Consider the following 57,671-nt stretch of genomic DNA (forward strand, 5'->3'; position numbering starts at 1 on the left):
CCGTTTGCAAGGTCCTGCAAGAGCGGTGGGCCACATCATGTTGTGTACGTGCCTAACTTTGCGAATGAATTTCATTTGAAATTGCCAGCGATGCGCCCCTATATATAAAGGCAGCAACTATGGGTATCGGAACGATGACACCTCAGAGCCGTGAAATTGCAACGGATTGGCTGGTGAATGCTGGCCTGCGTCCGACGCGTCAGCGTGTGGCCCTGGCCGAGCTTCTGGTCGGCGACGGCCGCCATCGCCATGTCACCGCCGAAAGTCTTTTTGAATCGGCCAAGTCGAACGGGGATGCGGTGTCACTGGCGACGGTCTACAATACGCTTCGTGCGTTTTGCGACGCCGGTGTTTTGCAGGAAATCACGGTGGACGGATCGAAGAGTTATTTTGACACGAACACGCATGATCACCCTCATTTTTATTGGGAAGGCGAAGCACGGCTGAGCGATGCGCCGTCGGATCAACTGGTCATTCAACGCCTGCCCGAAGCGCCGGAAGGGGTCGAGATCGCGTCGGTCGATGTCGTTATCCGACTGCGCAAGAAGTGACGCCTTAGAAACCCTGCAACCCGTCTGACAAAACGCGTTCGGCCTGTTCTATGAGCGGGGCGGCCGGGCCAGTGCCGTGCCGCGCAAGAACAACGGATTCTGCTGCGTCCTGATCAATGATCGGCATGCTGACCAGACGTTTGTTGTCATAACTGAAGGTGCCGGGTGGGCTGGCATAGCTGATTCCGATTCCCTCACCATGCGCGGCGAGGCTGCGCTGAATCTCCAGGGACGCGGCCCTGTGCGCGACGGTCGGGCGCAGACCTTTTTGTCTGAACAGACCCAGAATGTGCTGCGCAGACAACCCTTCCGAAGACAGAATCAGCGGATAGCTTTCCAACTCTGCAATTGTGACATTGCGGGCTTCTGCCAAAGGATGGTCCGGTGACATCAGGGCCTTCGGCCTGCTGTCGAACAGCATTTTGCGGGCGAACCCAGCGTCCATTGTCAGATCATACGTAATCGCAATATCGATCTGGCCATCCATCAATCCGTTCAGCAATCCTTCGAAGGATCCGACGACATAGGTGATGGTGACATCGGGAAAGGTCTTGCGCAGAAATCGCAGGGCCGGGGCGAGCAGGAACGGGGCGAGGTCGGTAAAGCAGCCTAACCTCAGCTGTGCCGTACCTGCTGAGGATGTTTCGGAACCTTCGATTCGGGCTGCGTTTTTCAACAACACTTCCGCCTGTTCAATAAACGTACGTCCTTGGGGCGTCAGCGCCATGGCTGCACCCCTGCGGCGGATGAAAAGCGGATAGCCCAGATGCTCCTCAACCCGCGTCAATGCAGTAGACAGCGCAGGTTGCGATACATTCAGATGCTGGGCTGCGGCAGAAAGACTGCCATGGCGCCCAACGGCACAGACATATTCATATTGGCGCAGGGAAAGATATAACATGAGGTTAATTATATCTTCCAAAGATATGATTTGAACAGAATATGGATTTCAGAGCAAAACAGGGCAAAGCCAAAGGAGACACCGATGCCACACCCCCTTGTTTCTCAGCAGATGATCGACACTTATCAGGCGGATGGCGTTGTCCTGATCAAAGGTTTGTTCGCAGATCACGTGGATCAATTGCGGGACGGTGTGGCGGCGAATATGGCCGATCCCGGACCCTATGCGTCTGAAAACAAGAAGTCGGGCGAAACAGGTCGGTTCTTTGATGATTATTGCAACTGGACCCGGATTCCTCAGTTCCGCGAGGTGATCGAAAACTCGCCTGCTGCCGAGGTTGCGGCGGATCTGATGCAATCAAACAGCGTCCAGATGTTTCATGATCACGTACTGGTTAAAGAACCCGGCACGTCGATGGCCACGCCATGGCATCAGGACGGGCCGTATTACTTCGTCGAAGGCCAGCAAACGATCAGCTTCTGGTCTCCGCTGGATCCGGTCAAGCAGGCGACGTTGCGCTGTGTCGCCGGATCGCACCGGTGGGAAAAAGAGGTTCTTCCAACCCGCTGGGTTTCCGAGGAAGGCTTTTTTGCAGATGAAGGCCAATACATCCCCGTGCCGGACCCGGATGCCGAGGGCATGAAGGTTGTTGAATTCGAAATGGAGCCCGGCGATGCGGTCGCGTTCAACTATCGCACGCTGCACGGTGCGCGTGGGAATCAGTCGGACAGCCGCCGCCGCGCCTTTTCTCTGCGGCTGGTCGGTGACGATGCCCGGTATGTGGAGCGGCCCGGTCGCACCTCGCCCCCGTTCCCTGGGCATGACATGACCCCCGGACAGCGTCTGCGCGAGGATTGGTTCCCGATGCTGTTGCAGCGATAGGGCTGATCAGAACCACTGACCCGGTTCGATCAGACCCAGATCCAATAGCTGGCGCGAATGCCATTCAAATGGCACGGAATTGCGCCAGCGAAAGCTGGGGATGTCAAAAGTCGATCCCGCGTTTGTTTTCAGCGCTTTCGCAGCCCGGAAGGAACAAATGGCGGCTGTCATATTGTGGTGCCACGGGCAGGAATAGGTGTTGTATTCCTGCTCGTTGAACGTGTGGTCCGGCTTCAGGACCAGATCTTTTTGCGCCTTGAACAGGGCAATACGGTCGATCCGGCGACGTTCGTAAGGGATGTGGTTTTCGAACCGCCATCGCAATCCGCCTGACAAATCCACTTGCCGGTCCAGCGGCTGCCCGGCTGGGTCGTGGCGGGTGTGGGCATAATACCCTGTACTGTCGAACAAGGCATGATCGGGAGCGACGCCGTTAGGATATGTGTTCAAATCCTCGGCGTAGAGATCAATGACATAGCTGAGCATCGCGTTGCGACGTTCTTCGCTGTGAAAGGCCAGCATCTCACCCACGCTGCGCGTTTCGCAAAAGGGAAAGAACAGGTATTCGGCGTTGTAGCAATAATACATCCAGATGCCGGGTGCGGCCTGAATAAGCTTGTTTATTGTATCAAACACTACGGACCTGGGAACGCATTTCAAGGCGACCCGGTGCACCTGATCGGACAGGTCTGTTTCCTGCTGAAATTCGTCGGGCAGAAAGACAATGACGGATTTGAACCCCAGCTTCAGATGGTGGCGCACTGTGCCTTCAAGCTCTACCGCGTCCTCGGCAAAGATCAATGCAACGGGCCCTTTGGCCAATGCGGCCCGTCCCGATTTCAGAAAATGGTCGAGGGATTCGTATTTCATCGGGTGTTTTCGATTTGGCCTTGCTGGAAAGTCCTGTCAAACTCGGGTAAATGCGCCCGCATTGCAAGCGGCGTTCGAAGCGTATAGACGACGCCGATCCAGCGAATGCAAAGGCCCATCCCATGTCCGAACCGAAAAAGCTGTTTATCAAGACCTATGGCTGTCAGATGAATGTCTATGACAGCGAACGCATGTCCGAAGCGCTGGGCGGGCAGGGCTATGTCGAAACCAAGACGCCCGATGACGCGGATATGATCCTGCTGAACACCTGCCACATCCGTGAAAAAGCGGCAGAGAAAGTCTATTCCGAGCTTGGGCGGTTCAAGGGGCTGAAGGCAGAGAAGCCGGATCTGAAGATTGGCGTGGCGGGTTGTGTCGCGCAGGCCGAGGGCGAAGAAATCATGCGCCGCCAGCCGCTGGTTGATCTGGTGGTCGGCCCGCAAAGCTATCACCGTTTGCCCGAGATGGAGGCCAAGACCCGCGCAGGCGAAAAGGCACTGGATACGGATTTCCCCGAAGAGGACAAGTTCGAGAAACTGAAGAACCGCCCCAAGGCCAAGCGCGGCCCGACGGCGTTTCTGACTGTTCAGGAGGGCTGCGACAAGTTTTGCGCCTTCTGCGTGGTGCCTTATACCCGCGGTGCTGAAGTCAGCCGCCCGGCGGATCGCATTATCCGCGAAGCGCATGATCTGGTCGAACGCGGCGTGCGTGAAATCACTCTGCTGGGACAGAACGTTAACGCCTATCACGGTGCTGGCGCGAACGGCGACATGACGCTGGCGGGTTTGATCTGGGAACTGAACAAGGTCGACGGGTTGGAACGCATCCGATTTACCACATCGCATCCCAATGACATGGCCGATGATCTGATCGAAGCGCATGGCACCTGTGACAAGCTGATGCCTTATCTGCACCTGCCTGTTCAATCGGGGTCGGACCGTATCCTCAAGCGGATGAACCGCAGCCATACGGCGGAAAGCTATCTGCGCCTGATCGAACGTATCCGTGCGGCGCGCCCTGATATTGTCATGTCAGGGGATTTCATCGTCGGGTTCCCTGAAGAAACCGACGATGATTTTCAGGCCACAATGGATTTGGTTGAAGAGGTCAAATACGGCTACGCCTATTCCTTCAAATACTCCACACGCCCCGGTACTCCAGCGGCTGAACGGGCTCAGGTCGATCCGGCGGCAGCGGATGAGCGGCTGCAACGACTTCAGGCCCTTATCACCCGTCACCAAAGGGAAATTCAGGACGGCATGGTAGGGCGTACTATCTGTGTACTGTTCGAAAAACCGGGTCGTCTGCCCGGTCAGATGGTTGGGAAATCCGAGTATCTGCATTCAGTACATGTAAAGGGCCCCGAGATTGCCATTGGTGATCTGAAAGAGGTCCGGATCACTGAATCGAGTGCCAATTCTTTGGCGGGCGAACTGCTCTAGGTCGGTGGTTGTCGGACCTACGGACACCATGGTTGGTGTTTGTTTCCAAAATTTACCCTTGATTTATTGCTTGGAACTATGCTCGGACAGGAGCCATGTTTTTTCAGGCGCCGGTTTTTGCGTCTAAAAAACGAATTTCCACCGGTCTTGAGATCGGAGTGATGGAGGTACGAGTGAAGACTTTAAAGCGCGTCGGGGCCTTACGGCTGTTAAAAACTTTGCCTGTGGCTTCCGTAGTCACTCTTCTTGCCAGCGCAACGATCGCCGGAGATTTGAAGGGCGACGTTACTGATCCGGTTGTGGTCAGCCCCAACAGATTCAGCAGCGATGTCAGCGCCTTTTACCTGGGGCTGTCAGGTGGCTATGGTTCGGGCGGGGATGACCGTTTTGGCCTGAGAACGCCCGGCGGGCTGTTCGATGTCGGCGTTCAGAACGTGTCGGGAACTTACGGTGGCATTCGCGGCGGTTGGCACAGTGTGCTGCCTGCAAAGGGCGGACGCGATTTTGTTTACGGCTTTGAAGTTGGGTATGATTTCGGGTCATTGGACGACAGTGTCAGGGCACAGATTGGCGGTATGGATGTTCAGGGGGGCACTGAAGTATCCAAAATTCTGACCCTCCGGTATCGAAGCGGTCTGACCAATCGAAGCGGTCGGGTTCTGTACTTTTTCAGTGTCGGGTATCTGTGGGGTGATGTTGAAACAACCAACAGCAGAACATCCGTGATTTCGGCGCAAAGCTTTTCCGAGTCGGATCGGCGGAGCGGGTATTCTGCAAGCATTGGTGCCGAACATAAGCTGACCGACAACTGGTCAATCACGGGCGAGTATGAATATGTCCAGTTCAAATCGGAAGACGTTCAATTCGGCTCGGGCTTTTCCACGAAATCCACGCCGAAATATGGCGGTTTGAGATTCGGGTTGAACTATACGTTCTGATGCCAACCTTACGGGCATTTATTAACGGTCTTGTCGGCGCATTTACCATCCGCAGGTTTATTTTTGAAACTGTGGCTTGCGCCCACCAAGATTTGTTGTCTACGCTCGGGGTGAACCGCCAAGACAGGAGAACGGATTGGCCATCGGTGCCCTGACCCCACCGCAGAACGAAATGCCCCAACGCGAGGCGTTTGTAGAATTTCCCGACAACCGATTGTTGATTGACCTGTGCGGTGAATATGACCGCAATCTGACCGACATCGAAAGCAAGCTGTCCGTGCAGATCGTGCGTCGGGGCAATCAGCTTGTCGTCATGGGCGACGAAGACGCCCAGAAGCAGGCGGTCGAAGTGCTGCAATCGCTCTATACTCGACTGGAAGGCGGGCGCGAGGTTGAGGCCGCAGACGTGGACCGTGAACTACGGATGGGGGCTTCGGAACAGGGAACCGGGAGCCGCGACGGCGATCAGCTTGAAATGTTCAAGGGCGGATCGGTCGAAATCAAGACGCGCAAGAAACTGGTCGAACCGCGCACGGACGCGCAGAAAGCCTATGTCCAATCCCTGTTCCAGAACGAGCTTGCCTTTGGTATCGGGCCTGCTGGCACCGGCAAAACCTATCTGGCGGTCGCTGTTGGGGTGTCGATGTTTATCGGCGGGCATGTGGACCGAATCATCCTGAGCCGCCCCGCGGTCGAGGCGGGTGAAAAACTGGGCTATCTGCCCGGTGACATGAAAGACAAGGTCGATCCCTACATGCAGCCGCTTTATGATGCGCTGAATGATTTTCTGCCCGGCAAACAACTGGCCAAGCTGATCGAAGAGAAACGAATCGAAATTGCTCCGCTGGCCTTTATGCGTGGTCGGACGCTGGCCAATGCCTTTGTGGTTCTGGACGAGGCGCAGAACGCCACGACCATGCAGATGAAAATGTTCCTGACCCGTCTGGGTGAGGGTAGCCGCATGGTCATCACCGGTGACAGATCGCAGGTGGATCTGCCGCGCGGCGTGCAATCGGGGCTGGCGGACGCAGAAAGACTGCTGAAGACGATTCCGAATATCAGCTTCAACTATTTCACTTCAAAGGACGTGGTGCGCCACCCGCTTGTCGCCGCCATCATCGAAGCGTATGAGGCCGATGCGGGCCGCGAAACCAGCTGAGCGCAAGGCCCGCTCACAGGGCTTTTGTGCGATAAGATGAACTTGGAACTCACTGTCGAAGATGACCGGTGGCAAGGGCTTGAGGCTTTGTCACAGAAAGCGATTTACGCCGTTCTGGCCTATTCCGGGCTGGACGCAGAGCTGTGCGAAGTCAGCGTGCTCGCCTGCGATGATACGCGAATCTCAGAGCTGAACGCTGAATTTCGCGACAAACCGACCCCGACCAATGTCCTGAGCTGGCCAGCCGAAAATCTGGCCCCGGACGAGGCCGGGCAGAAACCGCATCCGCCAGAGCCGGATTTCACCGGCGAAATTTCATTGGGCGATATTGCGATTTCCTATGACACTTGCGTGCGTGAGGCGGCTGAGGCGGGCAAGGCAATGGACGATCACGTCGTACATTTACTTGTTCACGGAACGTTGCATTTGCTGGGATATGATCACATTCGTGACCCTGACGCGGCCCTGATGGAAGGGATTGAGGTCAAGATACTTGGCAAATTGGGTATAGATGACCCATATAAGGTATGAAGTGGGTCAGGTGACCCGATCAGTTGGAACAAGGTAATGGGCGATACAGACGGCAGTTCTAGGGCGGCGCAGAGCGCGCAACCTCAGGACAGCAGCAATAACACTGAAGAGAAAAGCGGGTTCATATCCCGGATTTTCGATGCGTTTTCGGGGCATGAGACCCAACAAAGTCCGGCGGTGAACGGGCAGAGTGCAGCGATGGCTCAGCCACACGGGATGATAAACCTGCGCCGGATGCGCGTTGAAGATGTGGCCATCCCGACGGCTGAAATTATCTCGGTCCCCTCGACAATTGCCAAGGATGAACTGGCGGATGTATTCCGGGACAGTGGCTTGTCCAGAATCCCGGTCTATGAAGGAACGCTGGATACGCCGCTGGGCTTTATCCACCTCAAGGATTTCGCTCTGACCCATGGGTTCAATGGGGGCGCGGACGAGTTTGACCTGACATCCATGCTGCGCACGCTGCTGTTCGTGCCGCCCTCGATGCCGATCGGTGTTCTGCTGACAAAGATGCAGACGGAACGCCGCCACATGGCGCTGGTGATCGATGAATACGGGGGCGTGGATGGCCTGCTGACCATCGAAGACCTGATCGAACAGGTAGTAGGTGAGATCGCCGACGAACATGATGCCGCCGAAGATCAGTTGTGGGTCCAGGAAAAGCCCGGCTGCTATGTGGTGCAGGCGCGTGTGCCGCTGGAAGATTTCGAGGCCGAGATCGGCCGGTCCCTGACCAGCCACGAGGACGTGGACGAAGAAGAGATCGATACGCTGGGTGGACTTGTCTTCATGCTGTCCGGGCGCGTTCCCGCGCGGGGTGAGGTTGTGATTCACCCCGAGGGTCCGGAATTCGAAGTGATTGAAGCCGACCCGCGGCGTATCAAACGGTTGCGTGTCATGCTGCCGGACGTCGCTGCATGACGCCTGTCCGGGGCTGGCCTTTATCGTTGAGATTGTTCGCCGCCGCCGCATTGGGCGCGGTTGGCGGTTTCGGCCAAGCTCCGTACGGGTATTGGATTGCAACGGTCTTGGCGCTGATCCTGATTGTGCCGGTGTTCCTTGCAAGCGAAACCCGAGCGCGCGCAGGGTGGGTCGGTTGGTTCTTCGCCACTGGTTACTTTGCCAATGCTCTCAGCTGGATCATCGAGCCGTTTCAGGTCGACGCAGCGCGCCACGCCTGGATGGCACCGTTTGCGCTTGTGTTTTTGGCGGGTGGGCTGGCGCTGTTCTGGGCTGTTGCTTTTGGTCTTTCTCGCTACGTCGGCGCTTCTGCTGGGCGACAGGGCATTTTGCTGGTCGCAACCCTGTCGCTGGCTGAACTGGCACGGGGTTATGTGCTGACCGGATTTCCCTGGGGCGGGGTTGCGCAAGTCTGGGTGGATACGCCTGTGGTGCAGGTGTTGTCTCTGGTCGGGCCTTATGGGCTGAATGCTCTGACCTTCGCTGTGGCTTTTCCAATCGGGGCGGCTTTGGCGACGGGCGGAACTTGGCGCAGGTTGGCCAGGCCGTTGGGTTTTGCAGCGGTGGTGGTGGCTTTGGCATTGGGCTATGCAGCCATGCGACAACCGGTTCTGGAAGGTCCACAGACGGTTCGCGTGGTTCAGCCAAACGCACCGCAGCATCAAAAGTGGGATCCAGCTTACGCTCCTTTGTTTTTTGCCCGTCAGATCGAATATTCGGCCGCATCGCCCAATCCGGACCTGATCGTGTGGCCCGAGACTGCGGTGCCCGCATGGTTGGGCAGTGCGCAACCTTTTCTGGCAGCTATCGCAGACGCCGCTCAGGGCACGCCGGTGGTTCTTGGAATTCAGCGCGGAGACGGCCCGAGGATCTACAACTCGATGGTCTACCTCGATGAAAGCGGGCAGCAGGCGGGCCTTTACGATAAACACCACCTGGCCCCCTTCGGAGAGTATGTTCCGTTCGGCGATCTGTTGGGGCGCTTTGGTATTCACGGGTTGGCTGTGACAACCGGGAATGGGTTCAGCGCAGGGGCAGGGCCTGAACTTTTGGACATTGGCAAGCTGGGCAAAGCGTTGCCCTTGATCTGCTACGAAGCCGTATTCCCGCAGGATGTGAACGGGGCACCAAGTCGTGCGAATTTCCTGTTGCAGATCACCAACGACGCGTGGTTCGGAACCCGTTCGGGACCCTATCAGCATCTGGCCCAAGCCCGGATGAGGGCTATTGAGCAGGGTCTGCCCATGATCCGCTCGGCCAATACAGGCGTATCGGCCATGATCGACCCGCTGGGGCGGGTCACGGCTTCACTGGCTTTGGGCCAGGCAGGGTATATCGACGCGATCCTGCCGCAGCCACAGCGCCCCACTGTTTATTCGCGTATTGGGGATAGCCCTGTTCTTGTAGCGTTATTGTTTCTGGCCGCGCTGGCTTGGATCAGCGTCGGCCGCGTCCGTACGTAATTTTGGATTGACCCCATCTTTCACCGCGCGTATGCGTCTGTGACCTGTCACAACGGCTTCCTGGCGTGGCAGCGAAACCCCTAATGGAGCACATTTATGTCCCGACAGAACTATACATTTACTTCGGAATCGGTTTCCGAAGGGCACCCGGACAAGGTCTGTGACCGTATCTCGGATGCTGTCCTTGATGCATTTCTCAACGAAGAGCCAGAAGCTCGTGTTGCCTGCGAAACCTTTGCCACGACCAACCGCGTCGTGATTGGTGGTGAAGTTGGCTTGTCTGACCAGGACAAACTGCACGACTACATGGGTCGCATTGAACAGATCGCGCGCGACTGTGTGAAAGACATCGGTTACGAGCAAGACAAGTTTCATCACGAAACTGTCGAAGTCACCAACCTGCTGCACGAACAATCCGCCCATATCGCGCAGGGCGTTGATGCAGCAGACAACAAGGATGAGGGTGCGGGTGACCAGGGCATCATGTTCGGTTATGCCACCACCGAGACCCCAGCGTTGATGCCGGCGCCGATCCAGTATTCGCACGCCATCCTGCGGCGTCTGGCTGAAGTGCGCAAAAACGGCACCGAGGCCGCTCTGGGCCCGGATGCGAAATCGCAGCTTTCGGTCGTGTATCGCGATGGCAAGCCGGTCGGCGTAAGCTCGATCGTTCTGTCGACGCAGCACCTGGACGAAGCTCTGACTTCAGATGACATCCGCGCCATCGTCGAGCCTTACATCCGCGAAACACTGCCCGAAGGCTGGCTGTCGGCTGAAACCGAATGGCACGTCAACCCGACCGGTAAGTTCGTCATCGGCGGGCCGGATGGTGACGCGGGCCTGACCGGGCGCAAGATCATCGTCGACACCTATGGTGGTGCAGCCCCGCATGGCGGCGGCGCGTTCTCGGGTAAAGACCCGACAAAGGTTGACCGTTCGGCTGCCTACGCCGCGCGCTACCTGGCCAAGAACGTTGTGGCTGCCGGTATGGCCGAGCGCTGCACGATTCAGCTGAGCTATGCGATCGGTGTTTCGAAACCGTTGTCGATCTATGCCGATACCCATGGAACCGGCGAACTGGCGGATGCGGTCATCGAAAAAGCGGTGGGTGAGGTCATGGACCTGACACCGCGCGGCATTCGGCAGCACCTGCAGCTGAACAAGCCGATCTATCAGCGCACTGCAGCTTACGGTCATTTTGGCCGTGAACCCGATGCGGATGGCGGCTTCAGCTGGGAGCGCACAGATCTGGTCGACGCTCTGAAATCCGCAGTTTGATCTGAACACCACAAAGCGCGCCTTCCGGGGCGCGCTTTTTCTTTGCGAGCGTTGCGTGCCCTTGCAACGCTCAGGCCCGCGCAGTATGGCGACCGCCATGAGCACCGAGACCCCACAACGCCCGCGCAGAAACTTCTATGGCCGCTTCAAGGGGAAGACCCTGAAGCCCAGCCAAAAGACCTATCTGAACGAAGATCTTGCTGCGCTGTCACCCGGCGCGGTGGACTGGGAAGCCAACCCCGAGCGCGCGCCTCTGGACCTGAACGGCCTGTTCGGCGGCAAGCCGGTTTGGCTTGAGGTCGGTTTTGGCGGTGGTGAGCATCTGGTGCATCAGGCGCAAAGCAATCCCGACATCGGCATCATCGGGGCCGAGCCTTACATCAACGGCGTTGCCATGCTGCTGGGTAAAATCCGCCAAGCGGGTGTTGAAAATCTGTCTGTGCATCCTGGCGATGCGCGCGATCTGTTCGACGTGTTGCCCGAAGCCAGCATTTCGCGGGCCTTCCTTCTGTATCCCGATCCATGGCCCAAAACCCGGCATCATCGCCGCCGTTTCGTGACGCCGGAACATCTGGAACCATTGGCGAAAGTGCTGAAGCCCGGATCAATCTTCCGGGTCGCCACCGACATCCCTGACTATGTACGTCAGACATTGGAAGAAGTGCCGCGCGCCGGATTCGAGTGGCTGGCAGAACGTCCGGCTGACTGGCGCGAACCGTGGAATGACTGGATTTCCACCCGCTATGAACAAAAGGCGCTGCGCGAAGGCCGCACGCCTCATTACCTGACCTTCCGACGCAAAGGCTGATTGCCGCTGGACCAACCGGCCCCAATTCGCTAATCGGCTTGAGCACTGATAGCGAAAACAGGAGCCCCCATGTCCGGACACGGCACGCCCATCCCGATGACCTCTCATCCCTGCGGTCCGCTGACCGGAACGGCAGAGGTGCCCGGTGACAAGTCGATCTCTCACCGGTCGCTGATCCTTGGCGCGATGGCGGTCGGAGAGACCAAGATCTCGGGTCTGCTGGAGGGTGAGGACGTTCTGGACACCGCAAAGGCGATGCGCGCGTTCGGTGCCGAGGTTACAGATCACGGGAGCGGTGAATGGACCGTGCACGGCGTGGGCGTTGGTGGTTTTGCCGAACCGGATCAGGTCATCGACTGCGGCAACTCGGGCACCGGCGTGCGTTTGATCATGGGCGCGATGGCGACCTCTCCGATTACGGCGACCTTTACCGGTGATGCCAGCCTGAACAAACGCCCTATGGCGCGAGTGACGGACCCGCTGGCTTTGTTCGGAACGCAATCGGTAGGACGATCCGGTGGACGCTTGCCGATGACCATCGTCGGCGCGGCAGATCCGACGCCGGTGCGGTATGAGGTGCCCGTGCCCTCGGCTCAGGTGAAATCCGCCGTTCTGCTGGCTGGGCTGAATGCGCCCGGCAAAACCGTTGTGATCGAGAAAGAAGCGACACGCGACCATTCCGAGCGGATGCTGGCGGGCTTTGGAGCCGAAATCACCGTTGAGGATACCGACGAGGGACGCGTCATTACCCTGACTGGTCGTCCCGAGTTGAAACCGCAGGTCATCGCCGTTCCGCGTGATCCGTCCAGCGCGGCGTTTCCGGTTTGCGCGGCGCTGATCACGCCTGGCTCGGATGTTCTGGTGCCCGGCATCGGATTGAACCCAACCCGCGCGGGGCTGTTCACCACCCTGCGTGAGATGGGTGCGGATCTGACCTATGAGAATGAGCGCGAAGAGGGCGGCGAGCCGGTTGCCGACCTGCGCGCAAAATACTCGCCCAACATGAAGGGCATCGACGTGCCGCCCGAACGCGCGGCCTCGATGATCGATGAGTATCCGGTTTTGTCCGTGGTCGCTGCAAATGCGACTGGCACCACGATGATGGGCGGCGTGAAAGAGCTGCGGGTGAAGGAAAGCGACCGTATCGACGCCATGGCCCGTGGCCTACGCGCCAACGGAGTCACCGTGCAAGAGGGCGACGACTGGTGGTCGGTCGAAGGGCTTGGCATCGGCAACGTTCCGGGCGGCGGCACCTGCGAAAGCTTCCTGGATCACCGCATTGCGATGTCGTTCATGGTGATGGGCATGGGCGCGCAAACTCCGGTAAGCGTGGATGATGGTGGCCCGATTGCGACCTCTTTCCCGATTTTTGAGCCGCTGATGGCATCGCTGGGTGCAAAGGTTGAGCGCACGTGAGCTTTACGGTTGCCATCGACGGGCCTGCGGCCGCGGGCAAGGGTACTATTTCTAAGGCGGTTGCGGCCCATTTCGGGTTTGCGCATCTGGACACTGGTTTGCTGTATCGCGCTGTCGGGCGACGTACCCTCGAAGGGGTTGGCGCGCTTGAAGCTGCGCAGGCCCTGACGGCGGAAGAGCTTGAGCAGGGTGATCTGCGAACCGCTGAAATCGCTCAGGCCGCGTCCAAAGTGGCGGTCCTTCCCGAGGTTCGCGCCGCCTTGGTGGATTTCCAACGCGCGTTTGCCCGCAGGGCAGGCGGGGCCGTTCTGGATGGGCGCGACATCGGGACGGTGATCTGCCCCAATGCCGAGGTAAAGCTGTTTGTGACGGCCAGCCCCGAAGTGCGCGCCGAACGCCGCTATCTGGAACTCAGCGCAAAAGGTTCTGACGTGACACGCGATCAGGTTCTGGCAGATGTCAAAGAGCGGGACGCGCGGGATGCGGAACGCAGTACCGCTCCGATGAAGCCGGCCAAAGATGCGGTGCAGCTGGATACCACCGATCTGAGCATCGAGGCTGCATTGGCCGAAGCGCTTGAAGCCATCAGCGCGAAACTGCCCGCAACGCGTTAACACCGCGCACCTTTGGGGCAGAGGCGACAACTGGCGCTCGGCGTCAGGTCTGCGCACGAGATGCCGTTGGTGTGGTTCCATAGGAGTTCGGGTTGAGGCTGACCGGATCGCTGATCTGACTAGTCGGATTAATCGTGGGTTTTCGAGCGTCTGATCGCAGATGGGTCACCAAGTTTCGCGAATCACACAGGTTCCTGAAGGGCGCGAGAAATGCGTTCACTAAGCTTTGTTTGGCCCGTGTGAATTTCAGTTCGTATGCTGAGAGGGTGTCTGCAGGAGTGACCTCATGATCCGACTAGCTCTTTTTTTGATTTTCGCCGCCGGAAGCCTTGCCGCTCAGGAGGCCGAACCTCCGATGACGTATGAGAGGCTGGGAAACATCCTGTTCGCACTGGATCCCGAGGCGCAGCCATACGGTCCCGGGTTTCAGATGACGGTGGCAGATGTGCCGGTTCTGGTGATCACCGACACCAATGCAGACCGGATGCGCGCAATGGTTGCGATCCGCAGCGCCGAGGCGCTGTCGGATGAGGATCTGATGCGGATGATGCAGGCCAATTTCGACAGCACGCTGGATGCGCGTTACGCGATTGCCAACGGGACATTGTGGGCTGCCTTCATCCACCCGTTGTCCCTGTTGGAAAAAGACCAGTTGATTTCGGGGCTCGCTCAGACCGTGAACATCGCCAAGACCTACGGCACGCTGTACTCCGGCGGTGCCGCAGAGTTCGGAGGGGGCGACAGCACTGACCTGCAGCGCGCATTGATCGAAGAGCTTCTGAAGAAGGGCGAGGAGATCTAACCCGGGACCGGAACTTCAGCCTGTCCTGATTTAGCCCATCTCAGAGAATCTGAGAAGCGGGGCAAAAAGTCGTTCCTGTCGGTCATGGGTCAGGTGCGTGGGCGAATATGCTGCCGAGGTCGTCATAGACCCTAGATGGATACGGTAAAGCTGCTATAGTTTTCCTTTAACAAAGAGGGAAAGCTGCAAAACAAGCCCAAAACAAAAGGGCGCAGCACAATACCCCCATAGCCAACAGGAACGGAACTACATGAATAATCGTTTGCGCCAGATCACCATCGTGGGCGGCGGCACAGCGGGTTGGATGACCGCGCTGATACTGGACACAGTGTTTTCCCGCACGTCAGCACCCAAAGACAGCCCACGCATCTGCCTGATCGAAAGCCCCAATATCGCCACTGTCGGGGTCGGCGAGGCCACGGTGCCGCGCATGCCGAGCACTCTCCGGCAAGCGGGCATTGCAGAGCGGGATTTCTTCCGCGAGACCAATGCGTCGTTCAAACTGGGTGTGAAGTTTTGCAACTGGAACAAGGACGCCAAGGGTAATCGCATCGATTACGTGAACCCTTTTTCTCATGGCCAGATGATATACGGGCTTGAGGCAGCCGAGTATTTTCTGCGCTTTGGCAATGGGGATCGGGATTTTACGCAGTCCATCTCACCCCATGATGATCTGGGCCGCCTGTGCAAGGGCGCGCGGGCCTTGGGTCAGCCGGAATATGAACAGCGCTTTGGCTACGCCTATCATCTGGATGCGGTGAAATTTGCAGGCATGCTTACCAAAGTCTGCACCAAGCGCGGCGTCGAGCATATCCAGGATGAGGTGCAATCGGTTGAGCTGGATGAACAGGGCAACGTCAGCCATCTGATGCTGGAGCGCAAAGGCCGCCATGACATTGAGATGGTGATCGATTGCACCGGCTTCCGCGGGTTGATCATCAATCAGGCGCTCGGTGAGCCGTTTATGGATTATTCGGATTATCTGCCAAACGACCGCGCCATGGCGTTGCAGATCGAACATCCTGACCCGGACAAGATCGAAAGCCTTACACGGTCGACAGCGCTTGGCGCAGGCTGGACGTGGCGGGTGCCGCTCTACAATCGTGTGGGCACGGGGTATGTGTACTCATCCGCGCATCGTACGGATGATCAGGCGGCGGATGAGTATCTCGAATGGCTGGGCGACAGCGGCAAGGGTCTGACCCCGCGCGTGATCCCGATGCGGATCGGACGTGTGCGCAATGCCTGGGTCAAGAATTGCGTGGCGATCGGTCTGTCCGGCGGGTTTATCGAACCGCTTGAGAGTACCGCGATCCATATGGTTGACCATGCGATACGCTGGTTCGCCGAGCACTTGCCCACACGTGACATCGAGCCGTCGCTGCGGGCAAGATATAACCGGCAGATGAACAAGCTCTATGACGAGGTTCTGGAATTCATCTGTCTGCACTATCGATTGGGCAACCGCACCGATGACCAGTATTGGATCGACGCGCGCACTGAGATGAAGCTGCCGGACCGGTTGGCCGAAAACCTGGAATTATGGCAACACCGCCTGCCGCAAGAGCACGATATCGAGTTTGCGACGCTGTTTGACCATCGTGTGTATCAGACGGTTCTTTTGGGCAAACAGGTTTACGATACCGGCTATGGCCCCGGCATTCGCGATCGCCTGAGGCCGTTGAAAAAGCCGGTCTGGTTCCAGGGCATGAAGACCGCGAAAGCGGACCTTGCTCAAGTTCTCAAGGCGATGCCGGATCACAAAACGCTGCTGCGGGATATCCGGGGTGAACTGGAACAACCGGTCGCCTTTGGCATGGCAGCGGCAATGAAGCCGACAGTGGCGATGCCGGGCACAGCACCGGCCCCGGTGGTGATCGAGAACATGCCGGACTTTGCGGAAATCCAAAGCGGCAAGAAGGACTTGCAACTGTTCTAGAAAGTCTTCGCGCTCCGCGCGGGGAGTATTTTTGAAAAGATGAAGGGTGGGGCGTCAAGTCCCCGCCCTCACAGAATACGACTTGCAATGTATTCGTCTGCTACCCGTATTCTTGTGTACTTTCTGAATGTAATGTAATCACATCGCAAAAATTGGATGGAGATCGAACGCAGTGCAGGAACAGTTTGGGCAAAGACGTCAGGTGCGGCGAAATCTGCAGAGCGGCCTGAAGCGCCGGAGGCGACAGGTGGCTCCGATGCAGGTTTACGACTCTCTGCCACCTGGGTTGCGGCAATGGCTGGCTTCGGCGAGCTTGCCATGGAGCCCTGTTTCAGCCCAGAAGATCTGGAACCGGGCAGGAGGTGCGCGCAACCCGTCAGCCGCGCTGATGCGACTGGATGACATCGAGCAGGCCATGTTGCGGCGCGATGCCGGGGTTTGGGGGGCCAAAAGCTGAAGCCAGCACGCGCAAAGACCTACCGAACCTTGAAAACATGGGCTTTGCCCTTGCACACGCGGTGGAATCCGCCTATACGCGCGCTGTCGATACAAGGGCGGTCAACGTCCGGATGACGTTTCTGAGCAGGGCCGGGTTACCTCGGCCCTTTGTGTTTGTTTGCTCAGGGGCGATCCGGGTCACGCCTGAAGACATCATGAAACAAGACCGGCGGAGACAACCGCTCGGCCAGCAAAAACGTTATGTAGAGGAAAACAACGCCACATGGCTGATACATCTATGGAGGAATTCGAAGCCCTCCTGAACGAAAGCTTCGAAATGGACACACCCGAAGAGGGTTCTGTTGTCAAAGGCAAGGTTCTGGCGATCGAAGCCGGCCAAGCCATCATCGACGTAGGCTACAAAATGGAAGGCCGCGTTGATCTGAAAGAATTCGCAAATCCCGGCGAAGCCCCTGAAATCGCTGTTGGTGACGAGGTCGAAGTTTACCTGCGCGCTGCAGAAAACGCCCGTGGCGAAGCCGTCATCTCGCGCGAGATGGCCCGCCGTGAAGAGGCATGGGACCGTCTGGAAAAAGCATATGCCGACGACCAGCGCGTCGAAGGCGCAATCTTTGGTCGCGTCAAAGGTGGCTTCACCGTCGATCTGGGTGGCGCAGTTGCGTTCCTGCCCGGCTCGCAGGTTGACGTTCGCCCCGTGCGCGACGCTGGCCCGCTGATGGGTCTGAAGCAGCCGTTCCAAATCCTGAAAATGGACCGCCGCCGTGGCAACATCGTTGTTTCGCGTCGCGCAATCCTGGAAGAATCGCGTGCCGAACAGCGTGCCGAAGTTATCGGCAACCTGTCCGAAGGTCAGACCGTCGAGGGTGTTGTCAAAAACATCACCGAATACGGTGCATTTGTTGACCTGGGCGGCGTTGACGGCCTGCTGCACGTCACCGACATGGCATGGCGCCGTGTGAACCACCCGTCCGAGATCCTGACGATCGGCGAAACCATCAAGGTTCAGGTCATCAAGATCAACAAAGAGACCCACCGCATCAGCCTGGGCATGAAGCAGCTGCAGGAAGATCCGTGGGATCTGGTTGCTGCGAAATACCCGCTGGGCTCGGTCCATCAGGGCCGCGTTACCAACATCACCGATTACGGCGCGTTCGTCGAGCTGGAAGCCGGTGTCGAAGGTCTGGTGCACGTGTCCGAGATGTCCTGGACCAAGAAAAACGTCCACCCCGGCAAGATCGTTTCGACCAGCCAGGAAGTCGACGTCATGGTTCTGGAAATCGATGGCGCCAAGCGTCGCGTGTCTCTGGGCCTGAAGCAGACTCAGCGCAATCCATGGGAAGTGTTTGCAGAAACGCACCCCGAGGGCACCGAAGTCGAAGGCGAAGTCAAGAACATCACCGAATTCGGTCTGTTCATCGGCCTCGAAGGCGACATCGACGGCATGGTTCACCTGTCGGACCTGTCCTGGGACGAGCGTGGCGAGGATGCGATCCAGAACTACCGCAAAGGCGACATGGTTTCGGCCGTTGTCTCGGAAGTTGACGTCGAAAAAGAGCGTATCTCGCTGTCGATCAAAGCCCTGGGCGGTGACAAGTTCGCCGAAGCCGTGGGTGGCGTGAAGCGTGGCTCGGTCATCACCGTTGAAGTCACCGCGATCGAAGATGGCGGCATCGAGGTCGAGTACGAAGGCATGAAGTCGTTCATCCGTCGTTCCGACCTGTCGCGTGACCGTGCCGAACAGCGCCCCGAGCGTTTCTCGGTCGGTGACAAGGTCGACGTCCGCGTCACCAATGTCGACAGCAAGACCCGCCGTCTGGGTCTGTCGATCAAGGCACGCGAGATCGCCGAAGAGAAAGAGGCCGTGGAACAGTACGGTTCTTCCGACTCGGGCGCATCGCTGGGCGATATCCTGGGTGCAGCGCTGAAATCCGGCGACTAAGCCCGGGGCGCATCCCAATCAAGCTTTTCGGCCTCGCGCATCAGCGCGGGGCCGTTTTTGTTGCGAATCAATATGTTCCAATTAACCGGGTTAATCGGGGGTTTGTTCGCGCAAAAGCTGTGGAATTCGGCCTGACAAGCAAAAATTCGCGTGAGAATGTGGCAAAATAAAGCCCCGGTGCGCAGAGTATCCGTTCCCCCGTTCCGGATTTTTTCCTATACTGTCAAATCAGTAGACCTGACACACCGGCTGCCTGGGAGGGTATCACGCATGATCCGTTCAGAATTGATTCAGAAAATCGCTGACGAAAACCCGCATCTCTATCAGCGCGATGTTGAGCGGATTGTGAATACCGTGTTCGAAGAAGTCACCGACGCCATGGCGCGCGGCGATCGTGTGGAACTGCGTGGCTTCGGTGCGTTTTCGGTGAAAAAACGCGATGCGCGCGTGGGGCGCAACCCGCGCACTGGTGAGACTGTCCAGGTCGAGGAAAAATGTGTGCCGTTTTTCAAAACTGGCAAGTTGCTCAGGGATCGATTGAACGGTAAAGCCTGACGTTATGATGCGTTACCTTCGATATGCTTTTTTGGCGGCGCTTGGGATCATCCTGATTTCCGTCTCGCTCGCCAATGTTCAGTCTGTAGAACTGAAACTGATGCCCGATGCTCTGGCCGAGCTTCTGGGTTTTAACCTCAGCACGTCCCTGCCGCTGTTTCTTGTGGTTTTGGGCGGCGTTGTGGCGGGTTTGATTATCGGCTTCATGTGGGAATGGCTGCGGGAACATAAACACCGCCGTGATGCGACCGCGAAGAAAAGCGAGGTTCGCAAGCTTGAGCGTGAAGTCAAGAAGCTCAAGAAAAAGCAAAACGAAGGTCAAGACGAAGTTCTGGCCCTTCTGGATGAGGCAAGCTGAGCCCAAAAGCTATGTCTGATGTTCGGTTCAAAATCTGCGGTTTGACCGCACCTGATCACGTGCGCGCGGCAACCGAGGCTGGCGCGGGCTATGTCGGGTTTGTCTTCTTTCCAATATCGCCACGTCATCTGGAGGTGTCGCAGGCGGCAGAACTGGCGCATCTTGTCCCGGCAGGCGTTGCCAAAGTGGCTCTGGTCGTCAATGCCACCGACGACGAGTTGGACAGCATAGTTTCCAACGTACCAATCGACATGCTTCAGCTTCACGGCAAGGAAACGCCTGAACGGGTGGCCGAAGTCCGCGAGCGGTTTGGCCTGCCGGTGATGAAGGCCATCGGTGTGGCAGAGGCCGAGGATATTGCGGCGATTGATCTTTACTCTGAAGTGGCAGATCAACTGCTGATCGACGCAAAACCGCCGAGAGAATCGGAACTGCCAGGTGGCAACGGGCTGGCTTTTGACTGGCGGTTGTTGGCCGGGCGAAAGTACTGGCGGCGCCCCTGGATGTTGGCTGGTGGCCTGACACCCCAAAACGTCGCTGAAGCTGCCCGAATGACCGGCGCGCAACAGGTTGATGTTTCATCCGGTGTCGAAAGTGCGCCGGGTGTAAAGGACACGACCCTGATCCGTGACTTTGCGTCCGCTCTCAAGTGATCTGATCCCGGGATTGCTGCGTATCCCCCGATATGGAGGGATGGAACATGCTGGCAGCAATCGGTGGTGTGTCTCTTAAGCACTGGTACAACGCGCCGGAGTTTTTCTGGCGCGCGGCACAGGCATATCGGCAGGCAAAGGGCGATCCGTTGTGCCTGCACGCGGCCCTGTTCCGTCAGGATGGTCTCTATTTTTCGCTCAGCGTCTGGCACGATATCGAAGCGATGCTGACTTTTGCCCAATCCGGCCCGCATCGGCGGATCATGTTGGCAGCCGACCGGTTGGCCGATGTGAACCGGTTCCACCATTTCCCATGCATCGGTGTGCCCAGCTCGGCGCAGGCGATCCAGGTCTGGCGTCAGAACACGCAGGTTGCGGAATGATGCGTTTTGCCCATGGCAAATCCTGTCTCCACCACCTATGAACAACGGATACGACGAGGGAGACACCCATGGCCAACGATCTTTTCAATTCCTTCATGTCCGGCCCCGACGAACAGGGACGCTTTGGCATTTTCGGCGGGCGTTTTGTCAGCGAAACACTGATGCCGCTGATCCTGTCGCTGGAAGAGGAATATGACAAAGCCAAGGATGATCCGACCTTCTGGGCCGAGATGGACGATCTGTGGGCCAACTATGTGGGCCGCCCTTCGCCTTTGTATTTCGCAGAACGCCTGACCGAGCATCTGGGCGGTGCGAAGATTTACCTGAAGCGCGATGAGTTGAACCATACCGGCGCGCACAAGATCAACAACGTGCTGGGCCAGATCATTCTGGCGCGCCGCATGGGCAAGACCCGGATCATTGCCGAGACCGGGGCGGGGCAGCACGGCGTGGCCACTGCGACTGTCTGCGCAAAGTTCGGTCTGAAATGCATCGTCTACATGGGCGCGCATGACGTGCAGCGTCAGGCCCCGAACGTGTTTCGGATGCGTTTGCTGGGCGCGGAAGTGATCCCGGTGACGAGCGGTCGTGGCACGCTGAAAGACGCGATGAACGACGCTCTGCGTGACTGGGTGACCAATGTCCGCGACACGTTCTATTGCATCGGTACGGTGGCGGGTCCGCACCCGTACCCGGCGATGGTGCGGGATTTCCAGTCGATCATCGGCAAGGAAGCGAAAGAGCAGATGATGAAGGCCGAAGGCCGTCTGCCCGACACGATCATCGCCGCCATTGGTGGTGGGTCGAACGCGATGGGCCTGTTCTACCCATTCCTCGACGACAAATCCGTCAACATCATCGGTGTCGAAGCCGGTGGTAAAGGCGTGAACGAGAAGATGGAACATTGCGCCTCGTTGACCGGTGGTCGCCCAGGCGTGCTGCATGGCAACCGCACCTATCTGTTGCAGGATAACGATGGCCAGATTCTTGAGGGATACTCGATCTCGGCCGGTCTGGACTATCCGGGCATCGGGCCTGAACACTCGTGGCTGCACGAGATCGGCCGCGCGAATTATGTCTCGATCACCGACAAGGAAGCGCTGGAGGCATTCCAACTGTGCTGCGCCACCGAGGGGATCATCCCGGCGCTCGAGCCAAGCCACGCGCTGGCCCATGTCATGAAGATCGCCCCCGATCTGCCTAAGGACCACCTGATCTGCATGAACATGTGCGGTCGCGGTGACAAGGATGTTCAGACTGTGGCGAAATACCTGAACTTCGACATGTCAGATACCGAAGGCCGTACGGCGGGCTGATTGCGAACCGGGGTCACGCACCCCGGTTTTTTCCTTCGGGGCGTACAACCTGTGCGGTTGAGAGATCATTAACTCTTCACAAAAATCTTTGGTGAGACTGTCTGAGATGCGGCGCATGGTGCGGCAGCGAAAGTAAAGCCTCGGCCTATCTGGTCAGCATCTGGTTTGCCTTTGAGAAATCATCCGCCAGTCGCAATCACGAACAAGATACGAGCAACTGGAATCGCGAGGGTTCCGGACAACTCGGGCCGCTTCTCAAGTATGAGTTTCCAATTGATCGCCAATTGCAAAAGTTTTGCGGAACTGTTGCGAATTTGATGAAAAATCAGAGGCCATGCAGCTGCGTTCTTTTGGAAGTTTCGTTCTGAAAACCCATCTCGAAAAATTTGCGCATGTGGGAAGAGGCTTAAAAACAACGAGTTTTTGAAACAGCTTGTCGGATCGCGGTGCCTGAACCCGACCGAATGCGCGCAAAAATTTAATCTGCACGCCGAAGTTGAATCTTTTCCGATTCTATACAGCGTTGCTGAATTGATTTAACTTTTTGTTAACCGGTGATGTTGCGGCCGGTTCAGGGGATGTCTCTGCGTAGATGGGACAAAAGATGACGTTGCTCGGGATGCGGAATCCTCACCCGAGCACCCTGGTGTTTAGCACCCTTGTGGTGTGGTAGGAGGTAAAATGGTTAGGTCCGTGACGCTGAGGCTGTCGTGCCTCTTTTTTTTGATTGCAGCACTGATGATCGGAGGTGTCAGGGAAGGTCAGGCTTTCGGCAACCCTTCATTCGCCTCCCAAACTGTGTCAACTCCCAACGGTGGGCAGATATTTTTCAGCAACCTCCAAGGCAGCGCAACAGCGTTTATGTCTTTGGGTGGCTCCGGACAAGCCCCTGGGGGGTCGTTCTATTTCAACAACGGTGTTTTGAATGTCAGTCCGATCACGCCAGCCGGGTTGGGAAATTTGGGATATCTGGGTGCGACCATCATCAGTCAGGACGGCGCAGATTCCACCTATGCGGCGGACGGGTATCTCGGGATCATCTTCACCGCGCGCGAAACAGTTGGCGGACCGCTTTTCCGTTATGAGATTGCTCTCTCCGGTGTAACGAATACTCAAGTTATAAACACGCGTGTTGCGGTTGACACGACCCCGCCCACAGCAACGATCGCACCCCTGGTACCGGCAGGTAATGGAGTCTTCACGGCTCAGATAACGCTAAGTGAACCAAGTACGGATTTCGTTGTTGGAGACTTGGCATTGACCAACGCAACTGCGACGTTGGCAGGATCCGGCAGCAACTACACCGCAACGCTTACAGCGCAAGCCAACGGGCTTGTTGAGCTGTCCATCCCCGCTGGGGTCTTCACGGACGCGGCCGGAAACGCCAATCAGGCCTCCAACACCGTCAACACAACCTATGATGCAAACGGGCCAACAGTCACCATTAGCGGTCTTCCGCCTAACTTTAGTGGGCTAAACCCGATCACTGTTACATTTACGTTTTCCGAAGACGTTACGAATTTTAGCGTTGCCGGAATTTCGGTGACGAACGGGACGATCGGAGCACTTTCAGGAGGGCCGCAAACCTATACTGCCACTGTGACGCCGTCTGGCTCAGGCGACCTTTCTATGATTGTTTTAGCGGGTGCTGCAGTGGATTTATCGGGCAATCCCAGTATTGCTTCCAACCAAGTGACTGTAGTCAACGAAATTGTTGCGAACACGCGACGTCAAATTCAAGCGTTTCAGAACGCCCGGGCCAACAGCCTTGTGGCAAGCCAGCCAAAGCTGACCCAGTTTCTGCAACGTTCAGGGTCAGGGGCGCTGGACACGTCCGTCACGCAAGGTTCGGGGTATCTGAACTTTTCCAGCGATCCGTCGCGCCCGGTCTGGTTCAATCTGACCGGCAACTGGAGCTCGCAAGACGATTTCGACAGCTCCTATGCATTGGCCGTGGTGGGTGCCCATCGCCAGATCAGTTCCAACCTGCTGATTGGCGCCATGCTTCAGTTCGACTATGCCGAGACCGAAAACGGTCCGGCCAGCGTGGATGGTACAGGCTGGCTGATTGGTCCCTACTTCGTGGCGAAACTGCCCAATCAGCCGGTGTATTTCGAGGGGCGCGTTCTGTATGGGCAAGCGGACAACGATATCTCTCCGTTAGGTACCTATGAGGATAGTTTCGACAGTGAACGCTGGCTGATCCAGTCCCGCGTGACCGGCGAGATCAAGCGTGGGGCTTTGACGCTGATGCCTTTGCTGGATGTCAGCTACGCCAGCGATGATCAGGAAGCCTATACCGATAGCCTGGGCAACCTGATCCCTAATCAGGATTTCAGCCTGACAACGGCACGGCTGGGTATGGATTTCAGTCACCCGATTCAAGTGACACGAGGTGAGATGATGCTCACTGGCGGTCTGTCAGGGATCTGGAGCACGACCTCTGGCACCGGTACCGTTCCCGGTGCGACGCCGATTGGCGACACTGCCCGCGCTCGGGCGGATCTGGGGTTCGATTACCGGTTGGAAAACAACAGCCTGCTTGCGGCGAATGTGTTTTATGACGGTATCGGCGAAAGTGGCTTTGAAAACTACAGCGTCAGCTTGATCTGGCAGATGACGTTCTGAATCAGCGACAATACCCGATCAGGTCACATCAAGGCGCAATACCGGTCAGGCTTTCGCTTTGTTCAGAAGCAAGATGTCGAGCGGCACAATTTCCAATGCCCGTTGATGCGTTGCTTCCAGATGGACCTTAGGGGCGCATCCTTCGTCATGGGCCTGTAGGAATCGGCCGGCACATAGGCACCAACTGTCACCGGGCTTGAGGCCGGGGAAATCGAATTCAGGCCGTGCTGTGCTCAGATCATTGCCAACGTATTTCGAGAACGCCAGAAACTCGGCCGTCATCACGGCACATACGGTGTGGCTGCCCTGATCCTCGGGGCAGGTATTGCATGCACCGTCCCGGAAAAACCCTGTCAGCGGGTCGCGCGAGCAGGGGGCCAGAACGCCACCAAGTACATTGATACTGTCTTGTTTTTGCATAAAGGCACCTTACAGGCTTTCCGCGATCTTGCGGAACATTTCGATGTTCTGGTCGTTTACTCCGGGGTCGCGGAACCGCCGGTCGGCTCCGGTCGCGACAATCAGAACACCGCGAGGCTGGTTGAAATAGATATATTGGCCATAAACGCCGCGGGCCAGAAACTCCCCCTCATGCGCGCCGCGAGGTATCCACCATTGATACCCATAGCCGATTTTGCCCGGTTCCGTTGGGGCGCTGGGTTGTGTCGCTGCGAATATCCATTCGGCTGGCACCAATTGTTGACCGTTCAATTTGCCATCTTGCAGGATCATTTGCCCGAACCGGGCAAAATCACGTGTGGTGAAGTTCAAACCACCCAGAACGAAGGCGACACCCGCGCCATCGGTGACATAGTATCCGGCGCGCTCAAGGCCCAACGGTTGTATGATCTTTTCTGTCAAAAGATCCGCTACACTACGCCCGGTGGCACCGCGTATCACCATGCCCAATACATGGGTGTCTATGGAAACATATTGCCAGGTTTCACCGGGTGTCGTGAAGCTGTCTTGCAGTGAAGCAGCGAAATCGTCCAACTCGCCACCCAGTGCGATCACGCGGCCCATCCTGTTGATGTCAGAGCTAGGGTCCAGATAGTCCTCATCAAACGTGACCCCGCTGGCCATATTCAAAACATTGCGGATTGTCGCCGCCTCATAAGCGCTGCCCTTAAGTTTCGGGGCGTATTTGACCACGGGGTCGTCCAGAGACTGGATTGCGCCTTCGGCCAGCAAAATCCCAAACAGCGCCGACAGATAGCTTTTGGCCACTGACCACGATATCCGAAGATCGTCCGGCCCGGTGCCCAGATAGTATTCCTCGAACCGGATGTTGCCGTCCTGCATGACCAGCAGCGAAGTGACAGAGCGTTCGTCGATCCAGGCGTCGGTACCATCGGGCAGGTCAAACCCTTCGGCATAAAGAAGTTCCCATATGGGGGCGGTGCCTCGGGGCAGGTCGACGGTCAGGAAAGCCTCGTCCATATGCGAAAAGTTGTGAACGATCTTGTCCTCGGAGAACAGAGAGTTCACCGCCATCAGGCGCTGCAACTCTTCGCGTTTCCACAGCCCAACAGCGGCAGCGGCCAGAGCCAACGCCACTACAATGCGCAGAACCCACTTCAATATGGTTCTCATCGCATAACCTCCCTTGTTGACATGTATTGGAACGTGGGCGCCCCTGTTTCGCAATGCCTACGTTACGGAATAAGGACGAGATCTATTTGAACTTGTCCAAAAGCTTTTGCATGGCAGAGCGATTATCAACTTCGGATTCGGGCGGTGTACTGGGTTTCGTCTCGCCTTTGGGGGCAGGGGTCTTTGAAGATCGGGGCGGGGCCGTGCGCAATGCGACCGCGTTCATGAATTTGCCACCATCTCCGCGCGCCAGATATGCCGCGCCATCCGAAACCCCGCGCAGAACATCATCCAACCAGTCTGCATCCGCCTTGGCAAAGTCACTCAGAACAAAGGGTGAGACCATCTCTTTCCGGCCTGGGTGCCCGATTCCCAGCCGGACCCGGTCGTAGGCCGGGCTGATATGATCGTGGATCGAGCGCAGGCCGTTGTGCCCGGCATGCCCCCCACCCGCTTTCACGCGGACTTTGCCTGGGGCGAGGTCCAACTCATCATGAAAGACGGTCACATCGGTCGAATCCAGCTTGTAGAACCGCATCGCTTCTCCGACCGACTGGCCTGACCGGTTCATGAAGGTCTGCGGTTTGATCAGCAGAACTTTTTCATTGCCCAAGCGCCCCTCGGCGATTTCGGCCTGGAACTTGGATTTCCAGGGGCCAAAGCCATGATCCTCGGCAATCCGTTCCACAGCCATGAAGCCAACATTGTGCCGGTTGCGGGCGTATTTCGACCCCGGGTTCCCCAATCCGACAAACAGTTTCATAGTCTCGTCCTTGTGCGATGCACGTGGTTGATGGCATGGAATGCCACCTACTTTCCAGCCCGTCGGACCAAAAGAAAACGGGGCCCGAAATGAGCCCCGCCTGGAAATCCGAATACAGGGTTCGGACTTATTCTTCTGCTTCTTCCTGGCCGACGACTTCAACCTCGTCTGCAGCCACTTCTTCACCTTCTTCGTCGTCGCTGGTCGACAGACCGGTCGGTGCCGAAACGTTCGCGATCACGAAATCACGGTCGATGGTCGGTTTGGTACCTGCAGGCAGGTCAACCGAAGAAATGGTTACAACGTCGTTGATGTTCATTCCGGTCACGTCAACGGTGATCTTCTCAGGAATGTCACCGGCGGTGCACATCAGTTCGACTTCCGGACGGACAACAGTCAGAACGCCGCCCTTCTTGATGCCGGGTGCTTCATCTTCGTTGATGAACTCAACGGGGATGAACAGCGCGATCTTGGTGGTCCGACGCAGACGCATCAGGTCCAGGTGGGTCGGCAGGTCTTTGACGACGTCACGCTGAACGTCGCGGCAGATGACGCGAACGTCTTCGTGGCCTTCAACCTTCAGGTTCCACAGGGTAGACTTGAACCGGCCCGCTTTCAGGCGCTTGAACAGTTCGTTGAACGGGATCTTGATTGCCAGCGGTTCTTTGTCGCCACCGAATACAACACCCGGAACCATGCCGTCGCGGCGGGTTTGACGAGCGGCGCCCTTGCCTGTCCCCGTCCGTTCCAGAGCTACGAGATCAGGAATCTCTCCAGCCATGATAATTCTCCAATGTTAGGGCGGGCATCCTCCAAGGCTGTATGCCCGCGTGAAGCCGCGTCCTTAGCTTGATTTATTGAGTTTGGAAAGGGGTTTTTAGCCCGTATGATTTTTTTGCGAGGCTCTGCCTCGCGCTCCGGGATATTTGGGGCCAGATGAATGAAGGATCCCTGGCTTCATCTGGCTGAAAATATCCCGGGGGAGTCGCCCGAAGGGCGGCGGGGGCAGAGCCCCCGATTTGCGCGGTCACTCTTGCCAACGCCCCTCAAAATCCTGCGGGACCAACAAGTTGTGCCGTCCCAGATCATTGACACTCCGTTCACCGCACAGGGCCATCGTGGTGTCCAATTCTTGCCGGATCACCTCAAGTGCAGTGATGACACCTTTCTGGCCCATTGCGCCCAGGCCATAGATAAACGCACGACCGATATGGGTTCCTTTGGCACCCAAGGCCAAGGCCTTGAGGACGTCCTGACCGGACCGGATGCCGCTGTCTAGATGCACTTCCACATCCCCTCCAACCGCGTCCATGATTTCCGGCAGCACCCGTATTGAACTGAGTGCACCGTCCAATTGCCGACCTCCGTGGTTGGAGACCACAATGGCATCGGCTCCGAGTTTTGCGGCCATTTTGGCGTCTTCAGCGTCCAGAATGCCCTTGAGGATAACCTTGCCGCCCCATTGCGCCATCAGTTTTTCGACCTTTGCCCAGTCGAGGCTCGGATCGAATTGCTCAGCGGTCCATGCACCAAGGGAGGAGGCGTCCGAGATGCCTTCGACATGGCCGACGATATTGCCGAACTCGCGCCGTTTGGCCCTCAACATCTCGATGCCCCAGGACCATTTGGTCAACAGGTTCGCAATGGTTTTTGGAGTCAGCTTAGGCGGTGCGGACAGGCCATTCTTCAGATCCTTGTGCCGTTGGCCGAGGATTTGCAAATCCAGGGTGATCACCAGTGCCGAACACTTGGCGTCTTTGGCCCGCTGGATCAGTCGACTGACATAGTCAGTATCCTTCATAGTATAAAGCTGGAACCAGAATGGTTTGTCTGTGTGTTCCGCCACATCTTCGATCGAGTTGATCGACATGGTTGAGAGGGTAAAGGGCACGCCAAAGTCTTCGGCAGCTTTGGCGGCTTTCATCTCTCCATCCGCGTGCTGCATTCCCGTCAGCCCGACAGGTGCCAGCGCGACGGGCATCGAGACATCCTCACCAATCATCTGCGATGCTGTCGACCGTCCGGCCATATCGACCGCGACCCGCTGGCGCAGGCGGATCTTCTCAAAGTCGCTGCTGTTTTCGCGAAAGGTCTGCTCTGTCCAACTGCCACTTTCAGCGTAATCGTAGAACATCCGGGGCACACGGCGTTCATAAATGCGCTTGAGGTCTTCGATATTGGTAATAACAGGCACGGCAGCAGACCTTTGCGATTATTGGTTAGTTTTGCTTACCGATCCATACCTGAACCTGCAATGTTTTGGCCTTGAGGCGGATACAAAAAAATCCGCCGCAGCGATATTCTGCGACGGATCATTTACATGAATGTTGTGCCGGGTGGATCAGACGCTGTGCGCGCCATCCGACAGGGATTTTACAAAATCCAGAACCTCGGCCACCGGTTTGCCCGCGCCGATCTGGCTGACGATAGCCGATCCGACAACCGCTCCGTCCGACACCGAAGCGATGTTGCGGGATTTCTCGGGCGTGTTGATGCCAAAGCCCACGATTACCGGTAGGTCGGTCGCGGCCTTGATACGCGCAACTTCAGGTCCGACATCCGTAGCCTGCGCTTCCGCAGCGCCGGTGATCCCGGTGATCGAAACGTAATATACAAAGCCCGACGTGTTCTGCAGAACGCGCGGCAGGCGTTTGTCATCCGTGGTTGGGGTTGCCAGACGAATGAAGTTCAGACCCGCGGCCTGAGCGGGCAGGCAGAGCTCTTCATCCTCTTCCGGCGGCAGGTCCACGACGATCAGCCCGTCTATGCCTGCGTCTTTTGCGTCTGCCAGAAACGCGTCGACGCCCCGGCTGTAGATCGGGTTGTAGTAGCCCATCAGGACGATCGGAGTTGTATCGTCAGTTTCCCGAAACGCGCGCGCCAGATCCAATGTGCGCTGCAATGTCATGCCGCCATCCAACGCGCGTTGGCCCGCAGCCTGAATAGTGGGACCATCCGCCATCGGATCAGTGAAGGGCAAACCCAGTTCGATTACGTCCACGCCAGCGCCCGGCAGGCCTTTGACCACTTCAAGCGAGGTGTCATAGTCGGGATCTCCGGCCAAGACGTAGGCAACGAAAGCCTTTTTTCCTTCGGCTTTCAGGGCGGCGAACTTTGCGTCGATACGGGTCATCGGATGTCCTTGCACTCGGGTTTCGACCCGTGTGCAGAAACTTTCACCGAAAATCAATCCCGCCGAGGCAGGATTAGATCAGAAGCCCAGATGATACCGCAGCAGCACTGCGTTTACCCCGGGGTTTTCATCATTGGTGCTGGCGTTCGACTTGTGGGTGATCGCGACGGATACGTTGTTGCCGTTGTTCAGGGTGTAGCCTAGGCCAAGGAGACTGCGGATCTGAAAGTCCCCTCCCAGATCGTTCGTGTCATCGTTGGCGTTGAAGTAGCCCGGCATAACGCTGCCTTCGACGAACCAGCGGTCGCTCAGCGAATACAACCCGATCAGGCCGACGCCGATATGCGTATCTCCGTCTTCATGAACCGAGAGTGCTGCCCCCCAGCCAGCGCTGAACCGTGTTGCCTGATGAAAAGGGCTATGCTGGTACTCCAGTGAAATCAGCCCTTGATCATCGGATGCTTCTTCCGAGAAGTCCGCGTACCCCGCGCCAAAAACAACGGATTGAGCCTGGGCTGTCGCATAAGACGTGACCGCCAACATGGCTGCAAGAAGGAACGTTTTCATCATTTTCTACCACTCAAGAAATAATCGTAATGCGCTAACTGGTTATCCTAAGGTCTTTTTTTCAGTTCCACCAAGAACACGATTTGTGAACGTTTTTGTGATGTTGCGAAATTGGCTCAATCCAGGCCTCCCCAGCAATCACTTGCGCATTGAAGCGGACCTGCATAGAAGCTGCGCTCGTATTCTATGCAGGAGGCCGTGATGGGCTTTAAAATGGGAATCGTAGGTCTGCCGAATGTGGGCAAATCGACCCTCTTCAATGCGCTGACCAAAACCGCTGCTGCGCAAGCTGCGAACTTCCCGTTCTGCACCATCGAGCCCAATGTTGGCGATGTGGCCGTTCCTGACGATCGTCTGGACAAGCTGGCGGCAATTGCGTCGTCGAAACAGATCATTCCAACGCGCATGACCTTTGTGGATATCGCCGGTCTGGTGAAAGGAGCCTCGAAGGGTGAGGGGCTGGGCAACCAGTTTCTGGCCAACATTCGCGAGACCGACGCCATTGCCCACGTACTGCGCTGTTTCGAAGACGGCGACGTGACTCATGTGGATGGCCGTGTCGATCCTGTTGCGGATGCCGACACCATCGAGACCGAACTGATGCTGGCTGATCTGGAAAGCATCGAAAAGCGCCGCGCCAATCTGGTACGCAAGCTGAAGGGCAACGACAAAGAGGCGCAACAGCAGGACCGCCTGCTGGCCGAGGCGCAGGCGATGCTGGAAAGCGGCAAGCCCGCGCGTCTGGTCGAAGTGTCCGATGAGGACGCCAAAGCCTGGAAGATGCTGCAGCTGCTGACCACCAAGCCGGTGCTCTATGTCTGCAACGTTTCGGAAGAAGAAGCCGCCGAAGGCAACGAGTACTCGGCTCGTGTGGCCGAAATGGCTGCCGCGCAGGGCAACGCCCACGTTATCATCAGCGCCAAGATCGAAGAAGAGATCAGCCTGCTGGAAGAAGACGAGGCCCAGATGTTCCTTGAAGAGATGGGTCTGGAAGAACCTGGCCTCGACCGTCTGATCCGCGCGGGTTACGACCTGCTTAAGCTGGAAACCTATTTCACCGTCGGCCCGAAAGAAGCCCGCGCCTGGACCATCCGCACCGGCACCGCCGCGCCGCAGGCCGCTGGCGTGATCCATGGTGATTTCGAGAAAGGCTTCATCCGCGCCGAGACCATCGCCTATGACGACTACATTGACGCCAATGGCGAGCAGGGCGCGAAAGAGGCAGGCAAGATGCGGGCTGAGGGCAAAGGCTACATCGTCAAGGATGGCGATGTGATGCATTTCTTGTTCAACACCTGATTAGTGCCGAATTGCCCGGTCTGCTGGCAGGCCGGGCGCACAGTATTCGCTGCTGTTAGTTTTCCAAGCCAAGCTGCTGTCGCTGCGTGAAGAAATCCCACACGACCCAGCTTTCTGCTATCTGGCCATTGGCAATACGGTCGATCTGAATGCCGGTCCAGTCAACCGACCGGCCCGTGGCGGGCAGCCCGAGATAAGTGCCATTCTGGGTTCCGTAAAAGCGCCAATGGGTGGATACGCGGTCGCCTTCGGCGGTCTGCCCCAAAATCTCAACCTTCAGGTCTGGAAAGGCCTTATGGTTCTCTCTGACAATGCTGACCCAGGTGCTCAGATCGATGGTGCCGGTGCCTCCGGTAGCCAAGGGGGCCTGATGGTTCTGATAGCCGCCGACGAAAATTGATTCATCAATCGTGGAATCTGCGGCCCACATTTCAAGGGCCTGTCGTGACAGGTTTTTTGCTGCTGAAATATCGTTCTCCTGTGCCATGACACCTCCTACTGCCAAAAAAGCAAGCGATACTGTCAGTATCCAGATATGTGCGATCAAGCCGATATGTTCTCTGATCATTGAATCCTCCGCCCATCATCTCGACTTTGTTTCACGATAACGCGCTGTTCGTGAAAGAAGAAAGCGCATTTCGCGCCTCAATGTCATAGTCGGACTACAACTATAGCTTTCACCGCGACGCAAACGCGTTAATGTGCGTCTGATCAGATTTTGGGACAACTCCGCATGATCGAAATCCGCGACCTCCAACTCCTCAGCGCTCTGGCGCGGCATCGCCATTTCGCTAAGGCAGCCGAGGAGTGCGGGATTTCGCAGCCCGCATTTTCCATGCGCATCCGCAATCTTGAGGATCGACTGGGTGTCTCCATCGTCCGCCGTGCCAACCGGTTTCAGGGCCTGACCGAAGAGGGCGAGATGATCGTCCAGCGGGCGCGGCGTATTCTCGACGATACCAAGGCATTGGAACAGCAGGTGCTGGCTGCCAAGGGCGAGATTACCGGGACTTTGATCCTCGGGGTGATTCCAACCGCAATTGCCTTTAGCGGACGGCTCACCAAACGATTGCGTCAGGCGCATCCGCGTATTGTTACGCGTATCGAAACCATGTCTGCCTCTGCAATCCAGCACCGGCTGGACGAGGGCAGCTTGGATGCGGGTGTGACCTATGGCGACAGTATCGGCACGGATCTGCGGCAGGTGCAACCTTTGTATGAGGAAACCTATGTCCTGCTCGTGCCGGCTCATATGACAGATGAGACGAGCGCGATTCCCTGGGCGCGGGTCGCTGAGTTTCCGCTCAGCCTGTTACAACCACAGATGCAGAATCGACGCATTCTGGACCGCATTTTTGCGGAGCAGGGCTTGCACCCGGATATCGTGGCAGAGACCAGCGGGTTTACAGCGTCGATGGTCATGGCGCGTGAAGGGTTGGCAGCAACCGTCGTGCCACGCGTGCTGGTGCGCGCGCTGGGCGATCTCAAGGGGACGCGTGTGCTGCCTTTGGTCGATCCCGTTGTTAGTAAACCGATTTGTCTGGCGACGCTCACGCGCGACCCGGAATTGCCGACAGTTGCGGCTTTGCGTGATGTGGTGACGTCTTTGCGGTGATAATCCGTCGTTATCGTGCGATTGAGATTTGCGATTTGACGATATGCTAATCTGATGAGAGACGGGACTCTCTTACGGAGGAAAGCATGGCACCACTGGATACCAAGCCATCCGACGCAAAAGGCGTTTGGAAGTCAGGTAAAGGCAAAGGGCGGCACACGCCCAAAGGCCGTCAGTTCACGGATGAAGCACAGGCCGAGATTGCGCGCCTGTTGGGCAATCGCCCGCGTCGCCGCGACCTGCTGATCGAATTTCTGCATTTGATTCAGGACGAACACGGCCATATCAGCGCCGATCACATCGCCGCCTTGGCGGTCGAGATGCGGATCGGTCAGGCCGAGATATATGAGACCGCGACCTTCTATGCCCATTTCGACGTGGTGAAAGAGGGTGAAACCCCTCCGCCCGCGCTGACGATCCGGGTCTGTGATTCCCTTTCCTGCGAAATGGCCGGTGCCCAGCATTTGCAGAAAGCGCTGGAAGATGGTCTTGACCCGGCCGAGGTGCGTGTGGTGCGCGCGCCCTGCATGGGCCGCTGTGACACAGCCCCCGTGCTTGAGATTGGTCACAACCATATCGACCATGCGACCCCCGAAAAGGTGCAGGCCGCAATTGCTGGCAATGACACCCATGCACATCTGCCCGATTACGAAGCCTTTTCGGCTTATGAAGCGAACGGTGGTTACGCCAAGCTGAAAGAGCTGCGCGACGGCGGCGATTGGGAAAAGGTGCAGGAAGATGTCCTGTCTTCGGGCCTGCGCGGTCTTGGCGGTGCCGGCTTCCCGTCCGGCAAGAAATGGGGCTTTGTTCGCATGAACGAAGGCCCGCGCTATCTGGCTGTCAATGGTGACGAAGGCGAACCCGGTACCTTCAAGGACCGTTACTATCTGGAACGCACGCCGCATGTCTTCCTCGAAGGTATGCTGATCGCCGCTTGGGCGGTCGAGGCTGAGACTTGCTTCATCTACATGCGCGACGAATACCCGGCGGTGCTGGAAATCCTTGCTCGCGAGATTGCTGCGCTGGAAGAGGCCGGGATCGTCGACAAGGGTTACATCGACCTGCGCCGGGGTGCCGGTGCTTACATCTGCGGTGAAGAATCCGCGATGATCGAGTCGATCGAAGGCAAAAAGGGCCTGCCACGTCACCGTCCTCCGTTCGTGGCGCAGGTCGGGGTCTTTAACCGCCCGACGCTCGTGCACAATGTCGAGACGCTCTATTGGGTCTCAAAGATCTGCCGCGAAGGACCGCAGATACTCAATTCAGTTGAAAAGAATGGCCGCAAGGGCCTGCGCAGCTATTCGGTCTCGGGCCGGGTGGCAAAGCCGGGTGTCTACCTGTTGCCCGCAGGTTCGACCATTCTTGACGTGATTGATGCCGCCGGCGGCATGGCCGAAGGTCATGTGTTCAAGGCGTATCAACCGGGCGGGCCGTCGTCAGGTCTTCTCCCCTCCAGCATCGACGACGTCCCGCTCGACTTTGACACACTGCAGCCGTTGGGCACCTTCATCGGGTCTGCCGCGGTTGTGGTCATGTCCAATCAGGACACCGCCCGCGATGCGGCGCTGAACATGCTGCGGTTCTTTGAAGATGAAAGCTGCGGCCAGTGCACACCCTGCCGGGCGGGCTGCGAAAAGGCTGTGAAGCTGATGCAGGCCGAAAAATGGGACCAGGACCTGCTGGAAGACCTGTGTCAGGTCATGGGCGACGCATCGATTTGCGGTCTGGGGCAGGCAGCCCCGAACCCGATCCGCCTGGTCATGAAACATTTCGCTGACGAAATCTGAGGGAGACAGAGCCATGCTTGATGCAAGCCCAACCAAGACCGTCACCTTCAACCTGAACGGCGAAGATGTCACCGTGCCCGAGGGCTGGACCATCTGGGAAGCCGCCAAAGGGCAAGGGTTCACCATCCCGCACCTGTGCCACAAGCCACAGCCGGGCTATCGCCCCGACGGCAACTGCCGCGCCTGTATGGTCGAGGTGGAAGGCGAGCGCACTCTGGTCGCCTCGTGCATCCGCCCCGCTGCGGACGGCATGGTGGTGAAGACCGACTCGGATCGCGCCGAGAAATCGCGCGCCATGGTCATGGAACTGCTGGTTGCTGACCAGCCCGAGGAAGCACACGACACCTCTAGCCATTTCTGGGACATGGCGAAGCTGAACGATGTCAGCGACAGCCGTTTTCCTGCGAAAGAGGCCGAGAAAATCCCGCTGCTGGATGACAGCCACGTTGCGATGCGCGTCAATCTGGACGCCTGCATCAACTGCAACCTTTGCGTCCGCGCCTGCCGTGAAGTGCAGGTCAATGACGTGATCGGCATGGCCGGTCGAGGACATACGGCACAGGTGGTGTTCGACCAGAACGACCCGATGGGCGATTCAACCTGTGTGGCCTGCGGTGAATGCGTTCAGGCCTGCCCCACGGGCGCCCTGATGCCCGCTACCGTACTGGACGACCAGCAGAAGGGTGACAGCAAGGATTACGACTCTGAGACCGAAAGCGTCTGCCCGTTCTGCGGTGTGGGCTGTAAAGTCTCGCTGAAGGTCAAGGACGGCAAGGTCAAATATGTCGAGGGCATCAACGGCCCGGCAAACGAAGGCCGCCTGTGCGTCAAAGGCCGCTTTGGCTTTGACTATATCCACCACCCGCACCGCCTGACCAAGCCTCTGATCCGGCGTGAGGACGCGCCTGAAAAGGGTTTGAACGTCGATCCGGGCAATCTGGACACCCATTTCCGCGAAGCGACCTGGGAAGAGGCGATGGATCTGGCCGCCACCAAGCTGATGGCCCTGCGCGAAGAAGATCCGCGCAGCGTCGCGGGCTTTGGTTCGGCCAAATGTACCAACGAAGAGGCGTACCTGTTCCAGAAGTTCATCCGTCAGGGATTCAAGCACAACAATGTCGACCACTGCACCCGTCTGTGCCACGCGTCGTCCGTTGCGGCTCTGATCGAGAACGTAGGCTCGGGCGCTGTGACCGCGACCTTCAACGAGATTGAAAACGCGGATGTGGCGATCATCATCGGCTCGAACCCGATCGAGAACCACCCGGTTGCGGCGACCTATTTCAAGCAGTTCGCCAAACGTGGCGGCAAGCTGATCGTGATGGACCCGCGCGGCGTCGGTATGCGCAAGTTTGCGGATGAGATGCTGCAATTCCGTCCGGGGGCGGATGTCTCGATGCTCAACGCGATCATGAACGTGATCGTCGAGGAAGAGCTGTATGACAGCCAGTACATCCACCGCTGGACCGAGAACTGGGAAGCCGAGAAAGAGCATCTGCGCCAGTTCACGCCCGAGGCGATGTCGCCGATCTGTGGCATCGAACCGGATCAGCTGCGCCGTGTCGCGCGCACCTTTGCGCAGGCCAAGGCCGGTCTGATCTTCTGGGGTATGGGTGTCAGCCAGCACATCCACGGTACCGACAACTCGCGTTGCCTGATCTCGCTGGCTCTGATGACTGGCAACGTTGGTAAACCGGGCGCGGGTCTGCACCCGTTGCGTGGTCAGAACAACGTGCAGGGTGCGTCTGACGCCGGTCTGATCCCGATGTTTCTGCCGGATTACCAGTCGGTCACCGATGACGGTATCCGGGCCAAGTTCAACAATGTCTGGAACTCGGACGATTTCTCGAACGAGAAAGGTCTGACCGTGACCGAGATCATCGATCAGGCCTATGCGGGCAACATCAAGGGTATGTATATCCAGGGTGAAAACCCGGCTATGTCCGACCCGGATGTAGGCCATGCGCGCGACGCGCTGGCCAAGCTGGAGCTGATGATCGTGCAGGATATCTTCCTGACCGAGACGGCGAACTATGCCGACATCATCCTGCCAGCCTCGGCGCTCTATGAAAAGAACGGCACGGTGTCGAACACCAACCGTCAGGTGCAGCGTGTGCGCCCCGCAGTGACACCTCCGGGTGAGGCGCGCGAAGACTGGAAGATCACAGTCGAGCTGGCACAGCGCATCGGGCTGAACTGGGATTACACCGACGTGTCACAGGTATTCGATGAGATGAAGCTGACGATGAACTCGCTCAACAACATCACATGGGATCGTCTGAAAACCGAAACCATCACCTACCCGTCGCTCAGCGAGACCGATCCGGGGCAGTCGATTGTGTTTGGCGATGGCTTCCCTCGCGCGGAAGGCAAGGCGCGTTTCACCCCGGCCAGCGTCATCCCACCGGATGAGGCCCCGGATGACGAATACCCGATGATCGCTACAACCGGGCGTCAGCTGGAGCATTGGCACACCGGGTCGATGACCCGCCGGTCCAACGTTCTGGACGCGGTGGAACCGGAAGCGAACTGTTCGATGAACCCGCGTACGCTCAAGCTGATGGGTATTGAGCCGGGCGAGATGATCCGTTTGACCACGCGTCGCGGTTCCATCGAGATCATGGTGCGGGCCGACCGGGCAATTGCCGAGGATATGGTGTTCATCCCCTTCGCCTATGTCGAGGCGGCGGCGAACATCCTGACCAACTCGGCCATCGACCCCTACGGCAAGATCCCCGAGTTCAAGTTCTCGGCCATCCGTGTCGAAAAGATCGCAGACGCCATCGCGGCGGAATAGTCCGCACCGTTATGCGATATGGTATTGGGCGGCCCTCAACGGGGCCGCTCTTTTTTGTTGTCCTCTGCCAAAAGACGGTGTTTTCCGCGCCTCAGTCGCACGCGAACTGGATCGTTTGCTCTTGCCGGTAACGAACCGGATCTGGAGGAGTTCCTTGGCCAGCATTCGGGCGTGAACTACGATTTTCTCGAATACTCTTCGACGGGCTCAGGTTCGAACGCGGTGTTCTTCCAGTATGAGGTTGCCGATTTTGCGTTTGGTACCTCTTATGACACCGACGCGAGCCAAGGGGCCGACCGTTGGGATGTCAGCGCGACCTACACGTATGACAACGTTTCGGCCACGTTGATTTACGGTCAAGCCAAAAGCGTCAATGGCGACAACGACCAGGACCTTGTCGTTCTGGCACTGGGTGCGGAATTGAGTGATTTCAACGGTACCCTATTCGTTGGTCGAGATGGCGACACGCTGAACAACAGTGCTGGCGAAAGAACCGACGGCACGGCCTATGGTCTGTCATTGGCTTACAATGTTGGTGCGGCCACTACGCTGACAGCAGCTTATGGTGACGGTTCCGCTGACGGTGACACCCAGCAATATGGTTTTGATGTCCTCTACGAACTGGGCGGCGGCAGCTTCGCCGCGCGGCGCTGTCGGGCACGAAAAGGTTGGCCGTCAGGGCCAAGGCCAAGTCCTTGCCGACTTCGGCGTTCTTTTCGACTTCTGTATTAATCTGAAGCCTTATATGGGGTTGGTCGTGGGACCAACCCTTTTTCATTCGCCCAGAGCGCGCAGCGCAATACCCTAGTAATCCCGTTCGAAAAACACGCCGATACCGGTTTCACCCCGGCCGTCAACGGTGCCTTTGACGGTGAAATTGTCGCTTACGTCGAGATTCAGGTTCACTTCGGTGTCGCCCTCGGTGTTCACAGTGAAATCGGTATAAAGGTTTTCACCCAGATAAGCCCCGGCACCTAACCGGCCTGCTCCGCCCTCCGATGCACCGATGTCGATCGTATCCACACCTGTGGATTCACGCAGTCCTTTGGTCGCATCGCCACCCGCCCCACTCAATTGCGCCAGTGAAGCTGCCATCTGTGCGATCAGGAATGGGGAGATTTCAGAGAACCGGTTCCCGAACAACAGCATCGCCAACGCTTCTTCGGCGGGGCGTTCAGGGTCGGAAAACACGTCGACCTCGGGCGAATCCAGCGGGCCCGCGATTTCGATTGTCGCCGTGCCGTCCGAAGTGCTGGCCGAGGATTCAAACTCGATATAGGGCGTCAGGTCGCCCTGAAGCGTGACGATGCCTTTGGTCAGCGCCAGCCTGCGGCCCAGAATGTCGAAATTTCCCCGGATCAGTTCGATCTGACCGGACGGAACAACCGAGGCTGTGGTGCCGCCGATAAAAATCCGGCCGCCCAGCTCGGCGTTCACACCACGTCCCCTGACAAACACCGCTTTGGGTGCCAGCAGGCTGATGTCCAACGCAATGCGAGAGGCGCTTTTGCCTGAGCCTTCTGTTGCAACCAATCCGGCGCGCTCTCGCGTGACGAAACCGGCACGGCTTTCGTTGATGTGTTCAATCTCCGGGATCGGTGCCGCGCCCACAGCGCCCGAGGCGGCTGCGAGGTTGATATTGGTCTCGTCAAACGTGATCTGACCAGCCAGCGAACTGTTTCCGGCCAAAGCGCCGGTCATCGCGATCTGGCCGTTCAGGGTGGTTTCGTACAGCAGCTGATCCGTCAGCACGAGGCTGTTGAGCGCGGTGGTGATTTGCGCATTGAACGGTGGCGTCAGGTCAACTGGCCCGTTCACGGTAAAGTTGCCGCCTGCACGAACCCCGCCGCTCAGGTTGATGTTTGCGCGGCTTTGCGCCAGATCCACCTGACCGCTGATCCCGGTGATGGTCTGACCAGCACCCGGAATGGCAAGGGACGTCCCAGACGTGGTCACTGACCCGCTTAACGACGCCAGCGCAGGCGCGCCTTTGAGGGCAAGGTTGAAACGCGCTGACCCGTCGATCTTGTTGGGGGTAATGAAAACATTCGCGATCCCAAGGTTGATCCCGCCCTGAGCGGTCAAATCGGCCTCGCCGCTGGTTTCGTCAAAGGTCCCGGTCACGGTGCTGTTTATGTCCGCAGGGCCTTGTGCAGTGGTATCGATGGTCCAGGTGCCATCGTCACGCTTGGCGGTTCCGGTCGCGGCAATAGTGCCGGGGAATTCAGGCACAAACCGTTCGATCCGGTTCAGTTTGGCGTCGAAATCCACATCCGCCGACCCGTTTTGATCGACCATTCCTGTCAAGCTGGCGTAAGAGCTGTCGGGCCCGTCCAGTCGCGCCGTACCTTCCAGCCCCGACCCGGTCGGAGCGACATTGCCGCTGAGGGTGAGCGGGCCGGACAAGGTCGGTGAAAGGCGGTTGAGATCGTCCAGTTTGGCAGAGAAGTCCAAGCCGCCGGCGTTTCGGTCCAGCTTGCCTGACGCATTGGCCGACAGGGCGGTTCCGATCAATTGGAACGTGCGAATGTTCAGGCCTTCGTCACCGTTCAACGCGTCCACGGTCAGGTTCGTGCGTCCTTGGATCAGGTTATCGACCGTGTCGATCCCGGTTTTGATATCGTCCGCAGCCAAGTTGCCTTTGACGTCGAACGCTTTGCTGCCCACTGCGCCTTTGCCAGCGACATCCGCACGGATCGCGCCTGCCAGATCGCGCTGTGCAAGGCCGGAGAACAGCGACAGATCCGGGATGTTCAGATTGGCTTGTCCGTCTACCGCCAAAGCGCTTTTGGGGTCGTCTATCGTAGCAGAGGCTTTGGCTGTCAGGGCCGTGCCGTTCACAACCGCGTCGCGGATCACGATCTGATCCTGACTCAATGCGCCGTCAAAGGTGATCTCGGTTCGGCCAACCAGAAGGGGATCGATTTCCGACATGCCGGTCTTGATATCCCGGCTGAGCACGCTGGCCGTGCCGTCAAATTCCAGCGTCTGAACGGCACCTTTACCGGCCAGTTTCGCCTGCACCGCACCGCCGAGTTCGCGATTTGCGAGGCCCGAGAATATGGAAAGGTCCCGGGCGTTGACGGTCGCTTGGCCGTCAATGGTGACATTGCCTTCGGGGGTCGTCACCGTGCCGTCAGCCTGCGCGCGCAGCGTGTCGCCGATCAGTGTGAAATCCCGGATCGTTACACCATCCGCGCCTCGTTTGGCGTCCAGTGTGATCGTTGTGTTGCCGCGGATCACCGGATCGATGTCACCCCGTCCGGTGGACAGGTCATTCCCTTCAACTTCCAGCTTGCCATCAAAACTGCCTTCCAGCGGCGAGCCTTGGCCCGTAAGGCGGGCAGAGGCCTGACCGCCCAATTCCAATTTTGCCAGATCCGAGAAACGCGATAGGTCTGTCGCCTCCAACGTGGCTGTGCCGTCAACGGCCAGACCGCTGGAAAGTCCACTGATCAACGCGTCAACGCCCAGCTCATAATCCGAGCCGACCAGCTCGAAACCGGACAGGTTCACGGTCTGGTCGCTGCCATAGGCAAACGTACCGTCCAATGTGATGCGGTCCCCGACCGCTGCTTTCAGGGCGTCGTCAGTCAGATCGATTCCGTCCAGAGCAGCTTGCAGATCACCGTCCAGTTTCAGGGTGTCACCCTGTTCAAGCGTTCCCTGCGCCGAGATTTGCGCGCGCCGCAGGTCGAGCTGTTCGGTCTTCACGGCATTCGCAGTCAGGCTCAGGTCCCAAAGATTGCCGTTCTTTGCGTCGTAAAGCGCGGAAATCTGAGCAGCTTCAATCGACGTGCCTCCGCCCGAGACGGGCAGAACCACGCTTTGTCCGTCCGGAGGTGTAATGCGCCCCTGAAGAGCCGCCAGTTGCAGACGGCTGCCCGCCGCCAATTGTAACTCACCCTCAAGGGTCAGCGCTTGCGAAGTAAGCTTCAAATCGCTGATGGTCAGCGCACCTTCAGGCTGCGTCCGCCCATCCACAAACAGCTGTGTTTTGCTGCCGAAGAACGTATCCATATTGTCGGCAACAAAGGGCGTCAGATCACCGCCCAGATCGGCGGTAAAGGCAATGCCCTCGTCAGCGCTTGCTGCGGCGGTCGGGGCCGATTGCAAGCGAACCTGACCGGTCACCCGAGGCTGACCATCGCTGCTGAGGCCGATATCCGCCGTAAAATCCGTCACCGGCCCGGACCCTTTAGCCGTCAATCCGATCGGCGGGCTGTCCGGGATTTTCAAGGCGGTCGATATCAGGCCACCCGCAGCCTCGGTCACCTGAAGGTCCAGATCGATCTGGCTGTCAGCGTTTTGAAAGCCCGCGCTCAGCTTGATCTCATCACCGGCGCGGTCCAGACGTGTGATGTCCAGACTGGTATCCAGCGCCCCGTCGGCCAGCGACAGGCTGCCATTCACGGCCAGTTCTGCCGCGACACCGATCAGGGGCTCGCCCAAGGCCAGTTCATCGATGCGGATTTCTCCGATTTCGATTGCAACCGGCAATTCAGGTAGCTGAAAGGCCTGTGTTTCGGCAGCAGGAGGCGGCGTATCCTTGGTTGTGGTGCCCGGCGCGCGGGCCACGTCGATTTCCTGCGCGGTCAGAGCATTGACCGAGAACCGCCCGCGGATCAAAGCCAGACGGTTCCAGTCCAGCTCGGCATCTTTGATGGTTAGCCAGACCCCTTCGTCATCGGCGACAGTGATCTCTGCAATGGTGGCGCGCGAGCTCAGCGCGCCTTGCAGGCCTTTCACGGTGACATTCTGATCGTCGCCCGACAGCGTATCCTGTAGGAACCGCTCGATCATGCTGCCGCCTTCGTCCTCTTGTGCAGAGCCGGCAACAGGCACAAACACCAATGCGCCAATCAGCAGAGGATATGAAAGGTATCGTTTCAAAACGCCTGTCCGATCCCAATGTAGAACTGAAGCCCGTCCCCGGTGGGGCCGCTGACCGGAAAGGCCAGATCAAAGCGCAGGGGTCCAAATCCGCCCAGATCATATCTTACACCAATACCGGCGCCAGAGTGGTCTTCCGCACCGCTGCCGATAAAGGAAGACGTATCAACGACACCGTAGTCGTAAAACCCGACCAGAGACAGGCTGTCGGTGACTTTGCCCCGAATTTCACCAGACAAGCCAATAAAGGACTTGCCGCCCGCGATGCCGGTTCCAACCGGAATGCCGAGACTTTCAAACGGTTGCCCGCGCACGGTTCCGGCACCGCCGGAGAAGAACAGAAAGTCAGGTGTAACACCGTCTGCGGGTGGGCCAATGACTGATCCCAACTGCGCTCTGCCCGCCAGTACCAGCCTTCCACCCGTGCCAAGGCTGGTATAGGCGCGGCCATCAAAGAACATGCGAATGCCGGTGTCAGTGCCGGAAAATCCGACAAAGGGCATCACCTGCGAATCCAGATAGAAACCGCGTGTGGCGCTGACTTTGCTGTCACGCTCATCCCATTCGGATCGGAACGGCAGGATGAAGTACCTGAACTTGCGACCGTTTCCATATGCGTCATCCGCATCCGACCACTGAAACCCTGCTGACGCCTCAGCGTACAGTTTGTCCGAGAATGTACGACGCGCACCGTAAGCCAACGAAGCCACGGTCACGTTGTAGTTTTCCGTGTTGCGGCGTTCCAGCAATGCGCTCCAGAACGTATTGTCATCGGGGCCAAGCCGGTCCGGTTGATCCAGACGCAACCCGATCCGGCCATCGATATCCTCGGCCCCGCCGATGTTGCGTATCGCAGCTTCAAAGCGCAAACGTTCGGCGCGTCTGAACATGTTGCGATGGGTCCAGGTCGCAGTCACATCAACCCCATCGCGAGAGGCCAGTTCAACCCCAAAGGTCAGGCGACGTTTAGGCAGGTCTTCGAACGTGGCATCGAAATCCAAGGTTCCATCCGGATTTGCCGTCTCACGTTCCTGAAGTGAGACAACGTTGAATGTCCCTGTCCGACGCAACCGGGTTCCGACCTTCTGGATTTTTTCGGGCGAATAGACTTCTCCGCTTGGGAACCCGGCAATCTTTTCGATGGACCGGTGGCGCACATCCGTGTCGCCCTTAATGAACATTTTGCCAAATGTCAGTCGACGGTCGGGATCAAGCTCGATTTGCGCGTCCAGACGGGCCTGAGCGTGGCGCGCGATAACGGTCTGGTTCGCAACCCCGGCTTTGGCGTGGCCGGCGTTCCTCCATCCCTGCACTCCGGCCGAAGCGGCTTGTTGAATAGCGCCGGTTGTCGCCAGCTTCCCAGGTGCGAAGTTTTCGGGCAGTTCCGTTTCGGGGGCGAGGGGTTGAACACTGGCCGTTCCAAATTTGAAACTCGGCCCGGTTTCAACGGTTATCGCGGCGCGATTGATTTGGGTAGGTACTGTAAGCGAGCTGAGTTCCGCCGCTTCCTGCCCGTCCAGCTTGATGCTGACGACCGGGCTGAAATACCCCTCATCATATAGAATTTGAACAATCGTGCGGTAATCCGACAGGGCTGCGGACAGGATTTCAAGCGGCGTGTCGAGGCCGCGTTCTTCGGCCGTCGTTACCGAAGATGTCTCTTTGAGGCGTTCAACAAGTTCTTTTGACGCGCCCGGAGCAGTGAGAGATGTTTCCAACGCTGCCAGAGTGGTTGGGGCCAAAGCCACGACAGCGGCCATTAGCCAGCACCTCAGACGGCCTTGCCGCGCTCTCCCTTGCATGAATTGCCCCAAATGTCCCAGTTCTAAATCTCTTGCCCGTGCTGTGCGCGGACCATTGAATTCAGGTTAGAGCATCTGAAAGCGATGGGGAAAAGGGATTTAACGCGGGATACGGAAATTTCGACCAAACTGTGTTGACGATACAGCCCAGGCGTTTCGGATTCTGCGGATGTCGGCCCTGGCTTCCAACGGCACGCCCTTCGGGGGTCATGCGATGCCTCCCTAACCGGCGCGCGCTCTGGCTAGTCGGCTGCCATTAGGCGGGCCACGTCCAGCATTCGGGCCGAGAAGCCCCATTCATTGTCGTACCAGCCAAAAACCCGAACCTGATTTTCTCCGACCATCCGGGTTTCCGGCCCGGCAATAATCAGCGATTCCGGGCGGGTACGCAGGTCGGACGAGACCAGCGGCATATCTGTCCAGCCAAGAACAGGCGAGGTGGCGACAGCCTGTTTCAGGGCTCGATCGAAGGTTTCGGCGCTCATACCGCGCTGCAAAGTGACCACGAGGTCCACGGCAGACACGCTTGCCGTCGGAACACGGACAGCCGCGCCCGAGATGCGCCCGGCCAGATGCGGCAGGACGACGTCGATCAGGTGTATGGCGCTCGAGGTCGTCGGCACCATCGACAGCGCACCCGCCCGAGAGCGCGCGAGGTCCCCGCGCGGGGCATCGACCATGGGCTGGCTGTTTGTGTAGCAGTGGATGGTCGTCATGTGCCCCGAAGCGATACTTCCGATATCGTCGATGACCTTGACCAGCGGGACCAGCCCATTGGTGGTGCAGGATGCATTGGACACGATCCGGGCGTCGCCCAGCTGACCCTCATTGGCACCCAGCACGATGGTGACCTCAGCCGCGGGAGAAGGGCCTGAGATCAGGACTTTCCCGGCACCTGCAGACAAACCTCGGCGCGCGACATCGGAACTGCGGGCAACACCGGTACAGTCCAGCATCACGTCCACGCCTGACAGGTCAACGCGGGTCAGATCGGCGCAGTGGGTCATATGGATCGTGCGCCCGTCCACGATCAGCGCGTCATCCCCTTTGGACACATCGCCGGGATAGGGGCCGAAGGTGCTGTCGTATTTGAACAGGTAAGCGCAGGTTTCCAGCGGCGCGATGTCATTGATCAGCGCCAGCTCGATATCTGACCCTTCCGGCAGGGCCAGAACCTGCCGCAGGATCGTGCGGCCGATGCGGCCGAATCCGTTAATCGCGAGTTTCATGCGCAAGCTATGGCAGGCCGGTCGGGTGACCTCAATGCCCGATCTGGCCCTGCGTCAGTTACAACTGACCTGCGAGAAAAACTGGCCCGAGATGTTCTGATACATGCTGGCCACGATCGGTTTGCACCCGGTTGCCTGCTGGATCGCAGCAATCGCCTGAATCGTGCGCAGGCGCGGTGGGGGGCCGAACGGGTTGAGGTTGTTGTTGTCACGCGTAGCGCGGTAGATGACCGGCGCGTCAGAGACTTGCGTCACAGCCCAGGTGCGGCTCATGACGAAAACGGATTTGGTATCTTCCTTGGCGGAAATGGGCGAGGTGAAAAGGGTCGCGGTTGCAGCGAGTGCGGTAATGGCCAGCAGGGCGGGGCGCAGTTTCATGGAACAATCTCCAGTGATCAAAATCGGAATTTACTTGGATTTCAGCAAATTCCGGCCTGTGTGTGAAGCCCCGAGGCCATAAAATCACAACGAATTCCAGCCACGCGAAAGGTTTGATCGGGAAAATTTGAAGCTTCAAGTCAAGGGCTTGGCCCTGCCGGATCAGGGGTATATCTTTGACCGCAAATGATTTCAGTTTTGTGAGGCCGCCATGAAAGCCCCGATTTTAAACGCCCTAGCCACCTGCGGCGTTCTTTTGACACCCAGTTTGGTCGAGGCCAAGCCGTTATCCCGAATCATTGCCGAGATGGGGTTGTCCCCGGCGGATTTCGAAGTGGTCAACGCAGCCTCAAACACGCTTTTGACCAGTGGCACACCGTCCGTCGGTCAGGAGCGGTCGTGGAAAAATGACGACACCGGTTCAAAGGGCACAATTCGGGTGCGAAATGTGCAGGGAAATTGCGTCAGCCTGCAGCATGTCATTCAGCCGGAAGGCGGCGATCAAAGCAGGGAAATCCGGACGCGCCGGTGCAATGATGGCAATGGCAACTGGATTCTCACGCCCTGATAGCTGAATCCGGTATCAGTATCCCTGATCCCGGTTCACTTCATGCAGCAAAGGCGCGCCCGCGTTGAGCCTTTGGAAGTTTTCAGCCACATCTGACAGGGCGTCGCCCAGATGCCAGCCCGAGACATGCGGTGTGATCGTCACGCCGGGGTGCCGCCACAGCGGGTTGCTTTGTGGCAATGGTTCCTGTGACGTGACGTCCAGTACAGCATGGCCCGGAGCGCCTGCGTCCAGCGCGGCGATCAGGGCGGGTTCGTCGATCAGATCTCCGCGCCCCGCGTTCAGCAACTGACTGCCGGGTTTCATTTCTGCCAGCATCTGAGCGTCGAACAGGCCAGTGGTTTGCGGGGTCGAGGGCAGAATGGCGCAGACGTGGTCACATTGGCCAAGAAGAACCGGCAAAGTCTCCTGTCCATTCAGGCAGGTCACGCCATCGATGTCCTTGGGTGTGCGGCTCCAGCCCATCACCTGAAACCCGACGGCGCGCAACATCCGTGCGGTACGGGCCCCGATGTGACCCAGACCCAGAACGCCAACAACCGTGTCTGGCGTAAAGATTGGCTCACGCGGTGACCACTCAGCGCGCGCTTGCGCATTTTCGTGAAATGCCATGTGCCGCTGGGCACGCAGGATATAGGCCAGAAACCACTCGGCAATGCCCTGCGCAGGTGCGTCCGGTTTCAGACGGGCAATGCGTACGTGGCCAGGCAGGTTAGGGTGGCTTACAATGGTCTCGACCCCGGCACCCAGTTTCTGAACCAGTTTCAGGTTGGGCAGGCGCGCAGGGTGATCACGTTGCATGCTGACCACGGCCAGCATCGTGATGTCTTCGGGATTCCCTAATGTCTGGGCTGTGCGGATATCCGCATCCGGCAACACGGCCTGCAATTTGCTGGCAATTTCGGCATCACTTATCCAATCGGATAACCCGGTTTCGATTAACAATGCCATGCGTAGCTCCTGCAGACTTTTGAAGTGGTGACGTCCCGTCATACCAGTGGACAGGCCCCGGGCAGTTAAGCCATCCTTGCTTTGAATGTATAGGCTGGTTTTGATGCCAAAGAAGGAAGCATCCGCAAACATGATTGTAACCCGACCCGAGGATACCGGGTTCTTCTTCAACGCGTAATCGATTTGACTTGGGGTGAGGTCATACGGAAAGACCAATCGAGTTTTCTTGAAGGTGTGGGTAGAGCCGCTTGAAGGGTAGGGATGTGCAACGGTTCTGCCTCCGGCCTTGTGCATGTGGACTGGTCGTATGCCGACCTAAGGACACGTTGAAACAAATAACAGAGCTGAGGGGCTTATGGCAGCAGCGCTAGATTTTACGGACAAGACCTATTTTCACCAGCGCGAGGATGGGGCGTTTGTTGGCAATGATGCCGCGCGCGGGCCGTGGTCTGCCGATCACTGTCACGCAGGGCCGGTCAGCGGGTTGATCGTGCGTGCGGCCGAAACCGAAGTTGGCCCTGAAAAGATGCTGACCCGCCTGACCGTTGACCTTCTGCGCCCTCTACCCCTGGCCGGTCTGCGGGTCGCGGCCGAGACCACACGTCACACCAAGACGCTCGCGACCACACGGGTCACGGTGCATGATCTGGACGATACGCTTTGCGCAACGGCCACCACCATGCATGTGGTGCGGCGGGATCTGGGGCCCGTGGCCAACGTGGAAAACACTGGACCAAGGGTAGAAGACACGATTGATGGCCCTTTTCCCATCGGTGAGATTCGTCACGATCTGCCCTGTTTTGCCCATTACAGCGACATTCGATATCTCAAAGGGGGCAAGCAGGGGGCCGGTCCTAAAACGGTCTGGATGCGAACCCCGCAGCTTTTGCAGGGAGAGGTCCAGTCGCCCATCCAGTCCCTGTGCCCGTTGGCCGATTGCGGCAACGGTATCTCGTGGAACGCGCCAACTTCGGAAATGGGATTCATGAACACGGATCTGACCGTGAATATCCACCGAGAGCCGGTCTCGGACTGGTTGGCGTCAGATTCGGTCTCGCATTGGCAGTCTTCCGGTATCGGGATGTCGCAGGCCGTGTTGTATGACAGGCAGGGGCCCGTAGGCACGGCTTTGCAGACGCTGGTTTTGTTCCCACCGGGCTGAGGGTCGGCTGGTTCTTGCATTTAGAAAGCGAATGCCGTTGCCGCCATGGATCAAGGGACCTATCTTGCGCACATGCGTTGGTTGCTCACCGTCATATCCTGTTGTCTGCCGATCCCGGCATTGGCCCACCCGCATGTGTTCATCGACACCGGGTTGGAATTCATCATTGATGAGACCGGTCAACTGACCCATGTCCGCGTGACCTGGGTCTATGACGAGTTCTACTCGTTGCTGGTTATGGAAGACATGAAGCTCGATCAGGATGCCGACGGTGTTCTGACGGAAAGCGAAGAACAGTTCCTGACCGGCTTCGATATGCAATGGGTTGAAGGGTACAATGGCGACCTTGTTGTAACTGCTGACGGTTCGCCCGTTGCTTTGTCCGGCCCGATGGAACCGCATGCGACCGCCGAAGACGGACGGGTCGTGACCACGCATCTGCGGGCAGTTGAAGGTGGGGCAGTTTCGGCCACGGCATTGTCCGCGAAAGCGTTTGATGAGACTTACTATACCGCGTACGAAATGACGCGCCCGGTCGTTGTCGCCGGCCCTTCCACCTGCCAGATGGATCGTTTCGATCCTGATATTGATGGCCAGCTTGCGCAGATGCAGGCCTTCCTGCTAACGCTTGATGCAGATTACGATCTTGAGGAAAACGACATTCCCCTGGTCGGTGAGAATTTTGCCACCGAGATCCGCCTTTCATGTCCCGCTACCTGATTGTTCCGGTTGCTCTTGCCTGTGGTTTGTTGCTCTGGTTCTGGGGCAGTGGTGGATTTGACGCTCTGGCGGCCTGGGCCGCAGGAGAACAACGCGAGTTCCAGAACCAGATCGCCCGTTCCCTGCGCGCGGCACGCGCGGAACAGCCCGAAGCAGTGGCCACGCTGCTGACCGTTTGTTTCGCATATGGTTTCTTTCATGCCATTGGCCCCGGCCACGGTAAGGTTCTGATCGGTGGTTACGGACTGGGTCGACGTGTGGCGTTCTGGCGGTTGTCCGCGATCAGTGTGCTGTCCAGTCTGGGTCAGGCTGTGACGGCAGTTGTGTTGGTCTATGCCGGTGTTCTGGTGTTCCGGATGTCGCGCGAAAGCCTTGTCGGGGCGACCGAGCAGGTGATGGCCCCGATCAGCTACGGTGCCATCGCGCTGATTGGTCTTTGGTTGGTTTTCCGGGCTGTGCGCAGCTTCGCGCGGCGGCAGAAGACCCAAATCACGCATGATCACGACGACCATCATCACCATCATGATGACGGTGTCTGCTCGGATTGCGGTCACCGGCACGGCCCTACAGCGGAAGAGGTCGCAAATGTGGGTACTCTGCGCGAAGCCCTGATCCTGATCGCTGGTATCGCAGCGCGTCCCTGTACCGGTGCATTGTTTGTGCTGATCCTGACCTGGCAGATGGGGATCGCCATGGTGGGTATCGCCGGTGCTTTTGCAATGGCTCTGGGTACGGCGACAGTAACGACGTTGGTCGGCTGGACGTCCTTCGGTCTGCGCGGAGGGTTGCTGGCCTCTGCCTCGGCCACTCGCTTTGCGTCGATTCTGGCCCCGACCATCGAACTGGTCGCAGGCCTTGTCATAGCGGTGATTGCCGGCGGTTTGCTGTTACGCGCGATTTAGTCGAATACCGGGTCAGGGTAGCCGACCCGCGCCAGATACAGTCCTTGCGGCGGGCAGACGGGCCCGCAGGCGGCACGGTCGGCAGATTCCAACGCATCGCGCACGTCCTCTGGCGTCCACGCTCCGGCACCGACACGTTCCAGAGTGCCCACGAAACTGCGGACCTGATTGTGTAGAAACGACCGGGCGCGTACGTGGAAATGCACTTCGGGGCCCGAAAAGCCCTGAACCTGCTCGACCCGCAACTCATCCAGAGTTTTAACCGGGCTGGCGGCCTGACAGATCGAGGACCGGAACGTTGTGAAATCATGCCGCCCTAGCAACATGTTGGCCCCGTCCTGCATGGCGTCGACATCCAACTGATGATTGATCTGCCAGACCTGTCCCCGGTCATGAGTTGCCGGGGCACGGCGCATCAGGATGCGGAACAGGTATTGCCGCTCCAACGCAGAAAATCGTGCATGCCAATCTTCGTCGACACGTACGGCCTTCACAATCGCCACAGGTTGGGGCTTGAGGTGATAGTTCAGCGCTTCGGACAGGCGGAAGGGGTCCCATTCCTTGGCCATGTCGCAATGGGCAACCTGACCCAGCGCGTGAACCCCAGCGTCGGTGCGTCCTGCGGCGGCAATCGTATGCGCCCCCGGTTGGATGCGGGACAGGGCCTCTTCAATGGCCCCCTGAACAGACGGCAGTTCCTTTTGCCGCTGCCACCCGGCAAACGGCTCCCCTTGGTATTCAACTTTCAATGCATATCTGGGCATGCGCCGCTGGTACAGCGCGACGCGGGAACGGGCAAGGGGGCGAAAGCGCTGGTATGTGCCGCACCCTCTACCTATCTTGGGTAAAACGAAAATTGCGGGGCGACAGTTTGGTCATCTCATCACTGGCAGACAGTCTTGTGCGCGGTGTCGAAACCATCGGCGACAGCGTGTCCGAGACGTTTTTCGAGCCGGTCATCCGTCTGGGTGTCACCGGGCTGGCGCGGTCGGGCAAGACGGTTTTCATCACCTCTCTGGTCGCAAACCTGCTGGATCGTGGGCGCATGACCGGGTTGGCCGCGCAGCAAGAAGGCCGGATCAATGCCGCCTATCTGCAACCGCAGCCGGACGATACGGTGCCGCGTTTCGACTATGAAACGCACCTGTCCGCCCTGACCGGCCCCGCGCCGCATTGGCCAGACAGCACCCGTGCCGTGTCGGAATTGCGCCTATCTTTCAAAGCGCGCCCTGCCGGGTTGCTTGCCGGGTTGCAGGGGCCGCGCACCATTCATCTGGACATCGTGGATTATCCTGGTGAATGGCTGCTGGATCTGGCCTTGCTGGACAAGTCCTACGGAGACTGGTCGCAGGAAACCCTTACGCGCATTGAAAACCGGGCGGAGGCGGCCGCGTATCTGGCGCAGGTCAAGGCGACAGACCCGTCCGGTGCGCATGACGAGCCGTCCGCGCAAGCTCTGGCATCGTCTTTTACCACTTATCTTAATCAGGCACGCGAAGCAGGGTTCTACGACTGCACACCGGGGCGTTTCCTGCTGCCGGGTGATCTGGCGGGCTCGCCGGTGCTGACCTTTGCGCCTTTGGCGGTGTCCGGCCCGTCGAGGCGCCGAACACTGCATCGTGAGATGGAGCGGCGGTTTGAAGCCTATAAATCCCAGGTGGTGAAGCCCTTTTTCCGTGATCATTTTTCGCGGATCGATCGGCAGGTGGTTCTTGTCGATGCGCTGGGCGCAATCCACAAAGGCCCGCAGGCGGTCGAGGATATGCGCCGTGCGATGGCGGATATCCTGTCGGCCTTTCGCCCCGGTCGGAACGCGTGGCTCAGCCAGTTGTTGTTGGGCAAACGGGTCGAACGCATCTTGTTTGCGGCGACAAAAGCCGACCATCTGCACCACACGCAACATCCCCGCCTGACCGCGATCATCGAAGCCTTGACACGTGAGGCCCGCGACAGGGCGAATTTCGCAGGCGCACAAACGGCGGCGTTGTCGTTGGCCTCGCTGCGCGCCACGACCGAAGAGTTTCGCAATCACAACGGTGTAGAATTGCCGTGCGTGAGGGGCACATTGCTGGATAGCGGGAAACAGGCTGCTTTCTATCCCGGCGATTTGCCCGAGGATCCAGCGCATCTATTGGGTCCGGCACGAAATGGAGCGGACAGTTGGCTGGATGAGGACTATGGGTTTATGGCTTTTGCCCCGGCGTTTCTGACCCTGAAACCCGGCGATGGCCCTCCGCATATCCGTCTGGACCGCGCGGTCCAGTTCCTGATCGGAGACAGGCTGTGATCGTGACCCTGCGCCCTGCACGTACAACAGATGCCGGTACAATCGGAGCGATCCTGCACGGCTTCGCATTGGAAAACGACTGGATGCCCAAACTGCACAGTTGCGCCGAAACCATCGCTTTTTGCGGCCGGATGATTGATCAGGATTGGGTCACCGTGGCCGAGGGTGAAGCGGGTGTGGTTGGGTTTCTGGCGCTCAACGGCACGGAAATTCACTCGCTCTATCTGGACGCACAGGCGCGCGGGCAGGGGATCGGGCAGCAATTGCTGAACCATGCGAAGTCCGACCAAACGCAACTGAGTTTGTACGCGTTTCAGGCCAACACCTCTGCCTGTAGGTTCTATGAACGCAACGGTTTCGCCGAAGTGGGGCGCAGCGATGGCGCAGATAATGACGAAAACCTGCCGGACATTAGATTTGTCTGGCACAGCAAAGGTATGACCCATGGCTAAAGGCCCGGTGCTGATCGATCTTGAAACGGATGAGCCTGCCGCCGATGTCGCGACAGCGCCGCCGGTGCCGGACATCGCGCAGCCTCAGGGGCAGGCGATGAAAGGCGCTGCACGACTCGCTGCCCGCAAACCGTCAGTCCTTGCGCGCTGGTTCTGGGGGTTGGCTCTGGCTGTTGTCGGGGCCGCCATTTCCGTTACGGCATGGGACTTCGCAACCTCGTTGGTGGCGCGGACGCCCGTCCTGGGGTGGATCGTCGCTGGCTTGATGGCCGCATTGGTTCTGGTGGCACTGATCATTGTACTACGCGAACTGGCGGCTCTAGGGCGCTTGTCGCGAGTCGACGGAATGCGCCGTGCGGCAGATGCCGCATTGGCGGATGACGATCTGGCTCAGGCCCGCGTAGTTACCACGCGTTTGATCGCCTTTTACAAAGGGCGCGAAGACACCCGCTGGGGTCGTGAACGATTGGCGGAACGTATGGGGGATCAATTCGATGCCTCAGCGCTGCTGGCCCTTGCCGAAGATGAAGTGCTGGCCCCGCTGGATCAGGCTGCCAGTCGCGAGGTCGAGGCCGCGGCAAGGCAGGTTGCGACCGTGACTGCCTTGGTGCCTTTGGCACTTGCAGATGTGGTGACTGCGCTGGCCGCGTCGCTGCGGATGATCCGTCGGGTTGCGGAAATCTACGGTGGTCGCGCGGGCACGTTTGGCAGTTGGCGCCTGACCCGTGCTGTCTTTGTGCATCTGGTCGCCACAGGGGCAGTGGCCGTTGGCGACGATCTGCTGGAACCAGTTCTGGGCGGTTCCGTCCTCAGCAAATTGTCCCGCCGGTTCGGAGAGGGTTTGGTTAACGGGGCCCTCGGCGCTCGTGTAGGTGTGGCCGCGATGGAAGTGTGCCGCCCGCTGCCGTTCTCTGGCAGGCATAAACCGTCAACGCGAGGGGTTATCAAACGAGCCCTGCAAGGCCTGTTTTCCAAGGGTTGATCCAAAACAAGGCGTCTCGGCGTATCCTTCGGCACACTGAATGTGTCGGAGGAGCCAGCCATGACGGATCACGGTCACAGCCCGCAGGAGATCGCCGAACGGATCAATGCACCACCCGGCCGAGGTGTGTTGCGCGATGTTGTTTATGGCGGCATCGACGGGTCTGTCACCACCTTTGCCATCGTGGCAGGCGTCGCAGGGGCCGGGCTTTCCCCGTTTGTCATCGTGGCGCTGGGCCTGGCAAATGTTTTTGCAGACGGGTTTTCCATGGCTGCGGGCAATTATTCCGGCACCAAGGCCGAACTGGACAACATTCGGCGTATCCGGGCGGTCGAAGAGCGCCATATCGCGCTTTATCCCGATGGCGAACGGAATGAAGTGCGAGAGATCCTCGCGCAAAAGGGGCTGTCAGGCGAGGTTCTGAGCGAGGCCACAGCCGAGATCACCTCGAGCCGTGAAAACTGGATCAACCTGATGATCGAAGGCGAATATGGGTTGGGTGGCGTCGATCCAAATCCAATGAAGGCTGCGCTGGCCACGTTTTTTGCGTTTCTGGTAGCCGGGATGATCCCGTTGTTGCCGTTCCTCGCCTCGGTGCCGAACGCTTTTGCGGTATCTGCCTGGATGACCTTGGGGGTCTTCTTTGCGATAGGCGCGCTCAAAAGCCGGTGGTCGCTGGCCCCCTGGTGGCGGTCAGGAATGGAAACGCTTTTGATCGGCGGGCTGGCTGCATTGATCGCGTATCTTGTCGGGTCTCTGTTCCACCCATAAATTTTGCAGCGCTGCGATGACGGTTTTTCCGACTGGCGTTACCGGAGATCCGGGCCTTGTCAGGCCGATGATCTCACGCACGGCGATTTCGGTGCTTTTTATCGAGGCACTGCTTTCCTGACTGTCACTTGCCTGCGGCTCAAGATAGCCTGACCGCAGAAAAAGATCGGAGACTCGGTTGGAATCGCTGCTTGTTCTTGTTGGCCTGGTTGTTCTGGCCATCCCGGTGACATTGATTGTGCTTTTGGTGGGACAGTCCCGCTTGCGCCGCCGGGTTGCGCAACTGGAGGCGCAGATTGCCGCCTTGGCGTCTGGAGAGGCGATGACCACGTTGCAACCCGAACAGGAGGCGCTCGTAAAGCAACCTGCTGAGATAGCGGAGGCACGCAAACCGGGGCCCTGGGCGGCCCCAAAACGACAAGCAGACGAGAGCGCCGAAGTCGAGGATACAGATGTGCCCTCACCTGCCGTTGTGTTTCGCCATGACAGATTTGCGATGCTGGGTGTTTGGTTGCGTGAGAACTGGTTTTACGTGGTTTCAGCCTTGTCACTTGCGTTGGCCGGAATCTTCCTTGTCCAATACGGCGTCGAAAGCGGATTGCTACCGCCCGCAGCCCGCGTTTTCGCGGCGCTGGCTTTCGGCTCTGCTCTGATCATCGGAGGCGAGGTTCTCCGCCGGAAATTCGGCGATGACGAGGCCGCAACAACTGCCTATTTGCCTTCGGTCTTTTCCGGGGCGGGTCTAGTCACGCTGTTCGGAGCCATCCTGTCCGCCCGTCAGTTATACAACCTGATCGGGGCCGAGGCTGCACTGACAGGGATGGTCCTCGTTGCGCTGATCGGCCTTGTTCTGGGCTGGTTCCACGGTCCTCTACTGGCTGCTGTCGGTCTGATCGGGGCCTTCGCAGCACCCTTCGTTGTCGGGGGCGCGTCTGAAGATCCCTCATGGCTCTACGCGTATTTTCTGCTGATTACGGTTTTGGGGCTGGGCATCGACACGGTGCGGCGCTGGGCGTGGATCTCGGTCCTGACATTGTTTGGGGCCTATTCGGCGAACCTGCTTCTGGTGACCGGGGCCCCGAATACCGAACCCGGTTATCTGATCGCAGCGACTGTTCTGGCACTTTTGGCAACCGCCCTCCCGGTTCGGCGGATTTGGCCGGATCACTCAGGCCCGATGCTGTCTCAGATGATCCGTCATCCAAAGGCCCGCCCGTGGCCCGAATTCCCAACCCGACTGGCGGCCGGAGCCATTGCGGCCAGTTCGGTGATCCTGTCCTGGCATTGGGCAGACACAGAAGCTGAATTCTGGTTGAGCGTCAGCCTGCTGTCCGTCCTCATTCTGGCTCTGCTGCTATGGGCCAAGGATGCGCCCGCCCTTCAAGACCTGACTGTCCTGCCTGCGGGTGGCCTTGTGTTTTTTGTTGCCTCCCACGGTCTCGAAAACGGCGCGGTTCTGCGCAGTTTTGCTGCCACCTATGCGGAAACACCCGAAGCCGACTATCCGATGGTTGCCACCGTGCTGGTCGCATTAGGAGCGTTGATGACAGCCCTGACGGCATGGCGATCATTCAAGGCAAATCAGTATCGCGCCGTCTGGGCCGGAGGCGCCGCGCTTTTTGCGCCCGTGCTGGCCATCGCGCTTGAAATCGGCTGGCGCCCGGCCACGGTGATCGGAGCTTATCCGTGGGCATTGCACGCAATCGCTCTGGCCGTGTTGATGGTGGTTCTGGCAGAACGTTTTGCCCGTGTGGACGGAGAAGACCGAATGCGCGCCGCTCTGGCCACACTGTCGGCACTGTCCTGTCTGGTCTTTGCTTGCGTCATCGTGCTCAGCTCGGCGGCACTGACGGTTGCGTTGGTGGCCAGTATTGTTGTCGCCGCCGCTTTGGACCGCAAGTTCACCTTGCCGCCAATGAGCTGGTTTATCTGGGCAGGAGTATTCACCGTCACCGTGCGTTTGGTGCTTGATCCGGGGCTGGACTGGGCCAATGCGGCCCCGCTGGCTGAGATGGTGATGGTTTATGGCACGGCCACGCTTGGATTTGTGGCGGGCTGGTGGCTGTTGCGTCCCTTGCGGCGGCCAGTCGCGGCATTGATGCTCGAGAGTGCCGCCTGGGCAACGGCGGGCATTCTGCTGTCGTTGTTGCTGCTTCGGTGGTTGGAGGGATT

The 57,671-nt window shown here is 58.3% G+C and carries 52 protein-coding genes and 1 riboswitch (1 of these 53 only partly in view); of the genes, 36 read left to right on the plus strand and 16 right to left on the minus strand.

The window, feature by feature from the left end:
* Positions 1–134 precede the first annotated feature (134 nt).
* Positions 135–551, plus strand: a complete 417-nt coding sequence (irrA, locus tag ACR0LF_RS14130) for an iron response transcriptional regulator IrrA (protein ID WP_480580870.1) — start codon at positions 135–137, stop codon at positions 549–551.
* Positions 552–555: 4 nt separating this feature from the next.
* Here irrA and ACR0LF_RS14135 read toward each other — a convergent pair whose 3' ends face one another.
* A complete protein-coding gene (locus ACR0LF_RS14135) occupies positions 556–1,452 on the minus strand; it encodes a LysR family transcriptional regulator (protein WP_480580770.1) in 897 nt (298 codons plus the stop codon).
* A gap of 84 nt (positions 1,453–1,536) precedes the next feature.
* Between ACR0LF_RS14135 and ACR0LF_RS14140 the strand changes: the two genes are divergently transcribed.
* Positions 1,537–2,334, plus strand: a complete 798-nt coding sequence (locus tag ACR0LF_RS14140) for a phytanoyl-CoA dioxygenase family protein (protein ID WP_480580768.1) — start codon at positions 1,537–1,539, stop codon at positions 2,332–2,334.
* A gap of 6 nt (positions 2,335–2,340) precedes the next feature.
* Here the strand turns inward: ACR0LF_RS14140 and ACR0LF_RS14145 are convergent, their stop codons facing one another.
* A complete protein-coding gene (locus tag ACR0LF_RS14145) occupies positions 2,341–3,204 on the minus strand; it encodes a glycosyltransferase family 2 protein (protein ID WP_480580766.1) in 864 nt (287 codons plus the stop codon).
* A 122-nt stretch (positions 3,205–3,326) separates the two neighbouring features.
* Between ACR0LF_RS14145 and miaB the strand changes: the two genes are divergently transcribed.
* The 20 genes from miaB to ACR0LF_RS14245 all read left to right on the plus strand — a co-directional run bounded on the left by miaB (position 3,327) and on the right by ACR0LF_RS14245 (position 24,848).
* The gene (gene miaB, locus ACR0LF_RS14150; protein ID WP_480580764.1) at positions 3,327–4,646 is read left to right on the plus strand and encodes a tRNA (N6-isopentenyl adenosine(37)-C2)-methylthiotransferase MiaB; all 1,320 of its coding nucleotides are present in this window, start codon (positions 3,327–3,329) and stop codon (positions 4,644–4,646) included.
* A gap of 173 nt (positions 4,647–4,819) precedes the next feature.
* Positions 4,820–5,584, plus strand: a complete 765-nt coding sequence (locus tag ACR0LF_RS14155; RefSeq protein WP_480580762.1) for an outer membrane protein — start codon at positions 4,820–4,822, stop codon at positions 5,582–5,584.
* A 136-nt stretch (positions 5,585–5,720) separates the two neighbouring features.
* Positions 5,721–6,743 carry a PhoH family protein gene (locus ACR0LF_RS14160; protein ID WP_480580760.1) on the plus strand — a complete coding sequence of 341 codons (1,023 nt, stop codon included), beginning with the start codon at positions 5,721–5,723 and terminating at the stop codon, positions 6,741–6,743.
* 36 nt (positions 6,744–6,779) lie between these two features.
* On the plus strand, positions 6,780–7,274 hold the full coding sequence (ybeY, locus tag ACR0LF_RS14165) for an rRNA maturation RNase YbeY (protein ID WP_480580758.1): 495 nt from the start codon (positions 6,780–6,782) through the stop codon (positions 7,272–7,274).
* A gap of 36 nt (positions 7,275–7,310) precedes the next feature.
* On the plus strand, positions 7,311–8,198 hold the full coding sequence (locus ACR0LF_RS14170) for a hemolysin family protein (protein WP_480580756.1): 888 nt from the start codon (positions 7,311–7,313) through the stop codon (positions 8,196–8,198).
* Complete coding sequence (gene lnt / locus ACR0LF_RS14175; RefSeq protein ID WP_480580753.1) at positions 8,195–9,700, plus strand: apolipoprotein N-acyltransferase; 1,506 nt, start codon at positions 8,195–8,197, stop codon at positions 9,698–9,700. The genes ACR0LF_RS14170 and lnt overlap by 4 nt, the downstream gene beginning before the upstream one ends.
* Positions 9,701–9,741: 41 nt before the next feature.
* A riboswitch (SAM-SAH riboswitch) is annotated at positions 9,742–9,791 on the plus strand.
* A gap of 5 nt (positions 9,792–9,796) precedes the next feature.
* Complete coding sequence (gene metK / locus ACR0LF_RS14180; RefSeq protein ID WP_480580751.1) at positions 9,797–10,978, plus strand: methionine adenosyltransferase; 1,182 nt, start codon at positions 9,797–9,799, stop codon at positions 10,976–10,978.
* A gap of 97 nt (positions 10,979–11,075) precedes the next feature.
* Positions 11,076–11,786: a tRNA (guanosine(46)-N7)-methyltransferase TrmB gene (trmB, locus tag ACR0LF_RS14185; RefSeq protein ID WP_480580749.1), complete on the plus strand. Its 711-nt coding sequence runs from the start codon at positions 11,076–11,078 to the stop codon at positions 11,784–11,786.
* A gap of 69 nt (positions 11,787–11,855) precedes the next feature.
* Positions 11,856–13,202, plus strand: coding sequence for a 3-phosphoshikimate 1-carboxyvinyltransferase (gene aroA / locus ACR0LF_RS14190; RefSeq protein WP_480580747.1), 1,347 nt, complete (start codon positions 11,856–11,858; stop codon positions 13,200–13,202).
* Positions 13,199–13,816 (plus strand): (d)CMP kinase, encoded by a 618-nt coding sequence (gene cmk / locus ACR0LF_RS14195; protein WP_480580746.1) that lies wholly within the window; start codon positions 13,199–13,201, stop codon positions 13,814–13,816. Before aroA ends, cmk begins: the two co-directional genes overlap by 4 nt.
* A 286-nt stretch (positions 13,817–14,102) precedes the next feature.
* Positions 14,103–14,618, plus strand: coding sequence for a hypothetical protein (locus ACR0LF_RS14200; protein ID WP_480580744.1), 516 nt, complete (start codon positions 14,103–14,105; stop codon positions 14,616–14,618).
* A 250-nt stretch (positions 14,619–14,868) separates the two neighbouring features.
* On the plus strand, positions 14,869–16,557 hold the full coding sequence (locus ACR0LF_RS14205) for a tryptophan halogenase family protein (RefSeq protein WP_480580742.1): 1,689 nt from the start codon (positions 14,869–14,871) through the stop codon (positions 16,555–16,557).
* A 202-nt stretch (positions 16,558–16,759) separates the two neighbouring features.
* A complete protein-coding gene (locus ACR0LF_RS14210) occupies positions 16,760–17,014 on the plus strand; it encodes a DUF6525 family protein (protein ID WP_480856423.1) in 255 nt (84 codons plus the stop codon).
* A 264-nt stretch (positions 17,015–17,278) separates the two neighbouring features.
* Positions 17,279–18,955, plus strand: a complete 1,677-nt coding sequence (gene rpsA, locus ACR0LF_RS14215) for a 30S ribosomal protein S1 (protein ID WP_170531157.1) — start codon at positions 17,279–17,281, stop codon at positions 18,953–18,955.
* 270 nt (positions 18,956–19,225) lie between these two features.
* The gene (ihfB, locus tag ACR0LF_RS14220) at positions 19,226–19,510 is read left to right on the plus strand and encodes an integration host factor subunit beta (protein ID WP_050603110.1); all 285 of its coding nucleotides are present in this window, start codon (positions 19,226–19,228) and stop codon (positions 19,508–19,510) included.
* 7 nt (positions 19,511–19,517) lie between these two features.
* Positions 19,518–19,868: a lipopolysaccharide assembly protein LapA domain-containing protein gene (locus tag ACR0LF_RS14225; protein WP_480580738.1), complete on the plus strand. Its 351-nt coding sequence runs from the start codon at positions 19,518–19,520 to the stop codon at positions 19,866–19,868.
* 11 nt (positions 19,869–19,879) lie between these two features.
* Positions 19,880–20,521, plus strand: coding sequence for a phosphoribosylanthranilate isomerase (locus tag ACR0LF_RS14230; protein WP_480580736.1), 642 nt, complete (start codon positions 19,880–19,882; stop codon positions 20,519–20,521).
* 47 nt (positions 20,522–20,568) lie between these two features.
* Complete coding sequence (locus ACR0LF_RS14235; protein ID WP_480580734.1) at positions 20,569–20,904, plus strand: hypothetical protein; 336 nt, start codon at positions 20,569–20,571, stop codon at positions 20,902–20,904.
* Between the two features lie 68 nt (positions 20,905–20,972).
* Complete coding sequence (gene trpB, locus ACR0LF_RS14240) at positions 20,973–22,220, plus strand: tryptophan synthase subunit beta (RefSeq protein WP_480580732.1); 1,248 nt, start codon at positions 20,973–20,975, stop codon at positions 22,218–22,220.
* An 861-nt stretch (positions 22,221–23,081) separates the two neighbouring features.
* A complete protein-coding gene (locus ACR0LF_RS14245; protein ID WP_480580730.1) occupies positions 23,082–24,848 on the plus strand; it encodes an Ig-like domain-containing protein in 1,767 nt (588 codons plus the stop codon).
* A 45-nt stretch (positions 24,849–24,893) separates the two neighbouring features.
* Here the strand turns inward: ACR0LF_RS14245 and ACR0LF_RS14250 are convergent, their stop codons facing one another.
* From ACR0LF_RS14250 to ACR0LF_RS14280, 7 genes are all read right to left on the minus strand, one after another.
* A complete protein-coding gene (locus ACR0LF_RS14250) occupies positions 24,894–25,268 on the minus strand; it encodes a DUF2237 family protein (RefSeq protein ID WP_480580729.1) in 375 nt (124 codons plus the stop codon).
* Between the two features lie 9 nt (positions 25,269–25,277).
* Positions 25,278–26,441: a serine hydrolase domain-containing protein gene (locus tag ACR0LF_RS14255; protein WP_480580727.1), complete on the minus strand. Its 1,164-nt coding sequence runs from the start codon at positions 26,439–26,441 to the stop codon at positions 25,278–25,280.
* Between the two features lie 82 nt (positions 26,442–26,523).
* Positions 26,524–27,204, minus strand: a complete 681-nt coding sequence (gene pth / locus ACR0LF_RS14260; RefSeq protein ID WP_480580725.1) for an aminoacyl-tRNA hydrolase — start codon at positions 27,202–27,204, stop codon at positions 26,524–26,526.
* 127 nt (positions 27,205–27,331) lie between these two features.
* Positions 27,332–27,985 (minus strand): 50S ribosomal protein L25/general stress protein Ctc, encoded by a 654-nt coding sequence (locus tag ACR0LF_RS14265; RefSeq protein WP_480580724.1) that lies wholly within the window; start codon positions 27,983–27,985, stop codon positions 27,332–27,334.
* A gap of 246 nt (positions 27,986–28,231) precedes the next feature.
* On the minus strand, positions 28,232–29,398 hold the full coding sequence (locus tag ACR0LF_RS14270) for an alpha-hydroxy acid oxidase (RefSeq protein ID WP_480580722.1): 1,167 nt from the start codon (positions 29,396–29,398) through the stop codon (positions 28,232–28,234).
* 147 nt (positions 29,399–29,545) lie between these two features.
* A complete protein-coding gene (trpA, locus tag ACR0LF_RS14275) occupies positions 29,546–30,337 on the minus strand; it encodes a tryptophan synthase subunit alpha (RefSeq protein ID WP_480580720.1) in 792 nt (263 codons plus the stop codon).
* A gap of 78 nt (positions 30,338–30,415) precedes the next feature.
* The gene (locus ACR0LF_RS14280; protein WP_480580718.1) at positions 30,416–30,904 is read right to left on the minus strand and encodes an acyloxyacyl hydrolase; all 489 of its coding nucleotides are present in this window, start codon (positions 30,902–30,904) and stop codon (positions 30,416–30,418) included.
* A gap of 201 nt (positions 30,905–31,105) precedes the next feature.
* Here ACR0LF_RS14280 and ychF point away from each other — a divergent pair, with 201 nt between their 5' ends.
* A complete protein-coding gene (gene ychF / locus ACR0LF_RS14285) occupies positions 31,106–32,203 on the plus strand; it encodes a redox-regulated ATPase YchF (protein ID WP_480580716.1) in 1,098 nt (365 codons plus the stop codon).
* Positions 32,204–32,258: 55 nt separating this feature from the next.
* On the opposite strand, the gene ACR0LF_RS14290 is transcribed toward ychF, so the two are convergent.
* The gene (locus ACR0LF_RS14290) at positions 32,259–32,771 is read right to left on the minus strand and encodes an ester cyclase (RefSeq protein ID WP_480580715.1); all 513 of its coding nucleotides are present in this window, start codon (positions 32,769–32,771) and stop codon (positions 32,259–32,261) included.
* 165 nt (positions 32,772–32,936) lie between these two features.
* Between ACR0LF_RS14290 and ACR0LF_RS14295 the strand changes: the two genes are divergently transcribed.
* The 4 genes from ACR0LF_RS14295 (at position 32,937) to ACR0LF_RS14310 (ending at position 39,134) form a co-directional block, all read left to right on the plus strand.
* Positions 32,937–33,818, plus strand: a complete 882-nt coding sequence (locus ACR0LF_RS14295) for a LysR family transcriptional regulator (protein ID WP_480580713.1) — start codon at positions 32,937–32,939, stop codon at positions 33,816–33,818.
* An 86-nt stretch (positions 33,819–33,904) separates the two neighbouring features.
* Positions 33,905–35,605, plus strand: a complete 1,701-nt coding sequence (locus ACR0LF_RS14300) for an NAD(P)H-dependent oxidoreductase subunit E (RefSeq protein WP_480580711.1) — start codon at positions 33,905–33,907, stop codon at positions 35,603–35,605.
* A 13-nt stretch (positions 35,606–35,618) separates the two neighbouring features.
* On the plus strand, positions 35,619–38,402 hold the full coding sequence (gene fdhF, locus ACR0LF_RS14305) for a formate dehydrogenase subunit alpha (protein ID WP_480580710.1): 2,784 nt from the start codon (positions 35,619–35,621) through the stop codon (positions 38,400–38,402).
* Positions 38,403–38,573: 171 nt separating this feature from the next.
* Complete coding sequence (locus tag ACR0LF_RS14310) at positions 38,574–39,134, plus strand: porin (RefSeq protein WP_480580708.1); 561 nt, start codon at positions 38,574–38,576, stop codon at positions 39,132–39,134.
* Between the two features lie 72 nt (positions 39,135–39,206).
* Here ACR0LF_RS14310 and ACR0LF_RS14315 read toward each other — a convergent pair whose 3' ends face one another.
* From ACR0LF_RS14315 to ACR0LF_RS14330, 4 genes are all read right to left on the minus strand, one after another.
* Positions 39,207–43,295 carry a translocation/assembly module TamB domain-containing protein gene (locus ACR0LF_RS14315; protein WP_480580706.1) on the minus strand — a complete coding sequence of 1,363 codons (4,089 nt, stop codon included), beginning with the start codon at positions 43,293–43,295 and terminating at the stop codon, positions 39,207–39,209.
* A complete protein-coding gene (locus tag ACR0LF_RS14320; protein ID WP_480580704.1) occupies positions 43,292–45,055 on the minus strand; it encodes an autotransporter assembly complex protein TamA in 1,764 nt (587 codons plus the stop codon). Before ACR0LF_RS14320 ends, ACR0LF_RS14315 begins: the two co-directional genes overlap by 4 nt.
* Positions 45,056–45,339: 284 nt before the next feature.
* Positions 45,340–46,326, minus strand: a complete 987-nt coding sequence (locus ACR0LF_RS14325; RefSeq protein WP_480580702.1) for a type I glyceraldehyde-3-phosphate dehydrogenase — start codon at positions 46,324–46,326, stop codon at positions 45,340–45,342.
* A 54-nt stretch (positions 46,327–46,380) separates the two neighbouring features.
* A complete protein-coding gene (locus tag ACR0LF_RS14330) occupies positions 46,381–46,704 on the minus strand; it encodes a hypothetical protein (RefSeq protein ID WP_480580700.1) in 324 nt (107 codons plus the stop codon).
* A 211-nt stretch (positions 46,705–46,915) separates the two neighbouring features.
* Here ACR0LF_RS14330 and ACR0LF_RS14335 point away from each other — a divergent pair, with 211 nt between their 5' ends.
* Positions 46,916–47,272 (plus strand): hypothetical protein, encoded by a 357-nt coding sequence (locus ACR0LF_RS14335; protein WP_480580699.1) that lies wholly within the window; start codon positions 46,916–46,918, stop codon positions 47,270–47,272.
* A gap of 15 nt (positions 47,273–47,287) precedes the next feature.
* Here ACR0LF_RS14335 and ACR0LF_RS14340 read toward each other — a convergent pair whose 3' ends face one another.
* Positions 47,288–48,223, minus strand: coding sequence for a 2-hydroxyacid dehydrogenase (locus ACR0LF_RS14340; RefSeq protein ID WP_480580697.1), 936 nt, complete (start codon positions 48,221–48,223; stop codon positions 47,288–47,290).
* 355 nt (positions 48,224–48,578) lie between these two features.
* On the opposite strand from ACR0LF_RS14340, the gene ACR0LF_RS14345 reads away from it, so the two are divergent.
* The 3 genes from ACR0LF_RS14345 to ACR0LF_RS14355 all read left to right on the plus strand — a co-directional run bounded on the left by ACR0LF_RS14345 (position 48,579) and on the right by ACR0LF_RS14355 (position 51,007).
* Entirely contained in the window at positions 48,579–49,385 is an 807-nt protein-coding gene (locus tag ACR0LF_RS14345; RefSeq protein ID WP_480580695.1) for a thioesterase family protein, read from the plus strand.
* 72 nt (positions 49,386–49,457) lie between these two features.
* A complete protein-coding gene (locus ACR0LF_RS14350; RefSeq protein ID WP_480580694.1) occupies positions 49,458–50,105 on the plus strand; it encodes a DUF1007 family protein in 648 nt (215 codons plus the stop codon).
* The gene (locus ACR0LF_RS14355) at positions 50,090–51,007 is read left to right on the plus strand and encodes a nickel/cobalt transporter (RefSeq protein WP_480580692.1); all 918 of its coding nucleotides are present in this window, start codon (positions 50,090–50,092) and stop codon (positions 51,005–51,007) included. The genes ACR0LF_RS14350 and ACR0LF_RS14355 overlap by 16 nt, the downstream gene beginning before the upstream one ends.
* On the opposite strand, the gene truA is transcribed toward ACR0LF_RS14355, so the two are convergent.
* On the minus strand, positions 51,004–51,771 hold the full coding sequence (truA, locus tag ACR0LF_RS14360) for a tRNA pseudouridine(38-40) synthase TruA (RefSeq protein ID WP_480580690.1): 768 nt from the start codon (positions 51,769–51,771) through the stop codon (positions 51,004–51,006). The genes ACR0LF_RS14355 and truA overlap by 4 nt on opposite strands.
* Positions 51,772–51,878: 107 nt before the next feature.
* On the opposite strand from truA, the gene ACR0LF_RS14365 reads away from it, so the two are divergent.
* The 5 genes from ACR0LF_RS14365 to ACR0LF_RS14385 form a co-directional block, all read left to right on the plus strand.
* A complete protein-coding gene (locus ACR0LF_RS14365; protein WP_480580688.1) occupies positions 51,879–53,294 on the plus strand; it encodes a YcjX family GTP-binding protein in 1,416 nt (471 codons plus the stop codon).
* Positions 53,291–53,746, plus strand: a complete 456-nt coding sequence (locus tag ACR0LF_RS14370) for an N-acetyltransferase family protein (protein WP_480580687.1) — start codon at positions 53,291–53,293, stop codon at positions 53,744–53,746. Before ACR0LF_RS14365 ends, ACR0LF_RS14370 begins: the two co-directional genes overlap by 4 nt.
* Positions 53,739–54,728: a YcjF family protein gene (locus tag ACR0LF_RS14375; protein WP_480580686.1), complete on the plus strand. Its 990-nt coding sequence runs from the start codon at positions 53,739–53,741 to the stop codon at positions 54,726–54,728. The genes ACR0LF_RS14370 and ACR0LF_RS14375 overlap by 8 nt, the downstream gene beginning before the upstream one ends.
* A gap of 60 nt (positions 54,729–54,788) precedes the next feature.
* Positions 54,789–55,499, plus strand: coding sequence for a VIT1/CCC1 transporter family protein (locus ACR0LF_RS14380; protein ID WP_480580684.1), 711 nt, complete (start codon positions 54,789–54,791; stop codon positions 55,497–55,499).
* A 178-nt stretch (positions 55,500–55,677) separates the two neighbouring features.
* On the plus strand, positions 55,678–57,671 hold the 5' portion of the coding sequence (locus tag ACR0LF_RS14385; protein WP_480580683.1) for a DUF2339 domain-containing protein. Its footprint extends 715 nt past the window's final position; only the first 1,994 of its 2,709 coding nucleotides appear in the window; the start codon lies at positions 55,678–55,680; its stop codon lies beyond the right edge, outside the window.

Source organism: Ruegeria sp. E8, from assembly GCF_056533985.1.

Coding starts and splice junctions, on each gene's coding strand:
- trpB (WP_480580732.1), top strand. CDS start 20,973: ATGGCCAACGATCTTTTCAATTCCTTCATGTCCGGCCCCGACGAACAG.
- irrA (WP_480580870.1), top strand. CDS start 135: ATGACACCTCAGAGCCGTGAAATTGCAACGGATTGGCTGGTGAATGCT.
- ACR0LF_RS14140 (WP_480580768.1), top strand. CDS start 1,537: ATGCCACACCCCCTTGTTTCTCAGCAGATGATCGACACTTATCAGGCG.
- ACR0LF_RS14145 (WP_480580766.1), bottom strand. CDS start 3,204: ATGAAATACGAATCCCTCGACCATTTTCTGAAATCGGGACGGGCCGCA.
- ACR0LF_RS14250 (WP_480580729.1), bottom strand. CDS start 25,268: ATGCAAAAACAAGACAGTATCAATGTACTTGGTGGCGTTCTGGCCCCC.
- ACR0LF_RS14345 (WP_480580695.1), top strand. CDS start 48,579: ATGGCAGCAGCGCTAGATTTTACGGACAAGACCTATTTTCACCAGCGC.
- fdhF (WP_480580710.1), top strand. CDS start 35,619: ATGCTTGATGCAAGCCCAACCAAGACCGTCACCTTCAACCTGAACGGC.
- ACR0LF_RS14355 (WP_480580692.1), top strand. CDS start 50,090: ATGTCCCGCTACCTGATTGTTCCGGTTGCTCTTGCCTGTGGTTTGTTG.
- ACR0LF_RS14255 (WP_480580727.1), bottom strand. CDS start 26,441: ATGAGAACCATATTGAAGTGGGTTCTGCGCATTGTAGTGGCGTTGGCT.
- truA (WP_480580690.1), bottom strand. CDS start 51,771: ATGCCCAGATATGCATTGAAAGTTGAATACCAAGGGGAGCCGTTTGCC.
- ACR0LF_RS14335 (WP_480580699.1), top strand. CDS start 46,916: ATGAAAGCCCCGATTTTAAACGCCCTAGCCACCTGCGGCGTTCTTTTG.
- ACR0LF_RS14300 (WP_480580711.1), top strand. CDS start 33,905: ATGGCACCACTGGATACCAAGCCATCCGACGCAAAAGGCGTTTGGAAG.
- ACR0LF_RS14340 (WP_480580697.1), bottom strand. CDS start 48,223: ATGGCATTGTTAATCGAAACCGGGTTATCCGATTGGATAAGTGATGCC.
- miaB (WP_480580764.1), top strand. CDS start 3,327: ATGTCCGAACCGAAAAAGCTGTTTATCAAGACCTATGGCTGTCAGATG.
- ACR0LF_RS14225 (WP_480580738.1), top strand. CDS start 19,518: ATGCGTTACCTTCGATATGCTTTTTTGGCGGCGCTTGGGATCATCCTG.
- ychF (WP_480580716.1), top strand. CDS start 31,106: ATGGGCTTTAAAATGGGAATCGTAGGTCTGCCGAATGTGGGCAAATCG.
- ACR0LF_RS14200 (WP_480580744.1), top strand. CDS start 14,103: ATGATCCGACTAGCTCTTTTTTTGATTTTCGCCGCCGGAAGCCTTGCC.
- ACR0LF_RS14205 (WP_480580742.1), top strand. CDS start 14,869: ATGAATAATCGTTTGCGCCAGATCACCATCGTGGGCGGCGGCACAGCG.
- ACR0LF_RS14230 (WP_480580736.1), top strand. CDS start 19,880: ATGTCTGATGTTCGGTTCAAAATCTGCGGTTTGACCGCACCTGATCAC.
- ACR0LF_RS14295 (WP_480580713.1), top strand. CDS start 32,937: ATGATCGAAATCCGCGACCTCCAACTCCTCAGCGCTCTGGCGCGGCAT.
- lnt (WP_480580753.1), top strand. CDS start 8,195: ATGACGCCTGTCCGGGGCTGGCCTTTATCGTTGAGATTGTTCGCCGCC.
- trmB (WP_480580749.1), top strand. CDS start 11,076: ATGAGCACCGAGACCCCACAACGCCCGCGCAGAAACTTCTATGGCCGC.
- ACR0LF_RS14280 (WP_480580718.1), bottom strand. CDS start 30,904: ATGAAAACGTTCCTTCTTGCAGCCATGTTGGCGGTCACGTCTTATGCG.
- ybeY (WP_480580758.1), top strand. CDS start 6,780: ATGAACTTGGAACTCACTGTCGAAGATGACCGGTGGCAAGGGCTTGAG.
- ACR0LF_RS14235 (WP_480580734.1), top strand. CDS start 20,569: ATGCTGGCAGCAATCGGTGGTGTGTCTCTTAAGCACTGGTACAACGCG.
- ACR0LF_RS14290 (WP_480580715.1), bottom strand. CDS start 32,771: ATGATCAGAGAACATATCGGCTTGATCGCACATATCTGGATACTGACA.
- ACR0LF_RS14245 (WP_480580730.1), top strand. CDS start 23,082: ATGTCTTTGGGTGGCTCCGGACAAGCCCCTGGGGGGTCGTTCTATTTC.
- ACR0LF_RS14265 (WP_480580724.1), bottom strand. CDS start 27,985: ATGGCTGGAGAGATTCCTGATCTCGTAGCTCTGGAACGGACGGGGACA.
- ACR0LF_RS14375 (WP_480580686.1), top strand. CDS start 53,739: ATGGCTAAAGGCCCGGTGCTGATCGATCTTGAAACGGATGAGCCTGCC.
- ACR0LF_RS14170 (WP_480580756.1), top strand. CDS start 7,311: ATGGGCGATACAGACGGCAGTTCTAGGGCGGCGCAGAGCGCGCAACCT.
- ACR0LF_RS14320 (WP_480580704.1), bottom strand. CDS start 45,055: ATGGCCGCTGTCGTGGCTTTGGCCCCAACCACTCTGGCAGCGTTGGAA.
- ACR0LF_RS14330 (WP_480580700.1), bottom strand. CDS start 46,704: ATGAAACTGCGCCCCGCCCTGCTGGCCATTACCGCACTCGCTGCAACC.
- ACR0LF_RS14350 (WP_480580694.1), top strand. CDS start 49,458: ATGCGTTGGTTGCTCACCGTCATATCCTGTTGTCTGCCGATCCCGGCA.
- aroA (WP_480580747.1), top strand. CDS start 11,856: ATGTCCGGACACGGCACGCCCATCCCGATGACCTCTCATCCCTGCGGT.
- ihfB (WP_050603110.1), top strand. CDS start 19,226: ATGATCCGTTCAGAATTGATTCAGAAAATCGCTGACGAAAACCCGCAT.
- trpA (WP_480580720.1), bottom strand. CDS start 30,337: ATGACCCGTATCGACGCAAAGTTCGCCGCCCTGAAAGCCGAAGGAAAA.
- metK (WP_480580751.1), top strand. CDS start 9,797: ATGTCCCGACAGAACTATACATTTACTTCGGAATCGGTTTCCGAAGGG.
- ACR0LF_RS14380 (WP_480580684.1), top strand. CDS start 54,789: ATGACGGATCACGGTCACAGCCCGCAGGAGATCGCCGAACGGATCAAT.
- pth (WP_480580725.1), bottom strand. CDS start 27,204: ATGAAACTGTTTGTCGGATTGGGGAACCCGGGGTCGAAATACGCCCGC.
- ACR0LF_RS14325 (WP_480580702.1), bottom strand. CDS start 46,326: ATGAAACTCGCGATTAACGGATTCGGCCGCATCGGCCGCACGATCCTG.
- ACR0LF_RS14135 (WP_480580770.1), bottom strand. CDS start 1,452: ATGTTATATCTTTCCCTGCGCCAATATGAATATGTCTGTGCCGTTGGG.
- rpsA (WP_170531157.1), top strand. CDS start 17,279: ATGGCTGATACATCTATGGAGGAATTCGAAGCCCTCCTGAACGAAAGC.